Annotated in this window: 41 protein-coding genes and 1 riboswitch (2 of these 42 cut by a window edge); of the genes, 29 read left to right on the forward strand and 12 right to left on the reverse strand. The window is 59.5% G+C overall.

Annotation, left to right across the window (positions count from 1 at the left end; genetic code table 11):
- On the reverse strand, window positions 1-51 hold the 5' end (the start) of the coding sequence (gene aceE, locus GHN92_RS07775; RefSeq protein ID WP_095000903.1) for a pyruvate dehydrogenase (acetyl-transferring), homodimeric type. 2592 nt of this gene lie to the left of the window's left edge; 51 of the gene's 2643 nt are visible here — the first part of the coding sequence; it begins with the start codon at window positions 49-51; its stop codon lies off the left edge, out of view.
- Between the two features lie 383 nt (window positions 52-434).
- On the opposite strand from aceE, the gene glnE reads away from it, so the two are divergent.
- The 9 genes from glnE (at window position 435) to GHN92_RS07820 (ending at window position 11430) form a co-directional block, all read left to right on the forward strand.
- On the forward strand, window positions 435-3377 hold the full coding sequence (glnE, locus tag GHN92_RS07780) for a bifunctional [glutamate--ammonia ligase]-adenylyl-L-tyrosine phosphorylase/[glutamate--ammonia-ligase] adenylyltransferase (RefSeq protein ID WP_095000904.1): 2943 nt from the start codon (window positions 435-437) through the stop codon (window positions 3375-3377).
- Window positions 3378-3495: 118 nt separating this feature from the next.
- Entirely contained in the window at window positions 3496-4419 is a 924-nt protein-coding gene (locus tag GHN92_RS07785) for a branched-chain amino acid transaminase (protein ID WP_095000905.1), read from the forward strand.
- Window positions 4420-4478: 59 nt separating this feature from the next.
- The gene (gene waaF, locus GHN92_RS07790) at window positions 4479-5513 is read left to right on the forward strand and encodes a lipopolysaccharide heptosyltransferase II (RefSeq protein ID WP_095000906.1); all 1035 of its coding nucleotides are present in this window, start codon (window positions 4479-4481) and stop codon (window positions 5511-5513) included.
- On the forward strand, window positions 5514-6575 hold the full coding sequence (waaC, locus tag GHN92_RS07795; RefSeq protein ID WP_095000907.1) for a lipopolysaccharide heptosyltransferase I: 1062 nt from the start codon (window positions 5514-5516) through the stop codon (window positions 6573-6575).
- On the forward strand, window positions 6575-7696 hold the full coding sequence (locus tag GHN92_RS07800; protein WP_095000908.1) for a glycosyltransferase family 4 protein: 1122 nt from the start codon (window positions 6575-6577) through the stop codon (window positions 7694-7696). Before waaC ends, GHN92_RS07800 begins: the two co-directional genes overlap by 1 nt.
- On the forward strand, window positions 7696-8502 hold the full coding sequence (rfaP, locus tag GHN92_RS07805) for a lipopolysaccharide core heptose(I) kinase RfaP (RefSeq protein WP_095000909.1): 807 nt from the start codon (window positions 7696-7698) through the stop codon (window positions 8500-8502). Before GHN92_RS07800 ends, rfaP begins: the two co-directional genes overlap by 1 nt.
- Window positions 8502-9236 (forward strand): lipopolysaccharide kinase InaA family protein, encoded by a 735-nt coding sequence (locus GHN92_RS07810; RefSeq protein WP_095000910.1) that lies wholly within the window; start codon window positions 8502-8504, stop codon window positions 9234-9236. The genes rfaP and GHN92_RS07810 overlap by 1 nt, the downstream gene beginning before the upstream one ends.
- Window positions 9233-9988 (forward strand): lipopolysaccharide kinase InaA family protein, encoded by a 756-nt coding sequence (locus GHN92_RS07815; RefSeq protein WP_095000911.1) that lies wholly within the window; start codon window positions 9233-9235, stop codon window positions 9986-9988. Before GHN92_RS07810 ends, GHN92_RS07815 begins: the two co-directional genes overlap by 4 nt.
- A complete protein-coding gene (locus tag GHN92_RS07820; protein ID WP_153379831.1) occupies window positions 9988-11430 on the forward strand; it encodes a lipopolysaccharide kinase InaA family protein in 1443 nt (480 codons plus the stop codon). Before GHN92_RS07815 ends, GHN92_RS07820 begins: the two co-directional genes overlap by 1 nt.
- Before the next feature lie 88 nt (window positions 11431-11518).
- On the opposite strand, the gene GHN92_RS07825 is transcribed toward GHN92_RS07820, so the two are convergent.
- Complete coding sequence (locus tag GHN92_RS07825; protein ID WP_153379833.1) at window positions 11519-13597, reverse strand: TonB-dependent receptor; 2079 nt, start codon at window positions 13595-13597, stop codon at window positions 11519-11521.
- 162 nt (window positions 13598-13759) lie between these two features.
- A complete protein-coding gene (locus GHN92_RS07830; RefSeq protein WP_153379835.1) occupies window positions 13760-18046 on the reverse strand; it encodes a membrane-targeted effector domain-containing toxin in 4287 nt (1428 codons plus the stop codon).
- Between the two features lie 259 nt (window positions 18047-18305).
- On the opposite strand from GHN92_RS07830, the gene GHN92_RS07835 reads away from it, so the two are divergent.
- The 7 genes from GHN92_RS07835 to GHN92_RS07865 all read left to right on the forward strand — a co-directional run bounded on the left by GHN92_RS07835 (window position 18306) and on the right by GHN92_RS07865 (window position 26590).
- Window positions 18306-20063: a carbamoyltransferase gene (locus tag GHN92_RS07835; RefSeq protein ID WP_095000915.1), complete on the forward strand. Its 1758-nt coding sequence runs from the start codon at window positions 18306-18308 to the stop codon at window positions 20061-20063.
- Entirely contained in the window at window positions 20047-21177 is a 1131-nt protein-coding gene (locus GHN92_RS07840; protein ID WP_095000916.1) for a glycosyltransferase, read from the forward strand. The genes GHN92_RS07835 and GHN92_RS07840 overlap by 17 nt, the downstream gene beginning before the upstream one ends.
- Entirely contained in the window at window positions 21177-22073 is an 897-nt protein-coding gene (locus tag GHN92_RS07845; RefSeq protein WP_153379837.1) for an antimicrobial resistance protein Mig-14, read from the forward strand. The genes GHN92_RS07840 and GHN92_RS07845 overlap by 1 nt, the downstream gene beginning before the upstream one ends.
- A gap of 121 nt (window positions 22074-22194) precedes the next feature.
- Complete coding sequence (locus GHN92_RS07850; protein ID WP_153379839.1) at window positions 22195-23613, forward strand: PIG-L deacetylase family protein; 1419 nt, start codon at window positions 22195-22197, stop codon at window positions 23611-23613.
- 63 nt (window positions 23614-23676) lie between these two features.
- Window positions 23677-24561: a DUF6625 family protein gene (locus GHN92_RS07855; RefSeq protein ID WP_170943714.1), complete on the forward strand. Its 885-nt coding sequence runs from the start codon at window positions 23677-23679 to the stop codon at window positions 24559-24561.
- Window positions 24558-25709 (forward strand): glycosyltransferase family 4 protein, encoded by a 1152-nt coding sequence (locus tag GHN92_RS07860; RefSeq protein WP_153379841.1) that lies wholly within the window; start codon window positions 24558-24560, stop codon window positions 25707-25709. The genes GHN92_RS07855 and GHN92_RS07860 overlap by 4 nt, the downstream gene beginning before the upstream one ends.
- Window positions 25706-26590, forward strand: coding sequence for a glycosyltransferase (locus GHN92_RS07865; RefSeq protein WP_095000921.1), 885 nt, complete (start codon window positions 25706-25708; stop codon window positions 26588-26590). The genes GHN92_RS07860 and GHN92_RS07865 overlap by 4 nt, the downstream gene beginning before the upstream one ends.
- 14 nt (window positions 26591-26604) lie before the next feature.
- On the opposite strand, the gene GHN92_RS07870 is transcribed toward GHN92_RS07865, so the two are convergent.
- Together GHN92_RS07870 and GHN92_RS07875 are read right to left on the reverse strand one after the other, a co-directional pair.
- Window positions 26605-27813, reverse strand: a complete 1209-nt coding sequence (locus GHN92_RS07870; protein ID WP_232527670.1) for an acyltransferase — start codon at window positions 27811-27813, stop codon at window positions 26605-26607.
- Between the two features lie 2 nt (window positions 27814-27815).
- Window positions 27816-29681 carry a bifunctional O-antigen ligase/aminoglycoside phosphotransferase family protein gene (locus GHN92_RS07875; RefSeq protein WP_153379843.1) on the reverse strand — a complete coding sequence of 622 codons (1866 nt, stop codon included), beginning with the start codon at window positions 29679-29681 and terminating at the stop codon, window positions 27816-27818.
- A gap of 157 nt (window positions 29682-29838) precedes the next feature.
- Between GHN92_RS07875 and msbA the strand changes: the two genes are divergently transcribed.
- Together msbA and hldE are read left to right on the forward strand one after the other, a co-directional pair.
- Window positions 29839-31647: a lipid A export permease/ATP-binding protein MsbA gene (msbA, locus tag GHN92_RS07880; RefSeq protein WP_153379845.1), complete on the forward strand. Its 1809-nt coding sequence runs from the start codon at window positions 29839-29841 to the stop codon at window positions 31645-31647.
- 167 nt (window positions 31648-31814) lie between these two features.
- Window positions 31815-33236 carry a bifunctional D-glycero-beta-D-manno-heptose-7-phosphate kinase/D-glycero-beta-D-manno-heptose 1-phosphate adenylyltransferase HldE gene (gene hldE, locus GHN92_RS07885; RefSeq protein ID WP_095000925.1) on the forward strand — a complete coding sequence of 474 codons (1422 nt, stop codon included), beginning with the start codon at window positions 31815-31817 and terminating at the stop codon, window positions 33234-33236.
- A gap of 110 nt (window positions 33237-33346) precedes the next feature.
- Here the strand turns inward: hldE and GHN92_RS07890 are convergent, their stop codons facing one another.
- The 4 genes from GHN92_RS07890 to GHN92_RS07905 all read right to left on the reverse strand — a co-directional run bounded on the left by GHN92_RS07890 (window position 33347) and on the right by GHN92_RS07905 (window position 36786).
- A complete protein-coding gene (locus GHN92_RS07890; protein ID WP_095000926.1) occupies window positions 33347-34303 on the reverse strand; it encodes a metal ABC transporter ATPase in 957 nt (318 codons plus the stop codon).
- 41 nt (window positions 34304-34344) lie between these two features.
- A complete protein-coding gene (locus GHN92_RS07895; protein WP_095000927.1) occupies window positions 34345-35157 on the reverse strand; it encodes an aldo/keto reductase in 813 nt (270 codons plus the stop codon).
- On the reverse strand, window positions 35154-36329 hold the full coding sequence (locus tag GHN92_RS07900) for an FAD-binding oxidoreductase (protein ID WP_095017691.1): 1176 nt from the start codon (window positions 36327-36329) through the stop codon (window positions 35154-35156). Before GHN92_RS07900 ends, GHN92_RS07895 begins: the two co-directional genes overlap by 4 nt.
- Window positions 36330-36453: 124 nt before the next feature.
- On the reverse strand, window positions 36454-36786 hold the full coding sequence (locus GHN92_RS07905) for a multidrug efflux SMR transporter (protein ID WP_095000929.1): 333 nt from the start codon (window positions 36784-36786) through the stop codon (window positions 36454-36456).
- A 145-nt stretch (window positions 36787-36931) separates the two neighbouring features.
- Between GHN92_RS07905 and waaA the strand changes: the two genes are divergently transcribed.
- A complete protein-coding gene (gene waaA / locus GHN92_RS07910) occupies window positions 36932-38209 on the forward strand; it encodes a lipid IV(A) 3-deoxy-D-manno-octulosonic acid transferase (protein ID WP_095017690.1) in 1278 nt (425 codons plus the stop codon).
- Here waaA and GHN92_RS07915 read toward each other — a convergent pair.
- Together GHN92_RS07915 and GHN92_RS07920 are read right to left on the reverse strand one after the other, a co-directional pair.
- A complete protein-coding gene (locus GHN92_RS07915; protein ID WP_153379847.1) occupies window positions 38206-42888 on the reverse strand; it encodes a dermonecrotic toxin domain-containing protein in 4683 nt (1560 codons plus the stop codon). The genes waaA and GHN92_RS07915 overlap by 4 nt on opposite strands.
- 113 nt (window positions 42889-43001) lie before the next feature.
- Entirely contained in the window at window positions 43002-44438 is a 1437-nt protein-coding gene (locus tag GHN92_RS07920; RefSeq protein WP_095017688.1) for a TolC family outer membrane protein, read from the reverse strand.
- A gap of 172 nt (window positions 44439-44610) precedes the next feature.
- Window positions 44611-44716: riboswitch (TPP riboswitch) on the forward strand.
- Window positions 44717-44870: 154 nt separating this feature from the next.
- Between GHN92_RS07920 and thiC the strand changes: the two genes are divergently transcribed.
- Both thiC and cytX read left to right on the forward strand, forming a co-directional pair.
- Window positions 44871-46760: a phosphomethylpyrimidine synthase ThiC gene (thiC, locus tag GHN92_RS07925; RefSeq protein ID WP_133144743.1), complete on the forward strand. Its 1890-nt coding sequence runs from the start codon at window positions 44871-44873 to the stop codon at window positions 46758-46760.
- A 140-nt stretch (window positions 46761-46900) separates the two neighbouring features.
- Window positions 46901-48172 carry a putative hydroxymethylpyrimidine transporter CytX gene (gene cytX / locus GHN92_RS07930; RefSeq protein ID WP_153379849.1) on the forward strand — a complete coding sequence of 424 codons (1272 nt, stop codon included), beginning with the start codon at window positions 46901-46903 and terminating at the stop codon, window positions 48170-48172.
- Window positions 48173-48277: 105 nt separating this feature from the next.
- Here the strand turns inward: cytX and GHN92_RS07935 are convergent, their stop codons facing one another.
- Window positions 48278-49024 (reverse strand): RsiV family protein, encoded by a 747-nt coding sequence (locus GHN92_RS07935; protein WP_095023821.1) that lies wholly within the window; start codon window positions 49022-49024, stop codon window positions 48278-48280.
- A gap of 223 nt (window positions 49025-49247) precedes the next feature.
- Between GHN92_RS07935 and GHN92_RS07940 the strand changes: the two genes are divergently transcribed.
- From GHN92_RS07940 to parC, 8 genes are all read left to right on the forward strand, one after another.
- Window positions 49248-49865 (forward strand): NUDIX domain-containing protein, encoded by a 618-nt coding sequence (locus tag GHN92_RS07940; RefSeq protein ID WP_153379851.1) that lies wholly within the window; start codon window positions 49248-49250, stop codon window positions 49863-49865.
- Complete coding sequence (locus GHN92_RS07945; RefSeq protein ID WP_095000935.1) at window positions 49856-50308, forward strand: DUF1249 domain-containing protein; 453 nt, start codon at window positions 49856-49858, stop codon at window positions 50306-50308. The genes GHN92_RS07940 and GHN92_RS07945 overlap by 10 nt, the downstream gene beginning before the upstream one ends.
- Window positions 50309-50422: 114 nt before the next feature.
- Window positions 50423-51238 (forward strand): 3',5'-cyclic-AMP phosphodiesterase, encoded by an 816-nt coding sequence (cpdA, locus tag GHN92_RS07950; protein WP_153379853.1) that lies wholly within the window; start codon window positions 50423-50425, stop codon window positions 51236-51238.
- Window positions 51239-51333: 95 nt separating this feature from the next.
- Window positions 51334-51942, forward strand: coding sequence for a YqiA/YcfP family alpha/beta fold hydrolase (locus GHN92_RS07955; protein WP_095000937.1), 609 nt, complete (start codon window positions 51334-51336; stop codon window positions 51940-51942).
- A gap of 51 nt (window positions 51943-51993) precedes the next feature.
- Window positions 51994-53898: a DNA topoisomerase IV subunit B gene (gene parE / locus GHN92_RS07960; RefSeq protein ID WP_095000938.1), complete on the forward strand. Its 1905-nt coding sequence runs from the start codon at window positions 51994-51996 to the stop codon at window positions 53896-53898.
- On the forward strand, window positions 53898-54878 hold the full coding sequence (locus tag GHN92_RS07965; protein ID WP_095031363.1) for an esterase-like activity of phytase family protein: 981 nt from the start codon (window positions 53898-53900) through the stop codon (window positions 54876-54878). The genes parE and GHN92_RS07965 overlap by 1 nt, the downstream gene beginning before the upstream one ends.
- Window positions 54875-55396, forward strand: coding sequence for a TIGR02281 family clan AA aspartic protease (locus tag GHN92_RS07970; protein ID WP_095000940.1), 522 nt, complete (start codon window positions 54875-54877; stop codon window positions 55394-55396). Before GHN92_RS07965 ends, GHN92_RS07970 begins: the two co-directional genes overlap by 4 nt.
- An 11-nt stretch (window positions 55397-55407) precedes the next feature.
- A protein-coding gene (gene parC, locus GHN92_RS07975; protein ID WP_095000941.1) for a DNA topoisomerase IV subunit A crosses the window boundary here: on the forward strand, window positions 55408-57671 show its 5' portion. The gene runs 1 nt beyond the window's last position; the window shows 2264 of its 2265 coding nt (coding positions 1-2264); it begins with the start codon at window positions 55408-55410; only part of the stop codon is in view: it crosses the right edge, with 2 bases visible at window positions 57670-57671.

The following is a 57671-nucleotide window of genomic DNA, read 5'->3' on the forward strand; positions in this document are numbered from 1 at the left end:
TTCCAGGGCGTCCAACCATTCCTGGGTTTCGACGGGATCGAGGTCTTGCATGGCTTGCTCCAGGGCGGATAGGCTTCCAGAATCGGTTGCCTGAGTTTGCGACTGGCCTTGTGGGCAGACGACATAAATTCTTGGATGGCCGGAGGTTGATTCCAGCGGCGTGTAGTTTTACTACAAATCGTCGGCCATTTCAGCCTTTCGAGTGTGTCATGCAGTAGTAAAACTACAGGAATGGTCCTGATGGCCACCTGTTTCGTTGTGCGAAAAATCGATATTGTTGGTGCTTTTATCTGCAATAAGCCGGTGATCTGCGGGCTTGATGCTAAACAAAATGATCTTACAGCTATTTATAACCTTTGTTCGACAGTCGGATTAAACCGCTGTTTCTTCCTGTCACCGTACTCGGCAACACCATAGCCGATCAAGGATAGACCATGAGCCTCCCGTCGCTTGCTCCAATTCCCGGTCTTTTACAGCCACTGGCCAGCCGTGCCGAGCAGTCGTGGCGCACGGCAGTCGCCGGGCTTGAGGGCGGGCACGGGCTCGATGACTGGTCGCCAGAGCGCTGGTCGGCGTTCAGCCGGGTCAGTGCGGCCAGCGACTTCTTTATAGAACAGTCTTTGCGTGACCCTTTGATGTTGCTCGAACTGGCGCGCTCGGGTGAGCTGGACCGCACCTTCGCCCCCGGCGAGTTGTGCGGGCAGATTGCTGCTGCCGCGCAGGCCGCAACCAGCGATGACGAACTGGGCCGCGCACTGCGTCGTCAGCGCACCCGCCAGCAAGTGCGGATTATCTGGCGCGATATCAATCGTCAGGCCGACCTGATCGAAACCTGTCGCGATCTGTCGGACATGGCCGATGCCAGCATCGATCAGGCCTATCGCTGGCTGTATCAACGTCATTGCCAGCAGTTCGGCACACCCATTGGCAATCGCAGTGGCGAGCCGCAGGCGATGGTGATCCTGGGCATGGGCAAGCTCGGCGCCGTGGAGCTGAACCTGTCTTCAGACATCGACCTGATCTTTGCCTACCCTGAAGGCGGCGAAACCGTGGGGGCCAAGCGGGCGCTGGACAATCAGGAGTTCTTTATCCGCTTGGGCCAGCGCCTGATCAAGGCGCTGGATCCGATGACGGTCGACGGCTTTGTGTTTCGCGTTGACATGCGCCTGCGTCCTTATGGCTCATCCGGTGCGCTGGTGTTGAGCTTCAACGCGCTGGAGCAGTACTACCAGGATCAGGGCCGTGACTGGGAGCGTTATGCAATGATCAAGGCCCGGGTCGTGGCCGGTGATCAGGTGATGGGCGCGCAGTTGCTCAGTCTGTTACGCCCGTTTGTGTATCGTCGCTACCTCGATTTTTCCGCGATTGAAGCGCTGCGCACCATGAAGCAGTTGATCCAGCAGGAAGTGCGGCGCAAAGGCATGGCTGACAATATCAAGCTGGGGGCGGGCGGTATCCGCGAGGTCGAATTTATCGCCCAGGCATTCCAGCTGATTCACGGCGGCCGCGATCTGAGCCTGCAACAACGGCCGCTGCTCAAAGTCCTGACCATCCTGGAAGGCCAGGGCTACTTGCCTGCAGAGGTGGTCGGCGAACTGCGCGAAGGTTATGAGTTCCTGCGTTACACCGAGCATGCAATCCAGGCCATTGCCGACCGCCAGACTCAAATGCTGCCCGACAATCAGCAGGATCAGGCCCGCATTGCCTTTATGATGGGTTTTGACAGCTGGACCGCATTCCATGAACAGCTGATGGCGTGGCGTGGTCGTATTGACTGGCACTTCCGTCAGGTTATTGCTGACCCTGATGAAGAAGAGGTCATCGACGAAGGCGAGCTGATTGTCGGTGGTGAGTGGTTGCCGCTGTGGGAAGAGGTCCAGGACGATGCCGCAGCCTGCGCGCAGTTGGAAGAGGCCGGGTTTGTCGATGCGCCCAAAGCCCTGAAACAACTGGCGGCCCTGCGTTCCAGTCCGCAACTGCGCTCTATGCAGCGCTTGGGGCGCGAGCGTCTGGATGCTTTTATCCCGCGCTTGCTGGCGCAAGCCGTTGAGCACGCCAACCCTGATCTGGTGCTGGAGCGGGTGCTGCCGCTGGTCGAGGCGGTGGCCCGGCGTTCTGCTTATTTAGTGTTGCTCACCGAAAACCCAGATGCTTTGCGCCGTTTGCTGACGCTGTGCGCAGCCAGCCCGTGGATCGCCGAGCAGATCACCCGTTTCCCGTTGCTGCTCGACGAGTTGCTCAACGAGCGCCGTTTGTTCAAGCCGCCGCTGGCCCCTGAGCTGGCCGCCGAGTTGCGTGAACGCCTGACGCGTATCCCCGAAGACGACCTTGAGCAGCAGATGGAAGCCTTGCGCAACTTCAAGCTGGCCCACCGTTTGCGGGTCGCGGCATCGGAAATCTCCGGCAGCCTGCCTTTAATGAAGGTCAGCGATTACCTGACCTGGCTGGCCGAGGCCATTCTGGAGCAGGTGCTGGCCCTGGCCTGGCGCCAGACAGTGGCCAAGTACGGCACGCCACAGCGCACCGACGGCAGCCTGTGCGATCCCGGCTTTATTATTGTCGGCTACGGCAAGGTCGGTGGCATCGAGCTGGGGCATGGCTCGGATCTGGACCTGGTATTTATCCACGATGGCGACCCGAATGCTGAAACCGATGGCGCCAAGCCCATCGACGGTGCGCAGTTTTTCACCCGTCTGGGCCAGCGGATCATCCATTTGCTCACGGCGCAGACCAACTCCGGGCAGTTGTATGAGGTCGACATGCGCCTGCGCCCGTCAGGCGCTTCGGGGTTGCTGGTCAGCTCGCTAGGTGCTTTTGAGCGCTATCAGGAAAACGAAGCCTGGACCTGGGAGCATCAGGCACTGGTGCGCGCCCGCGTGCTGGTGGGCTGCAAGCAGGTGGGCGCGGCCTTTGAACAGGTGCGCGCGAGCGTATTGGGCCGCGAGCGGGATTTGCCGACCTTGCGTCAGGAGGTCAGCGAGATGCGGGCCAAGATGCGCGACAACCTGGGCACCCGGATTACCGCTGCCGGAACCGCAGAAAACGCCTTCGAGGCAACGGTGCCGTTCGACCTCAAGCAGGACGCCGGAGGTATCGTCGATATTGAATTTATGGTGCAATACGCGGCCCTGGCGTGGTCCAGGGAACACCCGGCGTTACTGCGCTACACCGACAATATCCGCATTCTGGAAGGGCTGGAGCAGGTCGGGCTGATGCCCGCCACCGATGCCAGCCTGTTGCGCGAGGCTTACAAGGCCTTTCGCGCCGTCGCCCACCGGCAAGCCTTGCAGAAGGAAGCCGGGGTGGTCACGGGGGATCAATTTGTGGTCGAACGCCAACACGTACGGCGCATCTGGTCCGAGCTAGGATTGAGCTGATTTGCTGGCTCACACACAGAGTTAAAGCTGTAAGAACGTATCCGGCGGGTCCATAAGGCCCGTCCAATTTGCCTGCCGCCTCGTGGTGCGGGTGCTGGATTCTTTGAGGAGCGTAATGATGTCGATGGCTGATCGTGATGGTGTGATCTGGTATGACGGCAAGCTGGTGCCGTGGCGTGATGCCACGACCCATGTACTGACCCATACATTGCACTACGGCATGGGCGTGTTTGAAGGTGTGCGCGCTTACGAAACCCCGCAGGGCGCGGCGATTTTCCGCTTGCAGGCGCACACTGACCGTCTGTTCGATTCGGCCCACATCATGGGCATGAAGATCCCGTTCAGCAAAGACGAAATCAACGAAGCGACCCGCGTAGCGGTGCGTGAAAACAACCTCGACAGCGCCTATATCCGCCCGATGGTGTTCTACGGTTCCGAAGCCATGGGCCTGCGCGCCACCGGCCTCAAGGTTCACGTGATCATCGCTCCCTGGAGCTGGGGTGCCTACATGGGCGCCGAAGCGCTGGAAGTCGGAATCAAGGTGCGTACCAGCTCCTTTACCCGCCATCATGTGAACATCTCCATGACCCGGGCCAAGGCCAACGGCCATTACATCAACTCGATGCTGGCCCTGCAGGAAGCGATTTCCGGTGGAGCCGACGAAGCGCTGTTGCTCGATCCGGAAGGCTTTGTGGCTGAAGGCTCGGGCGAAAACGTATTCCTGGTCAAGGATGGCGTGATCTACACCCCGGACGTGACCGCGTGCCTGAACGGCATTACCCGCAGCACGATCCTGACCCTGGCCACCGAGCTGGGGTACAAGTTTGTTGAAAAACGCATCACCCGCGACGAGGTGTATATCGCCGACGAAGCGTTCTTTACCGGCACTGCCGCTGAAGTGACGCCGATTCGCGAAGTCGACGGGCGTCAAATCGGGATCGGCCGCCGTGGCCCGATCACCGAAAAACTGCAAAAGGCTTACTTTGACCTGGTGACCGGCAAGACTACGGACCATCCAGAGTGGCGTACACTGGTCAAGTAATGTCGGCATAGCATCACAGCAGGGAGGCGAATGCCTCCCTTGCTTGTTTATGGAAACTTATGAATATTTTGATCGTTGGGCCCAGCTGGGTCGGTGACATGGTGATGGCGCAGACACTGTTCCAGTGCCTCAAGCAGCGCCACCCGCAGTGCGAAATCGATGTGCTGGCTCCCGAGTGGAGCCGGCCCATCCTTGAACGCATGCCTGAAGTTCGCAAGGCCTTGAGCTTCCCGCTCGGCCACGGCGCGCTTGAACTGGCCACGCGACGCAAGATCGGCAAGTCCCTCAAGGGCCAATACGATCAGGCAATCTTGTTGCCCAACTCGCTTAAATCGGCCCTGGTGCCATTTTTTGCGGGTATTCCCAAACGTACCGGCTGGCGCGGCGAGTTCCGCTACGGCCTGCTCAACGATGTGCGCAAGCTCGACAAAGAGCGCTACCCGCTGATGATCGAGCGCTTTATGGCCCTGGCCTATGAGCCTGGGGCCGACCTGCCCAAGCCGTACCCGCGCCCTGATTTGCAGATTGACCCGCAAAGCCGTGCCGGCGCACTGGCCAAGTTCGGCCTGGAGCTGGATCGTCCGGTGCTGGCGCTGTGCCCGGGTGCCGAATTTGGCGAGTCTAAGCGCTGGCCGTCCGAGCACTACGCCAAAGTTGCCGAACAAAAGATCCGCGAAGGTTGGCAAGTGTGGCTGTTCGGCTCCAAAAACGATCACGGGGTAGGCGAAGATATCCGTTCGCGCCTGATCCCGGGGCTGCGCGAAGAGTCGGTCAACCTCAGCGGCGAGACCTCACTGGCCGAAGCCATCGACCTGTTGTCCTGTGCAGATGCCGTGGTATCCAACGATTCCGGGCTGATGCATGTGGCCGCTGCGCTGAACCGCCCGCTGGTGGCGGTCTACGGCTCCACTTCGCCAGGTTTTACCCCGCCCTTGGCGGACAAGGTCGAAATTGTGCGGCTGGGCCTCGATTGCAGCCCCTGTTTTGACCGTACCTGCCGTTTTGGCCACTACAATTGCCTGCGCGAACTGATGCCGCAGCCGGTGATTGAAGCCTTGCAGCGTCTGCAGGGTTCACCGGTCGAGGTTAACTAGGTGCGCGTTCTGTTGGTCAAAACTTCATCCCTCGGGGATGTGATCCATGCCTTGCCGGCGCTGACCGATGCGGCGCGGGCGATTCCGGGCATCACCTTTGACTGGGTTGTGGAGGAGGGCTTTGCCGAAATCCCGACCTGGCACCCCGCGGTGGGCAAGGTGATTCCGGTGGCGATCCGCCGCTGGCGCAAAAATATCTGGCAGACCCTCAAGAGCGGCGAGTGGAGCCGCTTCAAGCAAAGCCTGCGCGCCGAAAAATACGACCTGGTGATCGACGCTCAGGGCCTGGTGAAAAGTGCCTGGTTGACCCGCTACGTGAAAGCCCCGGTTGCCGGGCTGGATAAAGACTCTGCCCGTGAGCCGTTGGCCAGCCGCTTTTACCAGCGCCGCCTGGCGGTAGCCCGCGGGCAGCACGCGGTTGAGCGTCTGCGTCAGTTGTTCGCGGTCGCGCTGGGCTACGACCTGCCCAAAGGGCTGGGCGATTACGGCCTGGATGTCGAAAAACTGGTTGAGCTGCCGCGCAAAAAGCCCTTCGTGCTGTTTTTGCATGGCACCACCTGGGACACCAAGCACTGGCCCGAAGTCTATTGGCGCGATCTGGCCCAGCGCATGGGCCATCTGGGCGTCGAAGTGCGCCTGCCGTGGGGCAATCCGGCTGAAAAAGCCCGGGCCGAACGCATTGCCAATGGCTTGAATAATGCCGTGGTACTGCCCAAATTGAATCTGGCCGGGGTCGCCAAGGTACTGGCCAGTGCCAGTGCCTGCGTGGCAGTCGACACCGGGTTAGGGCATTTGGCCGCTGCACTGGATGTGCCGACCATTTCTTTGTTCGGGCCTACCAATCCGGGCCTGACCGGGGCTTATGGCAAGGTGCAAATCCACCTGGCCAGCGATTTTCCGTGTGCGCCATGCCTGCAGAAAAAATGCACCTACACTCCGACTGCACAGGATCAGCAGCGGTTTGATCTGAAAAACGAGTGGCCACTGTGCTTCACCCGTTTGAACCCTGAGCGTGTCGCGAGTCGATTAAGCACGTTGTTACTGGCTGAGGAACTGCGCTGATGCAACTGGCTTTTGTGCTGTACAAATACTTTCCGTTTGGTGGGCTGCAACGGGATTTCATGCGCATTGCGCTGGAATGCCAGAAGCGCGGCCATCAAATCCGCGTCTACACCATGATCTGGGAAGGCGATATTCCGCCCGGATTCGAAGTGCTGGTGGCGCCGGTCAAGGCGTTCCACAACCATACCCGTAATGAAAAAATGCTCGCCTGGATGCAGGCCGATCTGGCCAAGCGCCCGGTAGACCGGCTCATCGGCTTCAACAAGATGCCGGGGCTGGACGTGTACTACGCGGCGGACGGCTGCTTTGAAGACAAGGCGCAAAACCTGCGTCATTCGTTTTATCGCTTTTTCAAGCGCTACAAGCACTTTGCCGAGTACGAGCGCGCGGTGTTCGCCAAGGACGCCAAGACTGAAATCCTGATGATTTCCGAAGTCCAGCAGCCGCTGTTCATCAAACACTACGACACCCCGCTGGAGCGTTTCCACCTGCTGCCACCGGGTATCGCCCTGGATCGCCGCGCGCCGGACAATGCCGCCGAGATTCGCGCCGAGTTCCGACGTGAATTCAATCTGGCAGACGACGACTTGCTGCTGGTGCAGATTGGCTCGGGCTTCAAGACCAAGGGTGTGGATCGCAGCCTCAAAGCGCTGGCGGCCTTGCCGGGTGAGCTCAAAAAACGTACGAAATTGTTTGTAATCGGCCAGGACGACCCCAAAGTCTTTCAATTGCAGAGTGCCACTTTGGGTTTGGGCGATCATGTGCAGTTCCTCAAGGGGCGCAGTGATATCCCGCGCTTCCTGCTGGGCGCCGATTTGCTGATTCATCCGGCCTACAACGAAAACACCGGCACTGTATTGCTTGAGGCACTGGTAGCCGGTTTGCCGGTGCTGGTCAGCGCTGTTTGCGGCTACGCCCATTACATCAGCGACGCCGATTGCGGTCGGGTCCTGGACGAGCCGTTCGAGCAGGCGCAACTCAATGAATACCTGACACACATGTTGTCCGACGACACTGCGCGCGCGGCCTGGAGCCGAAACGGCCTGGCCTACGCGCAGACGGCCGACCTCTACAGCATGCCGCAGCACGCTGCGGATGTGATTCTGGCGGAGCAACACTGATGAAACTGATTCTTGCCGAACCGTTCAAGAGCTTGTGGGCAGGGCGCGATGCGTTCACCGAAGTCGAGCGTCTGGAAGGCGAGGTTTACCGCGAACTGGAAGGCCGGCGTACCTTGCGTACCGAAGTCGACGGACGCGGTTTCTTTGTGAAAATCCACCGTGGCATTGGCTGGGGTGAAGTGTTCAAGAACCTGCTGACGGCCAAGCTGCCAGTTCTTGGCGCCGGCCAGGAGTGGCGGGCGATCAAGCGCCTGCACGAAGTGGGTGTGCCGACCATGACGGCCGTGGCTTACGGCGAAAAGGGCAACAACCCGGCAGCCCAGCATTCCTTCATCATCACCGAAGAACTGGCGCCGACGGTCAGCCTCGAAGACTTCAGCCTCAACTGGGTCAAGCAGCCACCGCAGCCCAGGCTCAAGCATGCGCTGATCGCTGAAGTGGCACGCATGACCGGCATGATGCACCGTGCCGGGGTCAACCACCGTGACTGCTATATCTGCCATTTCTTGCTGCACACCGACAAACCGGTGACCGCAGACAACTTCCGCCTGTCGGTGATCGATCTGCACCGCGCCCAGACTCGCGCCGTGATCAGTAAGCGCTGGCGCAACAAGGATCTGGCGGCACTGTATTTCTCGGCCCTGGATATCGGCCTGACCCAGCGGGACAAACTGCGCTTCCTGCGCGGTTACTTCCAGATGCCCCTGCGCCAGATCCTGCGCGAAGAAGCCCGCCTGCTGGCGTGGCTCGAAGGCAAGGCGAACAAACTCTACGAACGCAAACAGCGTTATGGAGATGCACTGTAATGGCGGGTTGGAATCTGGAACCTGCTTACAGTGCGTTGGCGTCTGATTTTGGCAGTCTGGAGGCAGTATTTGCCTTGCAGGGGGAGCATCTGACGCGCGATCCGCTATCGGAAGTCATCCGTGTGCAGCGCGATGGCGTGAATTATTACGTCAAGCGCTACACCGGGGCCGGCAAGGGCCTGCGCCGTTATCTGGGCCGCCCGCGGGTCAAGTCCGAATGGCAGAACCTCAAGCGCTTCGCCAAGTGGGGTATCCCCACGGCCGAGGTGGTGGCCTGGGGCCTTGAACGCAGTGGGTTCGCCTACTCCCGTGGCGCCATGATCACCCGCGAACTGCCCAATACCCGGGATTTGTCAGAGTTGGCGGACAACCATGATCCGCTGCTCAAGGATCGTGCCTGGGTAGATTGTGTCAGCCGTCAGTTGGCGCGTTATACCAAGACCATGCATGACCATCGCTTTACCCATAACGACCTGAAATGGCGCAATTTGCTGATCGATGAGCAGCCCAAGCTGTTTTTGATCGATTGCCCCAACGGCGATTTCTGGCGCGGCTTCTGGCTCAAATACCGCATCACCAAAGACCTGGCGTGCCTCGATAAAGTGGCCAAGTACCATTTGTCCTACACCCAGCGTTTGCGTTTCTATTTTCAATACACCGGGCGCACGACGCTCAATGCGGCGGACAAGGAACGTGTCCGTCATATCGTGCGTTTTTTCGAGGGCCGGGAATGACAGACTTTATGGCAGACGCCGACCGGGCATTGCTTGAGCGCAATGGCCTGGCTGACTTTGATGCCCTGTGGGCCGTGCAGCTGGAAGCGGTGGACGAGCCCAATACCAGTGGTGGTGGCTGGAGTAGCGTGTTTCGCATGGATCTTGAAGGTCAGGGCTATTACCTCAAGCGTCAGAGCAATTACCTTACCCGCACGCTGCACAGTCCGCTGGGCGAGCCGAGTTTTGCCCGCGAATTCCGTAATATTCAGCGCTATAAGCACATAGGTATTCCTGCGCTGGAAGCGGTGTTTTTTGGTGAGCGAAAAGTGCCGGGCGAGCGTCGTGCAGTGCTGATGACCCGTGCGCTGGACGGTTGGAATGACCTCGACTCGCTGCTCGAGCAATGGCCGCAACTGACCACAGAGCAGCAGCAGGCGATTTTGCGCGAATGCGGCCAATTGGCTCGTCGGCTTCACGCTGCGCGGCAGGTGCATGGTTGTTTTTACCCCAAGCATATCTTCCTGCAGGCCGATGGCGCGGGGGGGTATCGCGCTCAATTGATCGATCTGGAAAAAACCCGGCCCTTGTTGCTGGGCCAGCGGGACAGGGTCAAGGACATTGAGCCGTTGTTGCGTCGAGCCGATGTCTGGAGCGAAGCAGAGGTGCGCGCCTTGCTCGCTGCTTATCTGGAACAGCCCGTCGACAGTTCCTTGGTCGATGCCTGGCTGACGCGACTGTATGTGCGGCGCAATCAAAAAGGGGGGCGCTGATGCGTTTGTCCGAACTGCTGAAGGCTGGCCGTGCGCCAGGCTTGCCGCTGAGTATCGAACTGGCCGACGCAGCAGGGCCTGCGCAATTGCAACTGCTGACCTTGCTGCGGGTATTGCCGGGCCAGCGTTATGTCGGTGCCGGGGTGTGGCGCGGGCGTACCGTGCTGGCCAAGATGATGGTCGGCAACAAGGCTGCGCGCAACTTTCAGCGCGAGCTGACCGGGGTGCGTCTGCTGGCTGAACAAGGCTTGACCACGCCGCAACTGCTGGCCGATGGCTTGCAGGAAGGTGAGGGGGGCTGGTTGCTGTTCGAGTACCTGGAGGGCGCTCAGAGCTTGGGCGATGCCTGGGATGCAGTCGCGTCGTTGCCGGTGCTGGCTGATGAACAAGTGGCCGTACTTGCCGAGGCTTTGACTGCCATCGGGCAGATGCACCGCAAGGGTCTGTGGCAGGAAGACCTGCATCTGGACAACCTGTTGCGTCAGGACGGCAAGCTGTATTTGATCGATGGTGCAGGCATCTGTGTCGAAGAGGCAGGCAAACCGCTGTCGCGGCAAAAAGTGCTGGAAAACCTCGGCGTGTTTTTTGCCCAGTTGCCCAAAAGCCTTGAGCCGTTTATCGAAGAATTACTCGTGCACTACCTGCTGAGCAACGGCGAGCATGCCTTGCCGCTTGAAGCGCTGCTCAAGCAGGTCGAGAAAGTCCGTGCCTGGCGCCTGAATGACTTTTTGAACAAGGTTGGCCGTGATTGCTCGTTGTTCAGCGTGCAACGCGGGGCGTTTGCCCTGCGTGCCGTCCTGCGCGAAGAAGAGCCGGCGATGTTGCCCGTTTTGGCCAGGGCTGATGCGTTGCTTGATCAGGGGCATCTGTACAAGACCGGTGGCGCGGCCAGTGTCGGCAAGGTTGAAGTAGCGGGCCGCATGCTGGTGGTCAAGCGCTATAACATCAAGGGCTTTGCCCACTGGCTCAAACGTTTCTGGCGCCCGAGCCGGGCCTGGCATTCATGGCGTGAAGGCAATCGTCTGGCGTTTTTGGGGATTGCCACGCCTAAACCGTTGGCAATGCTGGAGACCCGTTTTATGTGGTTGCGGGGCAAGGCGTATCTGGTGACGGAGTTTTTGCCGGGGCCGGATATCATCGAGCGTTTTGCGCCGTATGTTGAGCACGGAGATGCGCCCGAAGCCGAGCTGGTGGCACTGGAGCAGCTGTTTGCCGACTTGATCCGCGAGCGCATCAGCCACGGCGACCTCAAGGGCCATAACGTGTTCTGGGATGACGGGCGCTGGGCGCTGATTGATCTGGATTCGATGTGCCAGCATCGCTCATCGAGCAGCTTCGCTGCCGCGTACGCCCGCGATCGTGCACGCTTTATGCGCAACTGGCCGGTGGGCAGTGCGTTGTATCAGGTGATTGACGGGCGATTGCCGACAAACCCTGACTGAAGCCTAGCCAGGACTTTCTGTGGGAGCGAGCCTGCTCGCGAATGCTCTTCGCGAGCAAGCCCGCTCCCACAGGGGCGTGCCCGTGCTGTCAGAAGCTGTACTGCGCCCCGGCTCCGGCATACCACGAGCGGCCCGGCGCAGCTTCGTAGTAGCGGCTGTTGGAGTCGCCGACAATCACCGAACCCACATACTGACGATCCAGCAGGTTGTCCAGACGCAAGGTCTGGTGGAAGGTCCAGTGCTCGATCTTCTGTTCAAACTTCGCCCGCCAGTTGAATACGGTATAAGCAGGTGCTGCTCTGGCGGTGTTGGTGTCTTCCACATATACCTTGCTGCGGTACATGCCTTCAATAGCTGTACTGACCCAGTCGGCCGGCTTCCAGTTCACCTCGGCAAACAGCGTGGTCTGCGGTACGCCCGGCAGGTAGTTGCCTTTGTCTACGGTACCGCTGGTGCTGGCGAAGTCGCTGTCGTAGGTGGCTTGCAGGCGAGTGTAAGCGAGGGTTGAGGTCCAGTGTTCTGCGAGCTGGCTCTCTACACCCAGTTCAAAGCCCCGGCGCAAGGTGCGGCCGGCGTTCTGGTAGGTCGTACGGCCACCGGTATTACTCAGCACCACCAGTTCATCTTCTGTGGTGATCTGGAATATGGCCGCATTGATCCGCGTATTGTTGAGCTGCGCCTTGAGGCCCATTTCATATTGGGTGCTCTCGGAAGGTTTGAGGCCGAAATTGAAGCCCTGGCCGCTGGGCGAGTATGCCAGTTCGGCCTGAGTCGGCGTTTCAAAGCCTTTGCCTGCACTGATATAACCATGCAGCTCGGGGGTAAAGGCATACATCACGCTGACGGATGGCGTGGCCTTTTCGTAACGCTTGGTGCCACTGGCGTCGCCGTTGCTCAAAAATTGATCATCGACGTCCATCTCCATGGTGCTGTAGCGTAAGCCGGCCTGTACCGTCCAGTTGTCCAACGCCCAGTTGGCCTGTACATACGGGTCGAGACTGCGGGCGGTATCTACTTCATCACGCACCAGTGCGCCTTTGACCCCCAGCTCACTGCCGATAAAGTTTTGATAACCGTGGCGGCTGTCCTGGCTCTGATCGAAGTCCAGGCCGCCAATCAGGGTCAGATCGCCCGGTACACCGTAGACCGGTTGCATCCAGCGCAGGCTGCCGCCGTAGAACTTGCGATCGAATTGCACGACACCGCCGCCCTGTTTATTGCTGGCTGCTGTGGGCGGAATCGCCAAATACTGAATAACGCTGCGCGTACCGGTATAGGCATTGACCTGCAGGGTAGCGTCACCGATATAGCGCTCGTAGTTCAGGCCCAGTTGCTGATGGTCGATGCTCTTACGGGTGTTGTAGGTAATGGCATTGGGCGTTACCGAGCGCGGGTCGGCCTTGTAGGCTTCCCAGCTTTGGCCCAGCGGATCCTGTGTGCCGTTTTGCTCAAGGCTGCTGTAGATCAGCGCCAGCTTGCTGTCTTCGTCGGGCTTGAGATTGAGCTTGGCGAAGGTCTGGTCCCGGCGTGCGGCGCTGTGGTCGCGGTAGCCGTCGGTGTCCATGCGTGAGGCATCAAGCACAAAGCCGACGTCGTCGGTGGCGCCCTCGGCGGTCAGGTGGTTCTTGCTCATGCCGTCGCTGCCGACCAGAGTCTCGGCGCCAATGCGCGGCGGGCCATCGCCGTCGCGGGAGAACATTTGAATCACGCCACCGGCGTTACTGCCATACAGGGTTGCCGCCGGGCCGCGCAGCACTTCAATGCGCTCGGCGGTATCGAGGTTGAAGGTTGCAGCCTGGCCCTGGCCGTCGGGGGTGCTGGCCGGTATGCCGTCGGCAATCAACTTGATGCCGCGCACCCCAAACGCCGAGCGGGCACCAAAGCCACGGGAAGATATTTGCAGGTCCTGGGCATAGTTCTGACGGTTTTGCACCACCAGCCCCGGTACACGGGACAGCACCTCGGATGCATTGATGCCCAGTTGGCCATCCTGGATTTGCTCCTGATTGATACTGTCCACCGAGTACGGCAGGTCAAAACTCGGGCTGGCGCTGCGCGAGCCGGTGATGACACTGGGATCCAGCTCCAGGGTTTCGGCGCAGACGACAGGTGCCAGGCACAGGCCTGGCAGTAACAGGGCAAGGTGAGCAGGTGTGAAATATTTCATGGGCAAATCGGGTTCCGTGTGACGCGACCCGTCCAGGGCGACGGGGGGAGGCTAGCAGAGGGCGCGCAGTTTAGCGGCTGAGGTGCGGATATCCAGCAAAACAAGTGACAAGGACGCGCTGAGCCGTCCCTGTCTTGAACGTGATGAGCGTCGGGCGCGGGGTTATTGCACTTGGGTCATGTTGATGTCTTGTAAGCCATGGATCAGGTCTTTGAGGGTGTCGTAGCGTTTTTGGTGGATGGTTGGCCAGCTTTCACGTTCGATAAAAATCTGACCATTGGCGTCGGTTCTCAAAGGGGTATGCACAATTTCGTGGTTATTTGAGCGATGTATCAACTGGGCGCCTTGAGGGGATGCGCTGTCCAGGCGGAAGAACCCCGGAGCCGGTAGCCTGTTATTGGTTTGCGATGGGGAGAGGGCTGGTAAATGGGGCTTTGTGCCTGGAATGTCGATTTGCAGCCAGTAATCGTTTTTCAAAAAGCGGTAGTTAGCATGTTTGTTATCCGCGGGGATGATTTCACCGATGTCCTGACGCAAGCCGCGGCTGGTGCCCGGGGCTGAATCCGATACTCGCACGGATATCGCCCCTTCAAGTTCGGCCAGCCCCGGTATGCCCTCAAAGGTGTTGGCATGTGAGTTGCCCGTCAGGGCTATCCATTTGCCTCCTGGGTTTTGGGCCTGATGAGCGCGAATCGTACGGGAGGCAAAGTAGCTGAACATTTCATAACGGTTTAGCCAGGGCGTTTCGCTCGGTGTGCTTTTCGGGTAGTAACTGGCCGAGCAGTCAACCGCGATAACCCTGATGCCATGCCGTCTGGCCTCGCGCACCAGTTGGCTGAAGGTATGGCGGCTGGAGGGGTTGATCTGATGACCAAAATCCTGATCCTCAAGGTATTTGTTCAACCTGAGCGGCATTTTTCCGCTTTGGAAGTAGTCATCCAGAAGGCTTTGGTGCAGGTCGCTTTGCAGGTGCTCCATGTAGAGGACCTTTACGTCGTGTCTGGCAAACTCGGCCATGTTGTCGATCAGGATCTTTTTACTCGATTGGTGAGAGTGGGTTTCACCCCACACGATGCCATCTGACTGCTCGAACAGGTGGTTGATCAACGCTTGTTCCTGCACGTTGCCAGGTAATTGCGGGCGGGTGGCCCGGGGTTTTGCAGGTTTTGTCAGGAAGTAGGCCTTGGCATCCGCGAGCAACTTGATCCGCAGCTCCTTGAATGCCCGGTGGGCAAGGCTGCGCTCGGACGCAAAATCCATAAAGTCAGTGATGCCATCGAGTACTGAACGATGGTTCTCGGTGATGTCCCGAAGTGCTTCCTGGTACTCGGCGGGCATGTCGTAGTCGCTGTATTTGAGGTGGGGCACATCGCCAGGCAACTCGGTGAGATGCCCCGTCAGAGGTACCCAGCGTTTGCTGTTGTCCGCCAGCCTGTGCTTGATTTGCCAGCGGCCTGCGGTGCGCCGGACCTTGAAGCTGGCGCTTGCGCCAGCGCTTGAACTCGATTGCGGTTGCAAGTACCAGTTGCGGCCCAGCCAGCCGCTGTAGACTTCGAACACGTCGCTGTCCTGCTTGATATATCGCATGTTGTCTATGCGATAGATGCCCTGCTCGTCAGGGGTGTAGCGGCTGAGATCGACGCCTCTGACGCGCGCGTTGTCGATTACCCTTTCAATGCCGGGCTTTTGTTTGAGCAAAGGGGTTGTTGGATCGACATCCCATTGCCCGGCCGAGAGTTCGCGCAAGGGGATGCTGTACGGTGCGTTGGGTTTGCGCTCATCCAGTGCGCGCCAGGTGTTGTCCAGGTTGTCGTACTGGCTGCGATAGAACCTGCCGTTTCTGTTTTTGGTGTAGCAGGCGGTCTGACCATTGGCAGTGGGCGCTTCATACACACCTGCACCGTATTCATCCCCCGTGCGCAGCCTGAGCCTGGCACCGGGATAATGGCTGGCAGCAGCGGGGCTCAACGAGGGTACGGGCTGTTTTGCGCGTTGACGTATCGAATTGCCGAATACGGCTGAGCCGGTAAAGTCCGAGGCGCCGTCAGTCAGGTAGGTGATGGACTCCATAAAGTGCAGCAGAGCTTCGTGTTTTTCGTCGCGCTGCAGGGCATCAAGGCCTCTGATGATCTGAGCGATAAACCGCGCCAGTACGATGGGCAGCAGCACTCGGGTGGGCAATGCGAAAGACAGGATGTCGATTGCCGTCAGTACGGCCTCTTTGGCAGTGTTTACGTTGCTTTCCCAGGTAGAAGTCGACTGCTCGTCAGCATCGCGGATGGCGTGCAAGGCCTCGGTGTCGTAGGACGCTTCGAACAGGTCATGGCTGATGCCCTGCAGTTGCAGATTGGCCTCGCTCAGTCCCCGCTCCAACAGCGGCTTGATATACGGCTGTTGCGCCGGTGTGACGTGGCGCATCACATAGGCTCGCCAAATAGGCCGTGACAGGATCTGGCCCAGCTCGTTGCGTGAGTTGGCAACCAGGAACCAGCGGCTCTCAGGCCCGCCGGGGGTGTAGCACAGCAGTTGCCCGGAGCCGGTGGCGCTGAACACCAGCAAACCCGGTAGTGGTTTATAGCGCAACATCAGCAGATGGACTTTGACCTGCTCACCGTTGATTTGTGCACGGTTGTTCTCTACGGGCTGCTCAAGCGCAGCCCTGACCCATGACACCTGTTGGGTGGTCAGCGCACCCGCCAGCGTGGCTTCAAGCAAGTCCAGGTTCAGTTGTGCCTGCTTAAAAGCGACATAGCGCTCCTTGCGCCATTGGGCCTGGCTGGAGTTGACCAGTAGCTCCTTGAGATTTTTTTTGTAGCGCTCGCCAATATCCAGCTGGCGCACCAGCGTTTTCAGATAGCTGCTGGTCAGCACGGCATGTTTCTGGCCCGCTCCATCCTTGACTTGTGCAGTGAGGGCGAAAGTGACGTCCCAGATACCGACATTGGACAGCGCCAGCTCACTCAGGCTACGGCGTGTGGTGTGGTAACTGATGATCGGCCCGGTTCTGCCCAGGCTCATGCCTGCAGGAAACCCGGAACCACTGACAGGGTTGATCAAAGGGCCGGTGCGCAGGGCTTCAGTGGTCGAGATGAAGATCTCGTCCGGGTCGACGTCTATGCCGTGGTCTTTTTTGATCTGTTGCTGTAACTGAAGGCGGGCATAACCCAGCAGTGTATGTTTGCGGCCGATTTCGCTGAGGGGTTGGGCGTCATCGGATTCTGCCGCCAGGCGCTCGTGATTCAGGCGCTCAACGGCCAGCCGCCACTGGGTTTTTTGGCTGTCTGAAGCAGTCTTCAACCAGTCGGGCAATTGGCTTTCCAGCAATCGGGTATAGCGCCCGCGCAGTATGTTGGCGGGATTTAGGGGCAGGCTTGCAGCCAGGGATTGGTCGACGCAGTCGGATAGCTGATCGAGGGATGTGTCTTGCTTGAGATTGCGTGCCACCGACCAGGCATGGTGCATGTCGCTTTTTTGTTTGTTGATCAATTGATCGCTGAAGACGGTAGCTATGGCGCTGTCTGCAACCGGGCTGTAGTCGACTTGCTCATGGGCCAGGGCGCGCTCCCGATCTTCGGTGAGTACGCACGTGAGCAGTGTTTCACGCTGGTAAGGATCGTTGAGCCGGGTCGTCAGTTCCTGGCTGAGGGCTGCGAGTGAATCGAACACTTCCAGGCCAGTGTTCGGCAGGTAAAGCACTGAAGGCCGCGGGGTGGGGTCCAGGGCAGTGCGCTTGTCCTGCGCGTTGGCTGAGATCAGGGGCAGGTGTTTCGTGGTAATCACGAAGGCGCCGTGCAGCACTGCAGCCCTTTGCATGAGACGACCGCTGAGTGCCAGCGTGTAAAAGCCGTAGGGGCCGGGTGTTTTTGGCGCGGGAGATGGGCTGGCATCAGGGAGTACCTGATTGATCATGTCCAGGGCGGTGGGGCTGAAGGTGCTGTCCTCGTGGCGCACGGAGGCTTCTGCGCGGATCAGCCTGTGGGCAAATTGCGACAGCCAGTCTTTGGGCGCTTGCCCATTGAGGTCCTTGTGGGGTGTGCGCCAGAAGTCGTTAAGGGCATCCCTCACACACAACTGCGGGGAGCGGACGACAAACTCAAGGTATTTTTCGAGTTCAGGGGCGGATACCCCGGCCGTTCGATCCTCCTCGTCAAGGGTATAGGCGTAGTTGTAGACGCGGGTGGCACCCTGTACGAAGGTCGGGATCTGGCCGGTCAGGTAGCACTGGTCTATCAGGGCAGTCACCGACTGGCTGGAGATAGTGGGGTTTTGGCCAGGCTGGGCTGCGATCTCTTCATTGATGAAAAGAAAGTCGGTGCAGGTGTCAGCGGGCAACCGCGGAAAAAATACCCGCAGGCAGTGATCCAGCGACAGATCAAGGTTGGGCAAGGCATTGCGCAGCACGAGCAGTTCGCGCTCTGCGTCTTTGAGGTTAGCGAGTGCACTGGGCATGGGGTCGTTCCTGTCTATTGACGCGTACGTCGGTGTATCCACAGGAAATCCCAAAACGTTCGGGTGTTAGGGCTACATATATGTGGCCCGGCGATTTTTTTGCAGATGAGGGCGCGCAATAGGGCGTGGCAAATCGTGCAGGGTCACTGCGGGCGTCTTTACGCTATAATCCCGCTCTTTAGCTGTTTCTCGAACTGCGAGGAACGCATCATTTTTTCAGGCGCCCGCCGCCTGCCTGCATTCAAAAGAGGCTAATCCAGTGGCATTGACGATTCTTGGCCTGTCCGGCGCCCTTAGCCATGATCCCTCCGCAGCCCTCTATATCGACGGCAAGCTGGTAGCGGCGGCTGAAGAAGAGCGCTTCGTACGCGATAAGCATGCAAAGAACCGCATGCCCTACGAGTCCGCAAAATTCTGTCTTGAACAAGCGGGTATCAAACCTTCCGACGTTGACGTGGTGGCGATCCCGTTCGCTCCGATCAGCTTGTTCGGCAAGGCTCGCTGGCACTACGCCAAGCGCTACTGGTACGCCCCGGACCGCGCCCTTGACGCGATCCTGATGGGCAACCGGCGCTACAAGCGCTACCGCAACAAGATCGTGTTCTGCCTTGAGCAGCTGGGCTTCGACCCGAAGAAAATCAAGATCGAACCGGTCGAGCACCACCTGGCTCACGCATCCAGCGCCTACCACTGCTCGGGTTTCAAAGAGAAAACCGCGATCCTGGGCATCGATGGCAAGGGCGAGTACGCCACGACCTTCTTCGGCTACGGCGAAAACGGCAAGATCACCAAGATCAAGGAGTTCTTCGACCCGGACTCCCTGGGTGGCCTGTACGGTGCAATCACCGAGTTCCTCGGTTTCGAGATGCTCGATGGCGAATTCAAGGTCATGGGCATGGCGCCGTACGGCGACGCCAGCAAATACGACTTCTCGCGTCTGGCCTCGTTCGAAAACGGCGAACTGGTGATCAACACCGAATACGCCAACGTGATCGGTCTGCGTCGCTACAAAGAGAACGGCAAGGGCTTCTACTTCTCGCCAAAACTGATCGAGTGGCTGGGCCCCAAGCGCGAAGGCGATATCGCCGACGAGCCGTACATCCACTACGCAGCCAGCATGCAGGCGCTGTTTGAAAAACTGTCGCTGCAGATGATCGACTACTACCTGGGCGACATCCTCAAGGAAACCGGCAAAATTGCCTTTGCGGGCGGCTGCGCGTTGAACGTGAAGCTGAACCAGAAAATCATTGCCCGCCCGGAAGTCAAAGAACTGTTCGTACAGCCTGCGTCCGGTGATGCCGGTACCGCAGTCGGTGCAGCGGCGTATGTATCCCACGCTCGCGGCGTGCCGGTCGAGAAGATGGAACACGTCTACCTCGGCCCTGCGTACAGCAACGAAGACGTGATCGCGGCCTGTGCCCGTCACCCTGGCAAACCTGCCTACCGCCGCATCGAAAACACCCCGGAGCGCATCGCCAAGATCATGGTCGATGGCAACCCGGTAGCGTGGTTCCAGGGGCGCATGGAGTTCGGCCCGCGTGCATTGGGCGGTCGCTCGATCATCGGTTGCCCGAGCAGCGAAGGCGTGGCAGACCGCATCAACGAACAGATCAAGTTCCGCGAGCGCTGGAGGCCTTTCTGCCCGTCGATGCTCGACACCGTAGGCCCGCAGATGATCAAGGTCGATCACCCGGCACCCTTCATGACCTTCACTTTCGAAGTGGCTGAAGAGTGGAAGACCCGCGTGCCGGAGGTTGTCCATGAAGATGGTACTTCCCGCGCCCAGGTGCTCAAGCGCGAATACAACCCGCGTTATTACGACATGATGAAGGCGCTGGAAGTGCTGACCGGTAACGGCGTTTCGCTGAACACTTCGCTTAACCGTCGTGGCGAGCCTATGGTTTGCTCGCCGACTGACGCGCTGAACATGTTCTTCGGTTCCGATCTGCAGTACCTGATCATGGAAGACATCCTGGTGGTTAAAGACGGCGCCGAGACTTATGAATCGCTCGACTGAGCGTCATGTGCTGCAGTTCTGCCACGGCTATGACGGGCCGTTCCTGGACTGTGCGCGCCAGTACGCGAGCCTGTTTGCCGGTACCGGGTACAAGGTCACCACGGTCTTCCTGACCGGGGCAACCGACCCTGAAGTGGCAGCAGGCTGTGCGTCTGATGAAGTGATCTTTATGGAATTCAGCTCCAGGGCCATTCGTGGCCTGAAGCTGGGTGCCATCGCCAGGCTGCGCAAGATCGCAGCCTCGCGCAATTTCAGTTTTTGCATCGCCCACCGCTTCAAGCCGATTTATATCGCCTTGTTGGCCACCGGTTTGCCGGTGATCGGCGTGCATCATGCGTTTGGCGATTATCAGCGTCGCAGCCGCAAGCTGTTTGCCCACCTGTTTCGCAAGCGCCTGAGCCTGCTCGGTGTTTCCGACGCGGTGCGTGACGACATGCGCAAGTGCCTGCCCAAGTGGCCAGCCGGGCGTATCAACACGCTCTATAACCGTATCGATATCGATGCGGTCCAGGCCGGGCAATTGTCTGGCACCCCGGCGCGCGAAGCGTTGGGGCTGTCGGTCGATGGCTTTATTGTCGGCAACGTCGGTCGCCTGCATCCGGACAAGGACCAGGCCACGCTGATTCGCGGTTTTGCCCTGGCGTTGCCCAATCTGCCGACTGACAGCCAACTGGTCATTATGGGCAAGGGGCGTCTGGAGGAGGATCTCAAAGAGCTGAGCAATGAGCTGGGGATCGGCGATCAGGTGCTGTTTTTGGGCCAGGTGCCTGATGCACGCCGCTATTTCAGGGCCTTTGACGTGTTTGCGTTGAGCTCTGATCACGAACCGTTTGGCATGGTGCTGCTTGAGGCTATGGCTGCCGGTGTGCCGTTGCTGGCAACGGCCTGTGGCGGCGCCAAAGAAGTGGTCGAGGGCGTGGGGATTTTGTTCCCGCTGGGCGATGCCGAGCATCTGGCCCAGGGCCTGCAGCACCTGGCTCAACTCGATGATGAGCAGCGCATGGCCTGCGCCGAACTGATGCTTGAGCGTTTGCACGAACGTTTTAGTGATCGGGCGGTGCGCAATACCTTCTGGCACTTGGCGCAAGTCACCGACCTGATTGCGGAGTCCTGATGCTCAATCGATTTCAAGGCTGGCGTGAGCGCGGCTGGAGCGTTGTGGATTCCGGCACTTATGCCGATGCCTGGCAGCGTTTTGGCGGCAGCGTCGCTACCCACCCGATGGTCGTTGAACGTCTGGCGCAGTTGGCCGGTATTCCTGTGCGTTATCTTGCCTGGGAGCAGGTCGGCAAGCTGAAAGCGGCTATCCCGACCTGGGGGCGCGATCTGGCCTTGTCCAAGGACGTGCTCAAGCGTCATGGCAAAAAAGGCTTGTTCGATCTGGGCAATGCCGAGCTGATTCTGCCGGCGGCTGCCGATGCGGCGGCACCTTTGCGTCATCGTGGGCGGTATCTGTCGCAGCTCAATGAAGGTCGTTTCAGCAACCTGGTACTGCAAACCGAGCAGTTGGCCATGGCTCGCACGCCGGAAGAACTGTCGAAAAAATTCCGCTACAACCAGCGCCGCGAACTGCGCCTCCTGGAAGAGGCGGGCGGTGTTGTGCGCCCGGTATCGGAGTTTTCCAGTGCTGAGTTGGCGAGCATATACTGCGATCTGTTTTTGCGCCGCTGGGGCTTTGTTGCCACAGGGGCCGAGCGGATGGCCGAGGTCATCGAGCTGTTGCGCGAGCTGTTGATCGGCTCGGTGATTTTCCTCAACGATGCGCCGATAGCGATTCAATTGGTGTACCGCGCTGAGTCGCCCGAGTGGATCAGTGTCGAGTACGTCAATGGCGGTGTTGACCCTCAGACCCGTGAATTCAGCCCTGGCAGCGTGTTGAGTTTTATCAATACCCAATCTGCCTGGGAGCAGGCCCGCAGTCTCAACAAGCCTTTGCGCTTCTCGTTCGGCCGCGCCGACCGTGAATACAAAGAGCGTTGGTGCAACCCGGTGCCCGTGTTCAAAGTCTGAAACACAAATCTTGTAGGTGCGGACTTGCTCGCGATGGTATCACTGCGTTTTTTAACATCCCGCAGTGCCTGCATCGCGAACAGGTTCGCTCCCACGGGAGATCAATCACAAGAGCCTAGCCATGAGCCAACCCGCCTCGCGCAAACAGCAACTTCTCAAGCGTCATCGGCGCAACAAGCGTATTGGCCTGCTGATCGGCCTGCTGGTGCTGATTGCCAGTGGCGTGTTGCTGGCCTGGTGGTTGCCACCGGTGTTGGCGGTGCTGGGCTGGGTGGCCCATGAAGCATGGTTTGCCGATCATCTGTTCTATTCGCCCAAGGACGATTACCAGTACAGCTTCCCGGCCGGCAGCGAGCAGCCGGCGGTGCGCCTTGAGGGCGACAAGCTGGTAGCGGAGCAGCCGCTGCAACTGGCGGGAGATGAAACCCTGATCCTGGAGGTCAAGGTTAAAAGTGGCTGGCTGGGACGCTTTGTTGACCCGTATGTGCAACTGTCGGGTGGCGAGTCGGCGGACCGGCAAACTTTCGAGCGTGGCGTGAATGGCCAGCGCTACCTGAACGTGAGTGGTTGTGCGCAGGCGCTGGTCGCGGGGCAGTTGCGTGTGCGCGGGCGCTACTGCCGCGTTTTGGGCCAACCTGAACTGCGGATTTTCCGTCAACCCGATTATCGCCAGCAGCGGATCATGGTTGTTGCGCCCCACGCCGATGATGCAGAGCTGGCCGCGTTTGGCCTGTACAGCCAGGCCAAAGAAGCCTGGATCGTGACCCTGACCGCTGGCGAAATCGAAGCCGGGCATTATCAGCAAATGGGCCTGCCACGGGCAGAGGCCGCCCGCCTCAAGGGCCGTTTGCGCGCCTGGGACAGCATGGTCGTACCGCGCTGGGCCGGGGTGCCTGAAGCCCATTGCGCGCAATTGGGTTATTTTTGCCTGCAATTGCCCGCCATGCAGGGCGCTCCCGATCAGCCGATGGCCTCGCGCGAGGCCGATTTGAGCGACATTCGCGTATTCCGCCAATTCAACCCGTTCCCGTTGCCCGCCGATCAGGACGGCGCGCCGACCTGGCATAACCTGCTGGCCGACTTGCGTGCATTGATTCTGCGCGCGCGCCCTGAAGTGATCGTGCTTCCGCACCCGTCAATCGACCCGCACCCGGACCATATCTGTGCCCATGACGCTGTCATCGAGGCCCTTGAAGGCCTGGAGTGGCAGCCGACCACGATGCTCGGCTACGCCAACCACCTGCATGACAACGATCGCTGGCCGATGGGTAACAGCGGTGACGGCATTGCCTTGCCGCCGGTGTTCGATGCCACGCTCTGCCTGCGCCCTTGCAGCCTGCCGTTGAGCCTTGCACAGCAACGCGACAAGGCCATGGCGCTGGGGATGATGCATGACCTGCAGCCACGGGCTGCGCTCAAGCGCAGGATTAGACGATCGATACAGCAACTCCTGGCAGGCAGAAAGCCATCGCCTTATGGTGAGAATGAGTTTTTCCGCAAGGCCGTCAGGCGTCATGAGCTGTTTTGGCAACTAAAATAATAAGCACATATAAAAAGCGGTCATAGCATTGACCCTAATCTCGACCTTTACATTGAGTTCCCTGTGATAAAACCATCACCGCGTATTTTATTTGTGATCCCGTACTTCGGCCGGTGGCCGTTCTGGATGCCGTTTTTCCTAGAAAGCTGTCGGCACAATCCCGATATTAACTGGCTATTTTTCAGCGACTGTGGGGTACCTGAAAATCTGCCGGCCAATGTGACCGTTGAATCGATCAGCTTTACCGACTATTGCCGTAAGGTTTCTGAGCGCCTGAAGATCAATTTCGCACCCAAAGAGGCTTATAAACTGTGCGATATCAAGCCGGCGTTGGGCTATATCCACGAAGATCGTCTGCAGGGCTATGATTTCTGGGCCTTCGGCGATATTGATCTGGTGTACGGAGACCTGCGCAGTTATTTCACCGCCGAGCGGCTGGCCCGCTATGACCTGTTTTCAACCCACGAACGCCGGGTCGCGGGGCATTTGTGCCTGATGCGCAATACGTCATGCAAGCGCGAGCTGTTCATGCGGATAAAGGACTGGCAGCAGCGCTTTACTGACAATCAGCATCATGCGCTGGATGAAGGTGCCTTCAGCCGGATCTTCCTGTGGCGCAAGAACCTGCCCAAACCGCTGTTCGAGCTGGTGGGCAAGTTCAACCCGCTGCGTCGCACCAGTGAGTTTACCGAGGCCTTCAGTACCCCCGGCGGCTGCATTAAGTGGCATGACGGCACGGAAAATTTCCCGGGCAAGTGGTTCTGGAAAAACGGCATATTGAAAAACGATCGTGACGGCGATCACACCTTTCCTTACTTTCACTTCGTGTGTTGGAAGCGTAACGAGTGGGCCAAGCTGCCTGCTCCCGATCCAGTTGCAATCCAGCGTCTGGCGGCAGAGCCTGCCTGGGTTATTGATGCCACCGGATTTCACCGGGGAGAGTTATGAAGCGTTCCAAGGTTTTGCAATTGCAGCCCGACTACAACGTCAAGTCCCATGACTTTGCCGACCTCGCCGAGCAGATCGTACGCGCATTGCCCCGTGAGCATTACGAGATCACGGCGGCCTTTTTGCGTGGGCGCCCGGGGCCGGGCGAGCCAGTGAGCAAGGCCGACCACTCGGTGTATTTCGAGTTCAGCGACAAGTCGCTCAAGGGCATGCGGTTGCGCGCCATGTGGGCGTTGTACAAGTTCTGCCGCAAAGAGCAGTTTGATGTGGTGATCTGCAACCGCTTCAAGCCGGTGAACATGATGCTGCAGCTCAACCGCTGGCTGAAAATCCCGCTGTGCGTGGGTATTTCCCACGGGTTTGGCGAGTACGACCGTTTTTACCGGCGCAGCCAGGCCAAGCGCCTGATCGACAAGCACTGGCGCTTTGTCGGCGTGTCGCCTGCGGTCAAACAGTACCTGCTGGACTGCCAGTGCGGTTTCACCGACGCCAATACTTACGCGATCACCAACGCCATCGATATCGAGCAGGCCGAAGCCCTGCAGCTGCCACGCCAGCAGGCGCGTGAAAAGCTCGGCCTCGATCAGGATGCGCGGATGATCGGCGCGCTGGGACGTCTGGTGCCTATCAAGGGCCACCGCTTTTTGCTGCAAGCCTTCGCGGCATTGAAAGACAAATACCCGAACGCGCAATTGGCCATTATTGGTGCCGGCCGCGAGGAGTCGCGTTTGCGCGAGCAGATCGGGCAACTGGGGCTCGATGGTCGTGCGCATTTGTTGGGCTTCCAGGAGAACGCCCTGCAGTACGTGCGTGCCTTTGATATCTGGACCATGCCTTCACTGGCCGAAGGCCTGGGGCTGGCGCTGCTCGAAGGCATGAGTGGGCACTTGCCGGTGATCGCCAGCAATGTACCGGCCATGCTGCCGCTGATTGAAGGGGCGGGCGGCCTGGCGGTGAAGCCCAGCGACGTGGCAACGCTCACCGCAGCGCTGGACGAGTACCTGGCCCTGTCGGACGACGCTTTGCGAGCCAAGGGCGAGCAGGCGTTCCGCTACTTGCAGCAAAACCACGACATTGAGGTATTCCGCCAGGAGTATCTGGACCTGATCGACTCGGGCCTGCGCCAGGCCCGTAAGGAATACCCATGACTGACTTGCAACCCCTGGTGACGGTGATCATCGCCTCCTACAACCACGGGCCCTACATAGAACAAAGCATCCAGAGCGTTCTGGATCAGACTTATCCCAATATCGAATTGCTGGTGATCGATGACGGCTCGCCTGATGACAGCGTGGAGCGTATCCAGCGTTTGCAGGCGGTACATGGTTTCGACTTTCGAGTGCAACAGAACCAGGGCCTGACCAATACCCTCAATGGTGCGATTGCTCGGGCCAAGGGCAGCCTGATCGTGCCCTTCGGTTCCGATGACATCATGATGCCGGACCGTATCGCGGTGCAGGTTGCCTACATGGATGGCAAGCCGGAAGTGGGGATTTGCGCGGGCAATATCGAGTTGATCGATGCCAATGGCAACCTGTTCCCGGAAAAACGCCAGCGCCGTGATGTACCGTTCCGGCGCCTGGACTTCGATGACATGTTCCTGGAGCGCAAACCGTATCCGCCTGCGCCGACCCTGATGATCCGCCGTGAAGCACTGGACAAGGTAGGGGGGTTTGACCCGAGCATTCGCCTGGAAGACTTGTATATCGAGCTGAAGATTACCCATGCCGGGTACTTTATCGACGGCCTGAACGTAGTGATGGCGCGCTATCGCAAGCACGCGACCAACTCGTACAAGAACCACCGGTTCATGATCGACAGCATTCTGCGCATTTATGCCCAGTTCAGCGATCACCCGCTGTACGACGAGGTGCGCTACAAGTTCCTCAATTCCATGTTCCTGAAAACGGCCAACCGCAATCGTGCCCTGGCTCGCGAGCTGTTGGCGCAGATTCCGTTCAAGCGCTGGACGGGCAAAACCTGGCGTGGGCTGGGGCGGCTGTATTTCTCACCCCTGGAAAAAGACTGACGGCGTGCGAGGGGTTATTCCGGCTCGACCTGTGAGGTTGTCCGGGTACGCCGGCGCAGTCGGCGCACAACCCTTTTGCCTGCGGCCATGCCCGGCTTCTCGATGTAGAGGAAGCTCAGGCTGCTGAGCACAATCAACAGGCAGCTGCTCAGGGCCGCCAGCAGCAGGAACACCAGCGGCTCTCTGGTATCCAGTGGCAGCCCCAGTGGCAGGCGTTGCAACATCAGCCAGATCAGAAAGCCGTGTAACAGGTAGGTGCTGTAGCTGATTTCACCCATCCAGCGAATGCTGCGCTTGGCCAATGCGCCAAACAGCGTATGCCCGGAGGCGATGATCGAGAACGCCAGGGTAAGCAACAGCAGCGGGAAGAACGCAAAGCTCTTGCGGAACAGGGTCAGCACGGCCATCAGCACAACCAATGCAATGACCCCTGCAACGGGCGTCCGGCTCCAGGCCAGCAGCCTGGGCGTGCGTACCCAGTACGCCGCGGCCACGCCACCGAGAAAGCTCATCAGAATGTGCTTTTTCAGCGAGTGCTCCCAACCTACCACCTGATACAGCGCATAGATGGCGATCAGGCACAGTGCAGTCTGTCGCCAGTCGCTGCGGTACAGAAACACCATCCCGAACAGCGGCAACGCCATATAGAAGAACACTTCGTAGCTCAGGGTCCAGGTGACGTTGGCAATCAGCCCGCCGGTTTGCGGGAATTGATTGATGTCCGGGCGATCAAAAAACAGCCAGGCCAGTATCTGGCCGGCAATCTCCAGCGGGGTGTCCTTGAGTGTCCAGTCCTGGATGTAGAACACGCTGACAATCACCAGCAGCATCAGCGGCAAATATAGCGGGTACAGGCGGAAAACCCGGGACACGGCGAAGGCCAGCCAGTCGTATTCACGGCCTTTCTCGAGCAAACGCCCCCAGAACAGAAAGGCCGTGATCATGAAAAACAAGGCCACGCTGGCCAGGCCGATCTGGGCGTAGAACCGGGTCGAGGGCATTTCAAATGCCCCGGTATGCAGGAACACCCAGGTAATGGCGGTGTGGTGAATGAACACACCAAAGGCCAAATAGCCGCGCAAGCCATCAACACTGCTATAGCGGCCTTGAGCTGAGTGCTCCAGATTGCGCTGGATGGTCGGCGACCACCGCAGCAGCAATGCTGACGTCATGATCGCCAGGCCATAGGCCAGCACCGCCCACAAGGGGTTACTGCTGTCCAGGCTCAAGGCGCGTTGGTTTGAGCAAGTGCCATAACCTGGTTGCGCAGGCTTGTAACGGCAGGGGCGGGAGCCAGGGTGGCATAACCTTGCAGCAGTTCGGGCAGTTGCTCTTCGAACAGCCAGCGACGGTCTTCGGGGTAGCGTTGCATATGCCGCAAGTTGCGCTGGCGCAGGGCTATGCGCAGTGCCGAAGGATAAAGATGCATGTCGGCGATATCGATCAGGGCGAACTCGCCATCGTCCATCAACAACACATTGCCCAAGTGCAGTGAGCGGAAGTAAACGCCCTTGTCATGCAGGATCGCCAGGAACTTGCCGAAGCGCTCGACCAGGGCCTGGCGCATGGCCGGCGAACCCATCGACTGCATGACCTGGCGCAGGGTCTGGCCGGGCAGTGGTTGGTACAGCACGGCAGTGCTGCCATTGCGCAACTGAAACAGGTCGAGGATTTTCGGCGCGGGAATGCCCATCGCCTGCAAGCGCTCACTGTTGACGGCAAAACGTTCCGAATAAGGGTTGAAGCTGCCCGAGGTATAGCAGCGGCGTGCGCGGAACAACTTGAGGAAGTTGCCGTTTTGCAGGCGCAGCACCTTGGGGCCCAAGCCATCTTCTTCAATCACCTGGGCATGGCTGGCAAGGGTATTGAAGGCGGCATCGGACAGGCGGTGAACCGGCCTGTCGCGCAGGGTCTTGAGGCGCAGGCCGATATTCAGTGCGGCGATCAGGGCCAGCGGGATCCACAGCAGATACCAGTGTTCCTTGGGGCGCGAGATGATCCCTCCACCCTCGGTCAGGCCGGCACCGATACCGTATACCAGCCAGGCGGAGGCCAGGATGAACAACGGCTGCACGCGGTGACGCCAGCTGCTGTACAGGCCCCAGGCCTGCATGAACAACCAGGGCAGCAGGCCGAGCAAACCGACGTAGAACAGTACCCCCAGGAAAAAATTATGGGGCTCGCTCAGGGGGTACTCGGGGTGCTCTGACAGCGTCAGGGACAAGTGCGCGTCATAGCCATGGCCGATCCACGGGTTTTGCGCGATCAAGTCCAGCGCCATTTGCCACAGTTCAAAGCGGAACGAGCTGCCACGGCCGACGAGCATGTCCCAGAACAGTGCCGCCACCACCACGCTGCCGATGGCCAGCATACTTATCAGGGCCAGCGAGCGCCGGTTCCAGCAGATGAAGCTGAGCCAGACCATAGCCATCACGATGGCCACCAGTGGAGTTCTGGAGCCGGTGGCGATCAGCGCGATGAACATGATGACAAAACCGGGAATGGCGGCAAGCAGGACTGGCGGGCGCTTGCAGGTCATGCCCAGGGTTAGCCAGTAGATGCAAAAGAACCCGAATGCATGGGAGCTGAGCAGCGGATTGTCGAACGCACCGGCTCCGATCATCCGCATGTCCGGATCATTGTTGGGGTAGAACATGTACAGGTTGTACAGGGTGGCGACCAGGGCAATGACTGCAGCACCAAAAATGACCGGCTGCAGGCTGTCACTGCGGTATTTGACCAGCAAGGTACCGCCCGCGAACAGCATGAACAGGTGCAGCGGGGGTTTGAGCAGGCCGAGAACGCTCTCCTCGGTGTTGCTCCAGATCAGGCTGGCCATGGCCCAGGCAGCAAACAGCAGGAAGCCTGCGATCAACGGTTCACGCAAGATGTCCCTGAGTTCTTTGGGCCGCAAGACAAGGGCAATCAGGGTCGGAATGCTGAACAGCCCGTAATACAGTTTGTGATGCAGGCTTCGTCCAGGCAGAAAATAAAGGTCGGATAAAAGTAATAAAAGGCCGACAGGCAGCAGCCATAGGCAAATGAAATCAAACACCCGTTGTTTTGAATAATTTAAGTAGCTCAATTGCATGCTGAAAGGTTCGTTCCAGATTTTGGACGGCCATACTAGCGCACTGGCCCTGTAGTGTCGTTTTTACTGCCCCACGAGGCCGGGCTACAAGCGGCAGTCAGTACACCAGAGAAGCTGTGATAAAGTCAGCTTCCTTTTTTACTAACCGCCGCGTGATATGACCGAATCCAGCCCCAGCACAAGCGAATCGAGCTTGAAGATATATCTGCGCCTGCTCAGCTATGTCCGGCCTTATGTCGGCCTGTTCCTGCTGAGTATCGTCGGGTTTCTTATTTTCGCTTCGACCCAGCCAATGCTTGGTTACATCCTCAAGTATTTCGTCGATGGCCTGTCCAATCCGGACGCAGTGCTGTTTCCTTCCGTTCCCTATTTGCGTGATCTGCGCCTGTTGCAGGTCGTGCCGATCCTGATTGTGTTGATCGCCGCATGGCAGGGCCTGGGATCCTTCCTGGGCAACTACTTCCTGGCCAAGGTCTCCCTGGGCCTGGTACACGACTTGCGGGTTCAGCTGTTCAACAACCTGCTGGTCTTGCCCAACCGCTATTTCGACAAGCACAACTCGGGCCATCTGATCTCCCGTATTACCTTCAACGTGACCATGGTCACCGGTGCTGCCACCGATGCGATCAAGGTGGTGATCCGTGAAGGCATGACAGTCGTGTTCCTGTTTGGCTCGTTGCTGTGGATGAACTGGCGCCTGACGCTGGTTATGGTCGCGATCTTGCCACTGATTGCGGTCATGGTGAGCACAGCCAGCAAAAAATTCCGCAAGCAAAGCAAGAAGATTCAGGTTGCGATGGGTGACGTAACCCACGTTGCCTCGGAAACCATCCAGGGCTACCGCGTTGTGCGCAGCTTTGGCGGTGAGGCGTATGAGCGCAAGCGCTTCCTGCAGGCGAGCCAGAGCAACACCGACAAGCAACTGCGCATGACCCGCACCGGGGCTATCTATACCCCGATGCTGCAACTGGTCATCTATGTAGCTATGGGCATCCTGATGTTCCTGGTGCTTTACCTTCGTGGTGACTCGTCGCCTGGCGACATGATCGCCTACATTACCCTGGCCGGCCTGTTACCCAAGCCGATTCGTCAGCTGTCTGAAGTCAGCTCGACGATCCAGAAGGGTGTAGCGGGTGCCGAAAGCATCTTTGAACAGCTGGATGAGAAACCGGAGGTCGATACCGGCACTGTTGAGCGCGACCACGTCACTGGCCGTCTGGAAGTGCGCAATCTGAGCTTCACCTACCCGGACACCGACCGTCAGGTGCTCAGGGACGTGAGCTTTTCGGCCGAACCGGGGCAAATGGTGGCATTGGTGGGGCGTTCCGGCAGTGGCAAGTCGACATTGGCGAACCTGATCCCGCGTTTCTATCACCACACAGCGGGCGAAATTCTGCTCGATGGCGTTGAAATCGAAGATTACCGTCTGCTCAACCTGCGCCGTCATATTGCCCAGGTAACCCAGCATGTGACCCTGTTCAGCGATACCGTGGCCAACAATATTGCCTACGGTGACCTGGCGGGTGCCCCGCGTGCCGACATCGAAAAAGCCGCGCGTGATGCTTACGCGATGGACTTTATCGAGCAATTGCCACAAGGCCTGGACACCCAGGTCGGTGAGAACGGCGTGCTGCTTTCCGGCGGTCAGCGTCAGCGTCTGGCAATTGCCCGGGCGTTACTCAAAAACGCACCGCTGCTGATCCTGGATGAGGCCACCTCGGCGCTGGATACCGAGTCCGAGCGCCATATCCAGGCGGCACTCGACCACGTCATGAAAGGTCGCACCACGCTGGTGATCGCTCACCGGCTGACCACCATCGAGAAAGCCGATCTGATTCTGGTGATGGATCAGGGCCAGATTGTCGAGCGCGGTACCCATGCCGAGCTGATGGCGCAAAACGGTTACTACGCACGCTTGCACTCGATGGGGCTTGATGCGCCTCAGGTCTCCGGCGATATCGCCTGAGGCCTATACTGATACCTGTGGAGGCAGGCCTGCCTCCACGGGGAATCTTCATCTTGAGTCTTGTAGCTCATGTCTGATTCTCATTCGCTGCGATTAATACCGTGAACTGACCTGCGTTCACCCTGTGTTAATATCGCGCCCCTGTTCATTTTGTATGTGGGTTGTCCATGAAGTTGTCCATGCCGCGATTCGATCAAGCCCCTGTCTTGGTGGTAGGCGATGTCATGCTCGACCGTTATTGGCATGGCGGGACCTCACGGATTTCCCCTGAGGCGCCGGTGCCGGTGGTCAAGGTCGAGCAAATCGAAGACCGCCCGGGCGGCGCTGCCAACGTTGCGCTCAACATCGCTGCACTGGGCGCACCTGCCTCGCTGGTGGGGGTGACCGGCGACGACGAAGCCGCCGACAGCCTGGCCAACCGGCTCAAGGGCGCGGGTGTTCGAGCACTGTTCCAGCGTATTGCGCACCAGCCGACCATCGTCAAGCTGCGGGTCATGAGCCGTCACCAGCAATTGCTGCGTATCGATTTCGAAGAACCGTTTGCCACCGACGCCCTGGCGTTGGGCGCTGAAGTTGAAAACCTGCTTGAAGGCATCAAGGTGCTGGTGCTGTCCGACTACGGCAAGGGTGCCCTGAAAAACCATCAGGTGCTGATCCAGGCCGCACGTGCCAGGGGCATTCCGGTGCTGGCCGATCCCAAGGGCAAGGATTTCTCGATCTACCGTGGCGCCAGCCTGATTACGCCAAATCTCAGTGAGTTTGAAACCATCGTCGGTGGTTGCACCGACGAGGCCGACCTGGTGGCCAAGGGCGCCAAGCTGATGGCAGATCTGGACCTGGGTGCCTTGCTGGTGACCCGTGGCGAACATGGCATGACCCTGTTGCGTCCGGGCTTTGCCGCCATGCACCTGCCGGCCCGTGCCCGAGAAGTGTTTGACGTAACAGGGGCTGGCGATACCGTCATCTCAACCCTGGCCGCAGCCATTGCTGCCGGTGAGGAACTGCCCCACGCCGTGGCCCTGGCCAATCTGGCGGCGGGTATTGTGGTCGGCAAGCTGGGTACGGCAGCCATAAGTGCGCCGGAACTGCGTCGGGCGATCCAGCGCTCAGAAGGGTCGGAGCGTGGTGTGCTGAGCCTCGATCAGCTGTTGCTGGCCATCGAAGATGCGCGGGCGCACAACGAAAAAATCGTCTTCACCAATGGTTGTTTCGATATTTTGCATGCCGGGCATGTGACCTATCTGGAGCAAGCGCGGGCCCAGGGCGATCGTTTGATCGTTGCAGTCAACGATGATGCTTCGGTGAGTCGCCTCAAGGGTCCGGGTCGCCCGATCAACAGTGTGGACCGTCGCATGGCGGTACTGGCCGGTCTGGGCGCCGTGGACTGGGTGATCAGCTTTCCTGAAGCCACGCCGGAAAATCTGCTGGCTCAGGTCAAGCCTGACGTGCTGGTCAAAGGCGGTGATTACGGCATCGATCAGGTGGTTGGCGCCGATATCGTGGCCGCCTATGGCGGTACGGTTAAAGTGTTGGGGCTGGTTGAAAACAGCTCGACCACAGCCATTGTCGAGAAAATTCGCGGTCAGTGATCGACCGCACACCCCCTGTGGGAGCGGGCTTGCTCGCGATCGGGTCGACTCGGTGTAACTGAAAAACCGAGTTGTCTGAATCGCGAGCAAGCCCGCTCCCACATTTGAATCTAAGACTTTTTCACCACCTTCCTGAAAATCTGCCGCGCCTTGCCGGTCAGGCGCTTGAGCCGTGACTCGGGTTTGGGCGGGGTTAAACCCTGTTGCCGAACCCAATCCTTCCAGCGAATCCGCTCGTCATGGACCACCCAGCCGTCCTGCGGTGCAAAGCTCTCGGCCAGCCGCACGCCACGGGTACTGGCAGGTTGCAGGCGGTCTTTGCTCAGGGTGTATAACTCGGCGCAGGGCCGGCCTTCCGTGAGCGGGATCAGGTACAGATCCGGGCGCTTGCGGTCCAGCCGCGCTACCAGTTGATCCCCTTCAAGCCGCTCTTCGACATGGAAAAGGCTCAGGGACTTGGCCTCTTTGGGCACTTCCAGACGCAGGTCGTAAATCAGTTGCAGCGATGCTGTCGGCAAGTGCACGTAGGTCCGTGGCCGCTCCAGCAAGGGCTGGCTGCCACAGCTTACAGGCCGTGTCGCACCGGACAGGGGGGTCAGGCGAAAGGGCATGGCCTCGCGGTAATGCAGCGCGGCGGCGTAGGGCGCAGGCAGCCATGTTTCATTGAACCGCCCGCTCAGCCAGCCTTCGGGGGTTTCCAGCAGGCACTCTTCGGCAATCTCCTGGATGGCTGTGTGCAGGGGCAGGCTGACCTCGTGGGCTGGCACGTAACCAGAGATCAGCTTGAGCACCACATCGCCCCGATCCTGACGACGCTGACGTACCAGCACCCAGTAGTCGCGACCTTGCCAACTCATGGTCAGTCGCACGGATACGCCAAGGTTGGCCAGCTCCAGCGAAAAACGCTCATTATCGGCAACCTTGACCGGGCGGCGCTTTAGCAGGGTCTGCGCGAAGTTCAACGGCATGCCGATGCTTTGATAGCTCAAGCCCTCTGGCGTGGCTTCGACAAATAACGGCAGGGTTTTGAAGTCGCTGGGGTTCTTGCGGATCAGCATGCGCGGCATGTCGGCTCCTCCTTGCGTCGGGGTCGGCCGCGTCGGCGGCTTCAGGTTTTACGCAGAACCTGCGCAACGGTCGCCACGTTATGGGCCAAGTGCAGCGGATTGATGGTGCCGACAATAGCACTGGCAACCCCGTGATGGCCAAACACCAGTTCGAAGCTGGCGCGCACCGGATCGACCCCAGGGCTCAAGCACACATGCCCGCTGGCCAGCGCCTTTTTAACCAGAATGGCCTTGCCGTGGGCCGCGGCGTAATCGATCACCGGCCGCTCGGCCTGTTCATTGAGGTTGTAGGTGACCATCGCGCAATCACCGGTTTCCAAGGCCTTGAGCCCTCCTTCAACGGTTTTGCCCGACAAGCCGAAACCGCGAATCTTGCCCTCGCGTTTGAGTTCGGCCAGGGTCTCGTAGACCTCGCACTCATTGAGAACCGCAAGGTCATTGCCGTCAGAGTGCACCAGTACCAGATCGATAAAGTCCGTTTCAAGACGTTGCAGGCTGCGCTCAACGGAGTGGCGGGTATGCGCAGCGCTGAAGTCGTGACTCGACTGGCCGTCGACAAACTCTTCGCCGACCTTGCTGACGATCACCCAGTCCTGGCGCTGACCACGCAATAGCGGGCCAAGGCGTTCTTCACTGCGGCCATAGGCGGGGGCGGTGTCGATCAGGTTGATGCCCAGATCGCGGCTGAGCTTGAGCAGCATCTGCGCTTCGTTATCATCCGGAATCTTGAAGCCGCTGGGGTACTTGACCCCCTGGTCGCGGCCAAGCTTGACGGTGCCCAGCCCCAGTGGCGAAACCAGCAGGCCGGTACTGCCCAGCGGGCGATGGAAGTCGTGCAGGGTTGGCTGGCTCATGGCAACAGTTGCTCCCACGCGGTTTTTCCCAGGGGTGGACGTGGCAGCGGAGGGAGGGCCGGTGCATTGCCCGGTTTGATTCCGTCGTGCTCCAGCGCTTGCAGCACCCGGTCAGAGAAGTCCGGTGCCAGTGCCAGCTTGGTCGGCCAGCCGACCAGCAGACGGCCCTGGTCCGAGAGAAAAGCGTTGTCCGGGCGTACCAGCCCCGACTGCGCAGGCTCGGCACGGTTGACCCGCAACGTGGCCCACTGCGCCTGGCTCAGGTCAACCCAGGGCAGCAGGTTGCCCAGCTCTTTTTTCGCCACGGCGATTTGCTCGGCAGGTTCGCGGGCCACGCCATCGGCTTCGGCGATATCACCGCCCAGATACCACACCCACTCGCCATTGGCCGCGGGGTGAGTGGTTACCGTAATGCGTGGCTTGGGCCCACCGCCCAGGCAGTGGGCGTACAGCGGCTTGAGGCTGGGCCCCTTGACCAGCACCATATGCAGCGGGCGCAGTTGCTGGGCCGGAACGCTGATGCCGACACTGGCCAGCAGCTCGGCATTGCCGCCACCTGCACTGAACACAATACGCTGGGCGTGAATCTCGAGACCGTCGACCCGCAGGCCAATCAGTTCGTCGTTGTCAAACAGCGGTTCAATCACCTGCCCGGCCAGCAGGCCATCCCCCGCCAACTCCGCCAGACGCTCGATCAGGCTCGGGACGTCGACTACCAGCTCCGCCAGGCGATACACCTTGCCTTTGAAACGTGGATCTTGCAGGGCCGGGGGCAACTGGTCGCCCTTGACCTGATCGACCCGGCCACGCACGGCCTTGCTGGCAAAAAAGCTGGTGAGGTTGCCCGCGAGGGTGCCCGGCGACCACAGGTAATGGGCTTCGGAAAGAAGGCGCACACCACTCAGGTCGAGTTCGCCGTCGCCGGCCAGGGCTTCGCGCCAGCGGCGCGGCATATCGGCGATGGCTTCGGACGCCCCGGTCAGGGCACCGTGCAGCGCATATTTGGCGCCGCCATGAATGATGCCTTGAGATTTCACACTCTGCCCGCCCCCCAGGCTTTCACGCTCGACCACAATCGTGGAGAAGCCCTGGCGACGCAGGCGGGCATTGAGCCAAAGGCCGGCAACCCCAGCGCCGACAATCAGCACGTCGGTGGAAATAACAGATGGCATGGGCGACCTCGGCGTTTAAAGACAAAGACCGCAAGTATACAGCCTGATCCACAACCTGGCCTGAGCCTGTAAACCTGCGTAGCAGCTGCCGAAGGAACGAGGTGTGGTGTTTTCGTTGCTGGATTCAATGCCCCGCTGTTTTCGAGAACAGTTGAATCACCACCACCCCCAGCACAATCAGGCCCATGCCGAGCATGGCCGGGATGTCGAGTTTTTGCCCGTAGATAAACAGCGCTGCGACACTCACCATCACAATGCCCATACCCGCCCACACCGCGTAAGCCACGCCCACGGGAATGGTTCGCACCACCAGGGTCAGCATCCAGAATGCCGTGGCGTAACCGGCAATCACCAGGATCAGCGGCAGCGGTGTACTGAAACCCTTGATCGCTTTCATGGAGACGGTGGCGATGACTTCGGCGCAAATGGCAATGGCCAGGTAATAGTAGGCGTTCATGGTGGAGTCCTGAGTGTGGAGCGGGGCAATTTAGCAGCAAGGCATTCTAGTAGTTGTGAAAGTGTGTAGTGCGTTCTGGTTGCGACAGGGTAGGGAGTATTCGGTGCCATCATCGTGAATACTTTTTCAAGTAAACTCCGCACCCATGAATAGAACTCTCTACACCTTGCTGTTTCATCTGGGGCTGCCACTGGTGGCGATTCGATTGTGGCTGCGGGCGCGCAAGGCGCCCGCTTATGCCCGGCGTATTGGTGAGCGTTTCGCCTTGAATCTGCCGACCCTGCAGCCGGGGGGAATCTGGGTGCATGCGGTCTCGGTGGGCGAGAGCATCGCTGCCGCGCCGATGATTCGTGAGCTGCTAAAACGTTACCCACAGCTGCCAATCACAGTGACGTGTATGACACCCACCGGGTCCGAGCGGATCCAGGCGCTGTTCGCGAATGAGCCGCGTATTCAGCATTGCTACCTGCCTTACGACTTGCCGTGGGCGGCCGCGCGCTTTTTGAATCGCGTGCAACCCAAACTCGCGGTCATCATGGAAACCGAGTTGTGGCCCAATCATATCCATCAGTGTGCCAAGCGCGGCATACCGGTGGCGCTCGCCAATGCCCGCTTGTCGGCACGCTCGGCCAAGGGCTATGGCCGCTTCGCCCGCCTGACCCGGCCCATGTTGGAAGAAATGAGCCTGATTGCCGTGCAGACCGAAACCGAAGCCGAGCGCTTTCGTCAATTGGGTGCACGACCTGAGTGCGTTGAGGTCACCGGCTCGATCAAGTTTGACCTGACCATCGACCCCCAGCTGCTGGTCGATGCCCGGGAGCTGCGTGAGCAGTGGCAGGCTCTGGCTCGCCCGGTATGGATTGCAGCCAGCACCCACGAGGGGGAGGACGAGATTGTGCTCGCGGCCCATCGGCAATTGCTTGGCCATTACCCCAATGCGTTGCTGATGCTGGTGCCTCGGCACCCGGAGCGCTTCAATCAGGTATTCGAGCTGTGCCAGCGCGAAGGGTTTGCCACGGTGCGCCGTTCCAGTGGCGAGCCGGTCACCGCAAGTACCCAGGTCATGCTGGGTGATACCATGGGTGAATTGCTGTTTTTGTACGCGCTGGCAGACACCGCTTTTGTGGGGGGCAGTCTGGTTCCCAATGGCGGGCACAACCTGCTGGAACCGGCGGCGCTGGCCAAACCGGTGTTGAGCGGGCCACATCTGTTCAACTTTCTGGAAATCAGCGCGATGCTGCGCGACGCCGGAGCACTGGAAGAAGTGGACGACGCCCAAGGGCTGGCGCTGGCGGTACAGCGCTTGTTCGAGTTGCCGCAAGACGCCCGGCGCATGGGCCAGGCGGGCCTTAAAGTCATGCAGCGCAATCAGGGCGCCTTGCAGCGGTTGCTCGATGGCCTGGGACGGTTGATGTCGCGCTAGTCGGCCAGTGGCAGAAACCAGCGTTCGGCCAGGTCTTTACCAATCTGGCCGCGATGCACGTTTACGATGGCAGGGGCAGTTTTAGCCTTGTCCAGCTGGACGATGTAGCTGAATTTTCGCTGCTCTTTTGTCTTCAAGTGAGCGGCCGTGTAGTTCGCTTTCGGGGTATGGGCCTCGTCATAGTGAAAATGGGCATACCACAGCGGGCTGCCCTGGCGGTCGTTGACGGCGTACTCCTGCATATAGTCCTGCCGCTCACCGGTTAACGGGATGCGCTTGCCTAGCCCCGCTATCTGGACCTGTTTCTCATCAATCAGGTACTGCAGGTTGCCATGGGTCGGCGGCAGTTCGAAGCTCAACTTGATGCGCATCTCCCTGCCTTCCCTGATCATTTTTTGGGCAGCACTGCGCATGCTGTCGATCAGGGTCTGATCGTCCTGGGACCTTGAATCCTCGGCTTGGGTCTGCAGGGCCAAGTGCAGCTCAGTAGCCAGCTTGTCGAGCTTATTGGCTTCGCGAATGAGTTCTTCTTCGACTTCCTGCGGGTAGCGGGTACTCATGCTGTGCACTGTGGCCTTGTGCAGATGCCATTCGGACAAGGCGTAAAGTTTGCGCGCATCACCCTTGATGATATTCAGTGCCCGTGTGCGCGGTGATTCAGTGCGCACGGTTTTAATCTCGATCCATTCGTCCTCGTGCTGCAAATAAGTCGACAGTAATTGCTCGTCATAGTCTGAGCGGATTTCAATGACATCACTCAGCCATTCGTTGTCTGCGGGCCGGAGTTCGCCGATCAATTTGCCCTTGCCACGGACATGAATCACTTTTTTGGAGCGACTGCCAGCGGCAGGTGGTGTGCGCTTTCCAGGTCTTTGTGCGGGGGGCTGCGGGGGCGGCTTGATCTCGGCCGCCAGTTGGCGGGTGACATCCTGATAGAGCTCTGTCAGCAACAGACGAAGTTTTTTGAAGTACTCGGGATCCAGTTCATCGGCATACATCAAGCCAATGCCTTCCAGGGCATCCAGCGCCTGGCCGTAGTTCTCCGCGAGGCTGTCCAGTACCTCCAGGCGTTTGTCAGCGTCGATTTCCAGAGTATTGAGCTGGTTATGGGTGTGGGTGTGCTCATTGAGCGGGTCAATGGCGCTATCAAGGCTTTCTTCTGTGAGACTGCTTGCGGAGGGGGTGGAGCTGGCCTGTTTCAGGCAGTCGAGCTGAAAACCCTTGAGAGTCAGGCTGGTATGTCCGGCCGCAGGTATTGAGCGGGCCAGTTCGGTAGCGGCAGCGATGCCCGCTTCGCCGAAGTTGTACAACTGCTCCAGATAGCCGTCTCTTTGCTCGATACGTTCTATCGTGATCTCGTTGATTGCCACCTGCTCGCGGTTTGACTGTGCATACCCCTGGGGGTCTGCCTGTACCGCGGCCTCGATATCAGCGTCCTCTGCATTGAACTGCGGCCACTTGTTGATCAGGGCTCTTTGTTCGTTTGCCGAGACAACCAGGGAGATGATCCGGTTGTCGAAGGACTTCTCCAGCATGGAAATCACGATCGTTTCGTGAAAGGGGATATCAAGCTTGCTGCGTTCCTCGGCAGTGGCCAGCAATGCCTGGTAACCGCTCAACTCCGCGTGCAGTGCGGTTTTGAGCCTCTCGCGTAAAGCGGCGAGCTGCTCGGCAGTGAAGCGTGGGTCTGCCATTGCACTTCTCAGGGCGCTGTGGGTGATATCAACGGCCTTCTGCCGCGGAGCTTCAAGGGGGTAAAAGTCAGTCAGCTGTGTTTGCAGTTCACTTTTACGCCGGGCTTTTTGCGCTTGCAGGGACGCTATGCGTCTGGAGAGGCCCCCAGCCTGTAAACGCAGGCGGGTGTCTACAAACCAATTACCTTTACCATCCGTTCTCAGGTTCGGGCCAATGCGATTGATATCGGTGCTTGAAGAGATGGCGACATTATCTTCGCTGTCGATGTGCACGGGGTACAGCCCTTCACCGAGCAAGGCGTGCCACTTCTGATCAATTAAATAAAGCCCCTTGAACAGGCCGTCGGGTATCGGAGGCGGTAAAGTTTCGGGTCGCGCCACCTTGAAACTGGCCAACAGCTCGCGTCTGCTGGCAGTCAGGCGATCGCTGGCGCTGGCGATGCCCAAGTCCAGCTCGGTGCTGCGGGCACCAGGCAACTCGCCGGGCAGGGCCACGATGCCCGTGACAATTTTGGGCGGCTCCGGCTCCGGCCAGATTTCGGCGATACGGGCCGGCGCCTGCGCTCGCAAGGCCTTGCTCATTAACCCTTCTGGAAGTGGTGTGAGTTTCTGCAGAGCCGTCTGGGACTGGTGGAACAGCAACATGCCCAGGTTAAGCAATACATCGGCGGCTGCCAGCTCGCGAGTCGCGGCGTCACTGCTGGCAAGAGCGGGGATGTCCTGGCTGGCCAGTTTCGCGACACTCAGCAAACCGCCGGTCAGCATGATGGGGGGTGGCAAGCCCGGCAGCAGCAACAGGCTGTTGAAAATCAGGCTGCCACCTTCCAGTAGCACCCCCCAGCGGCTTTCCGTATTGGACACCGAATCTGTGTTCGCCTGCTCCACCAGCGCCCTGGCATTACAGCCAAAGAGGTACTGCATCAACTGGCCGTTCTGTAGAAATTGCAGTAACTCGTCGCTGCCGTTGGTGGCCAGCCTGGCAGGACCCGGCCGTTCAATCGGAGCGAACTCACTGCCCAAACCGAAGCGCAGGTAATGTGGCTCCTTGAAGCCGCCGTTGTCGTAGATCGGACGGGCAATGTCACTCAACCAGGTCAGTACGCTGGTTTGCAGAGGCGAGGGCTCGACAATGGCGTCCAGCAGTGCGTCGCGGGTGCTGAACTCCAGCAGTGATGGCGAGTAAAAAGGCCGGTACAGCACATGTGGCCCATACTCGACGTTGGCCGGCTCGATGATAAACATGTTACCCACAATGTCGGGCAGGGCTTCGGGGTGGCGTAGCAGGGCCAAATGACGAATGACCACTGCCAGTCCTTCGACCTGTTGCTCAGCGGCGCAGGTGTGTACCACTGCGGCCACATGGCGGGCGCCCAGCGGGGTCAGGCCATTTTGTTTTTTCAGGCTCAGTTCCAGCGCTTCCATCGGCAGTTGCACGCTGGTTTGAGTGGCGAAAAACCTTTCGCGCACCAGGGCGTCGGGTGTGTTGCTCAACAGTGCGTTTTCAAGATACTTGGGGTACACCCTGCCGATATCGACCTTTTCGATCAGCCCGCCGCGTCGGGTGATGTAGTCGGGCGTCAACCATCCTGGCAGTGGCTCCCCCAGGCGATGGCGCAGGCTGAGTGCACCTTCGGGCCGACCGATCAGATTTTTCAGGGACAGCTCGGTCAGGCTCATGGTGGTGCTCTCCACGATGCCGATGGTCCCGGGCAGGCCGGTGGCGGACAGAAAAGTCAGCTCGATATCATTGGGTGCAAACTGATCCATGCGCTCTTGCATGGGGATATCTTGCTCGAATTGTCGCTGGTCGGCGCGCATTTGCCAGTGCAACGCGTCGGCGGCATAGGTGTGGATGTCGCTGATGCCATACAGGTAGGTCTTGCCTTCGCTGGCCTGTTTGGCGGCATACAGGGCAAGGCTGTAATGGCGATAGCGTGCGATGCTGGCCGCTGACGCGTTATTCAGCCATTCGGGCAAGTGGTTTTTGACCGTTGTAAGGCTCTGCAAGGTGGCTTTGGGCGCGTCGGCAAAGTATGCCGAGGTATCCGTGATGGACCTGTAAACCCTTTGCAGTGCCTGCCAGCCTATACTGGACGGCACTTTTAGCGTGGCTGTGCGTTCAAGTTGCCGGTTCAGAATGGCGGCGGCGCTGGCATCGAAAAAATTGCCCTCCAGCTCAAATTGCTTCATGCGAATTTCTTTTACGGTGTACGAGCTGATGATTTTCCTGGCCCAGGCCTGACCCAGTGTGTCCATGCTTTTAAAGGTGAGGGTGTCGCCGTCAGCTTTGCACATCAGCACCTGGTTTCGGGTGACCAGAGCAATCCTTGTATTGAGCCCGGAGTAAACCACCTCAGGATTCAGCAGGGTGGCTTCGAGCCAATAGGCGCGCACAGCGTTCTCGCCATACAGGCGGATACGCTCTTCGAGGTCGGGCGTGGTGATGACCTGGTTGATGGCAGCAAGGGCGGCCGGGTTCAGACCGGTTTGCCGAATTGCACCAATTGTCAGGGTGTCCCGCATCACATCGCTGAGCCACCGCCAGCGGCTGGTGCCGGTATCGGTTTTTTTTGTCCACCACTGGTGCAGTGCATTCTGCAGGCCGACGGGCAGGCGCCAGGGGAGTTCCTTGACCAGGCTTTCGATAACCTGCATATCCAACTCACCGTCATCGGGCTTGAGCCAGTCGGGGGCGTTATCGGTCAGGTAGTAGGGTTGTGTGTTGACGGGGCTTAAATCCAGCGTGACACCGCTACCCAGGTAATCCAGCACCCGGGGCATGAACGGCTCCAGCGACCAGCCTCCACCGGGCCTGGGCACGGCCAGGCGGGTGCGTTCGAGGCTGATTCGCAGTGAGGGATAGCGCTGTGCAATGGCCGCTGCGAGCATTTGCCGGGCGACCGTTGTGAGTGGGGGCGGGTTGGCGAACTGTGCCCGTACGGCATTTTCGGGCAGGGCGAGGGAGGGCGAGGGGACTGTAGGCATGAGCGTTCCTGTGTTGCGTTCCAGAAGGTCATACGACCGATGCCGTATTAACTTCTGGAGCGTTCAAGGAACGGTGTTAGCTGGATATGTCAGCCAATCAAATTGCGCGAAAGTCAGTTGCCCGGCGAGCGCAGATTGGCTTCGGCGGCCTTGGCCAGGTCCGGTGGCAGAAAGTCCTTGTCCGGGTTGTAGTCGGCTTTCAAATAATGTGACAGCGCTTCCAGATCCCCCGGGTTCAACGTTCCTGCAGCTTGCTTGAGGCGCAGGTTGTCGAGGATGTAGTCGTAGCGACTGTTGTTGTAATCACGTACCGAGTTGTACAGCTGGCGCTGGGCGTCGAGCACGTCGACGATATTGCGTGTACCCACCTGGTAGCCGATTTCCGTGGCTTCCAGTGCGCTCTGGTTGGAGATGATCGACTGTTTGCGTGCCTGCACCTGTTCAACGTCGGTGTTGACCGCGCGGTGCAGGTTGCGGGTGTTTTCCACCACCTGACGGCGCAAGGCTTCACGCTGTTGTTCGGTCTGGTCCAGGCGCGAGTACGACTCGCGCACCTGGGAGCTGGTCAGCCCGCCGCTATAGATCGGGATATTCAACTGCACGCCGATGCTGCGCTGGGACACGTCGCCGCCGTAACGCTGGTTCAGGGCGTTGGGGTTGCTCAAACCGAAAGCGTCGTTGTCGCCGGTTTTGTACTGTGCCACGGCATCGAGGGTTGGCGCATGGCCAGCCTTGCGCTGCTTGAGGGTTTCTTCGGCGGCGTTTACCGCGTAATTGCTGGCCAGCAGGTTGAGGTTCTGCTGCGCGGCGGTGTCTACCCATGACTTGGCGTCATTGGGCATCGGCGGCAGGATCGGCAAGGTGTGACGCATGCCTTCAATCGCATTGTACTGGCGGTTGGTCAGGGTGATCAGCGATTCAAAAGCGTCTTCGACCTGACGCTGGGCCAGCATCCGGTTGGCCCGCGCCGTATCGTAGCTGGCCTGGGATTGCAGCACGTCAGTCTTGTCCGACAGACCCACGTCAAAACGCTCGCGGGACTGGTCCAGCTGGCGCTTGAACGCGGCCTCTTCGGCCTTGGTCGCTGCCAGTGTGTCCTGGGCGCGCAGTACCGAGAAGTAGGCATTGGCGCTTTGCAGAATCAGGTTTTGCTCGGTGGCCGAGAGTTGCAGTGCAGCCTGTTCGTTGATCGATTCGGCGGCTTTCAACTGGAACCAGCGGTCAATCCGGAAAATCGGCTGTGCCAGCGTGGCCTGATAGACCACGGCGCTGCGGGTGGTGGTCAGCGATGGCTGGTCGATGGCCGTGCGCACGTTGCTCGACTCGGCCCCCCCTGACAGGTTGGGCAGCAAGCCAGCACGGGCCTGGGGCACCACTTCCTTTTGCGCCTCGTAACCGGCGCGGGCCGCCGCCAGGTCGGCGTTGTTGTCGACCGCTTCGTGGTAAACGCTGACCAGGCCGTTTTGGCTGGACAATGGGGCGGTGGTTTCCAGCGCCATTGCGCTGGACGCCCAAGACACGGCGATAGCCAGTGATAGTTTGCGCAGCATGAGCGATCCCTAGTTCAAGAATGCGAAAAATGAAAGCCCGAGTCCGACTCGCGGTTTCAAGAAGTAGCGAGTGTAGTAGTGGTGGCACCTTGCAACAATGCCGTTCTTGCGCCTTTTATCACGCCATTGATTGAGGGGTTGGCGTTCTGCCTCACTCTTCTCTAGACTGGGCGCGTTCTTGTCGGGGTGCCTTGCTATGAGGCTGAGATCGAATAATTTCGGATCCCGTTGAACCTGATCAGGTTAACGCCTGCGTAGGGAACAAGATTTCTCGTCTCCCGGCGAGTCCTCTTGAGTGCTGTCCGGGATTGATTGGTCAAAAAATGATCAATCATTCGAGGCCGTCACTCAGCACCCAGTCCTTGGGTGCATCCGTACATTTTTCAGGTTCTCCCTCCGACAATCCGCCTGGATGCAGTCTGGAGAGCCGTGATGAGTACAAAACCAAAAAACGCGATCAATCTCAGTGATTCGGCCAAGGTCGATGAGCAGTCGGTCAAGCCGTTTACCCGCTCGCAAAAAGTCTACGTACAGGGTTCGCGCCCGGACATTCTGGTGCCGATGCGTGAAGTCAGCCTGGATGTCACACCTACCGATTTTGGCGGTGAAGTGAACGCCCCGGTATTGATCTACGACACTTCGGGCCCGTATACCGACCCGTCGGTGCAAATTGATGTGCGCAAAGGTCTGGACGATGTGCGCTCGGCGTGGATTGACGACCGTGACGACACCGAGCGCCTGCCGGGCCTGAGCTCCAACTTTGGGCAGATGCGCCTTGAAGATGCAGAGTTGACCAAACTGCGCTTCGCCCACGTGAAGAACCCGCGTCGGGCCAAGGCCGGTGCCAACGTCAGCCAGATGCACTATGCGCGTCAGGGCATCATCACCGCCGAGATGGAATACGTCGCCATCCGCGAAAACATGAAGCTGCAGGAAGCCCGCGCCGCCGGTTTGCTTGACCAGCAGCATCCGGGCCACAGCTTTGGCGCGAGCATCCCGAAAGAAATCACCGCCGAATTCGTGCGTGATGAAATCGCCCGCGGCCGCGCCATCATCCCGGCCAACATCAACCACGTTGAGCTGGAACCGATGATCATCGGTCGCAACTTCCTGGTGAAGATCAACGGCAATATCGGCAACAGTGCGCTGGGCTCTTCTATTGAAGAAGAAGTGGCCAAGCTGACCTGGGGCATTCGCTGGGGATCGGACACGGTCATGGACCTGTCCACCGGCAAGCACATTCACGAAACCCGCGAGTGGATCATCCGCAACTCGCCGGTGCCGATTGGTACGGTGCCGATTTACCAGGCGCTGGAAAAGGTCAACGGCGTGGCCGAAGACCTGACCTGGGAGCTGTTCCGCGACACCCTGATCGAGCAGGCCGAGCAGGGCGTGGACTACTTCACCATCCACGCAGGTGTGCTGCTGCGTTATGTGCCGCTGACCGCCAAGCGCGTGACCGGGATTGTGTCCCGTGGTGGTTCGATCATGGCCAAGTGGTGCCTGGCGCACCACAAAGAAAACTTCCTTTACACCCACTTCGACGAAATCTGCGAAATCATGAAAGCCTACGACGTCAGCTTCTCGCTGGGCGATGGCTTGCGTCCGGGATCGATTGCCGACGCCAATGACGCGGCGCAGTTCGGCGAGCTGGAAACCCTTGGCGAGCTGACCAAGATCGCCTGGAAGCACGACGTGCAGTGCATGATCGAAGGCCCTGGCCACGTGCCGATGCAGTTGATCAAGGAGAACATGGACAAGCAGCTGGAGTGCTGTGACGAGGCGCCGTTCTACACCCTCGGCCCGCTGACCACCGACATTGCGCCGGGTTACGACCACATCACCTCGGGCATTGGTGCGGCGATGATCGGCTGGTTCGGTTGCGCCATGCTTTGCTACGTGACGCCCAAGGAACACTTGGGCCTGCCGAACAAGGATGACGTGAAGACCGGGATCATCACCTACAAGATCGCGGCCCATGCTGCCGACCTTGCCAAGGGTCATCCAGGCGCTCAGATCCGCGACAACGCCCTGAGCAAGGCGCGTTTTGAGTTCCGTTGGGAAGATCAGTTCAACCTGGGCCTGGATCCGGACACGGCGCGCTCCTATCACGACGAAACGCTGCCCAAGGATTCGGCCAAGGTCGCGCATTTCTGCTCCATGTGCGGGCCGAAGTTCTGCTCGATGAAAATCACCCAGGAAGTTCGTATCTACGCCGCCAACCAGCGCATAGATGCCATCGACGTGGATGTGGCCAAAGGCCTGGCCGAACAGGCCGAGCGCTTCAAGCAGGAAGGCAGTCAGCTGTACAAAAAAGTGTGATGTAAGCAGTCCCCTTGTGGGTGCGGGCTTGCTCGCGATTGCAGCACCTCGGTGATTCAGCTGCACCGAGTTGATTGCATCGCGAGCAAGCTCGCTCCCACAGGTTTTTTAGGCGGTTTTCTCTTTGTGGGATTCATTCCTTGAACACACCCGGTACTTACTCTCCCGACCTTGCTGTCCCTCTGGATCTGCGTGCATTCGGCGGTCGCGATTTGTTCTCCCTGTGGTTCTCCCTCGGCATTGGCCTGATGGTGTTGCAGACCGGCGCGTTGCTTGCGCCGGGGCTGGGACTGTCGGGTTCATTGCTGGCGATTTTTCTCGGCACGCTGGTGGGCGTGTCGCTATTGGCTTCGGTCGGTGTGATTGGCAGCGATACCGGCCTTTCGTCCATGGCTGCGCTCAAGCTCAGCCTGGGCAGCCGCGGTGCCATGCTCCCGGCCATGCTCAACGTGCTGCAACTGATCGGCTGGGGCTCGTTTGAAATCATCGTGATGCGCGACGCGGCCAGCCTGCTTGGCGCCCGGGCTTTTGGCGAAGGCAGCCTGTTGAGTAACCCCCTGTTGCTGACGCTGTTGTTCGGCGCCTTGGCCACCTTGCTTGCGGTGAGCGGGCCATTGACCTTTGTGCGCAAGATTCTGCGCAAATGGGGTATCTGGTTACTGCTGGCGGCCTGTCTATGGCTGACCTGGAACCTGTTTGCCAAAGCCGATCTGCCAGCGCTGTGGGCGCAAAAAGGCGATGGTTCGCTGCCGTTCGCAGTGGGTTTTGACATTGCCATTGCCATGCCGCTGTCGTGGTTGCCGCTGATTGCGGATTACTCACGCTTCGGCAAGCGTGCACAAAACGTGTTCGGCGGCACGGCCTTGGGCTTCTTTATCGGTAACTTCTGGCTGATGAGCCTGGGCGTGGCTTACACCCTGGCATTCGCCCCGAGTGGTGAAGTGAATGCGCTGCTGTTGGCGCTGGCAGGGGCCGGGCTGGGGATTCCGCTGCTGCTGATTTTGCTCGATGAGTCGGAAAACGCATTTGCCGATATTCACTCGGCGGCGGTGTCAGGCGGGATTCTGTTGCGTTTGAAAGTCGAGCATCTGGCCCTGACCATCGGCGTGGTCTGCACCTTGATCGCCTGCTTTGCGCCGCTGGCGCAGTACCAGAACTTTCTGTTGCTGATTGGTTCGGTGTTCGCGCCATTGTTCGGCGTGGTGCTGGTGGATCACTTTATCCTGCGCCAGCGCAGTGCCCGGGTTGCGCCTGAGTTGTGGCGCTGGCCGACGCTGCTGGCCTGGCTGGGCGGGGTGCTGACTTATCACCTGCTGGCGAACGTGCTGCCGGATGTAGGCGCAACATTGCCCGCGTTGTTGCTGGCCGGCGGGTTGCAGTGGCTGTTGGGGCGCGGGTCAAAAACGGCCTAGCACACTGTGGGAGCGGGCTTGCTCGCGATGCTGGCGACGCGGTTTTCCAGTGAAACCGTATCGATCCCATCGCGAGCTAGCCCGCTGCCACAGGGGCGGTTGGCGTTACCCGCGACCCGGAAACCACTCTGGCTTTAAAATCCCGTTCAAACGCGAGTACGGAATCTTCAACTCAACATGGCCCTCAGAGTACGGCGCAATGCTGTACACGTCGTACTTGAGCACTACGTTGTCTTTGAGCAGCGCCACATGCGGGGTTTTCTCGAACGGCCAGTTTTTCACGAACTCCGGGTCGCTGCCGTAATGGCTGCTGATCAGCCAGTTGTTGTGAGCCACTTTGGCTGCACCCCAGAAAGCCTGTTCCTGACCCGGCAGCAGCATGTCCTGCAGGGTCACGTCCTTTTGCTGTGAGCGCGAGTAGTTGATAAAGCCGCGGCCCGGCATGCCATGGGCGCCCCCGGTATCCAGGTAGCTGGAAAGCTCGACAATCACCAGACCGTCATGCTGCTCGCGTACCTTGGCCTGCAAATAAGTGCTGTTACGGCTGTCGGCCGTACGCAGGAAGTGTTCGCGATAGGCGTTGAGCGAGGGCGCCAGTTTGTCCTCAGGCGAATTGACGGTCATTCGCAACAGGCGATTTTCGATCAGCGCATCGAGCTTGGGGGCGTCGGGAAAATGCAGTGTATCGATGTTCACCAGCGGGCATTCCTGGCCGGTGCAGCCTGCCTTGACTTGCTCGGAAGCGTCATTGGCAAACGCCAACGGCTTTTGCACCGCAGGCTGGAACACGCTTTGGCAAGCGCCCAGGGTCAGGGCGATGCAAGTCATGGAAGCAAACTTTAAAAGCGACATGGTCGTCCTTCATCGTCGGAAGAGTGGGGGAGTGATGGTGGTTCGACTGCCAGCATGGGCATCGGTTCGCCACTAAGCTTATGTAGAGCCAATTAGAGTTGTTTTGCAGGCGATCCGTCTATCCCCGTGTTAGAAAAGAGGCTGCATCAGCAGTCTCTGGCGCGTTAGGATGCGCGATGCCGAGGGTCCGCCCACGGTGAAATTCGCCAGCAAGGGGTTTGTAATGACTGACATCACCAAGGCCAGGCCAAGCACCGTCGAGATCGTAAAGCGCGAGAACGGTTATCAGGGTTTTTACAAGCTTGATCGGGTGCATCTGCGACACGAACTCTTTGCCGGAGGCATGAGTCGCGAGATCAGTCGTGAGGTGTTTGTACGACATGATGCAGTCTGTGTGCTGCCCTACGACCCGCAGCGTGATGAAGTGGTACTGATCGAGCAGTTCCGCGTCGGCGCCCTGGGCAAGACTGACACGCCCTGGCTGATCGAGCTGGTTGCCGGGCTGATCGACAAGGCTGAAGTGCCCGAGGAAGTGGCTCACCGTGAAGGTGAAGAAGAGGCCGGGCTGACGTTCTCGTCGTTGTGGCCGATCACTCGCTACTTCCCGTCGCCGGGGGGCAGCACCGAGTTTGTTCATCTCTATCTCGGGCGTTGCAGCACTGAGGGCGTCGGGGGCTTGCATGGTCTGGAGGAAGAGGCAGAAGATATTCGTGTAACGGTATGGGCGTACGAAGATGCGCTGCAAGCAGTACGTGATGAGCGTATTTCCAATGCAGCGAGCATTATTGCCCTGCAATGGCTGGCGCTTAATCGCGCTGAAGTGAGGGGGTTATGGTCGTAAATGGGGTTCGCGATCGTTATCGGGTCGATCTGATCGGGCTGCAGGCCGCTTGCGAGGCCAACTATGCGCGTCTGATGCGTTTGTTGCCCGAAATGCGCGAGCAACCCGGCCCGCGCCAGATTGCCGTGACCCAGGGCGATCAGATGCTGGGCGTGCTGACGCTGGAGGTGATCCTCGATTGCCCGTACACCAGCACCTTGCGTGTCAGCCAGGAGCACAGCTTGCCGTGGTTGCCGGTGCCTCAATTGCAGGTGCAGGTGTATCACGATGCGCGCATGGCCGAAGTGGTCGCGGCCGAGCATGCGCGGCGTTTTCGCAGCATTTATCCCTACCCCAATATCGCCATGCACCAGCCCGACGAAAAGGCCCAGCTCAATGTGTTTTTGGGTGAGTGGCTAAGTCATTGCCTGGCCTGTGGCCATGAGTACGCAGAAGTGCGCTGAAATCCTGGCAAGCGCACCAAAAAACTGGCCTCTGGATCAAGGCGCTTACTCCCATAATGGCCATACTCAATGGCATAATCGCGCCATTCACTGACCCTCCCCGGGAGAGCCACCTTGCCGAATGTATCCACGCTGACCACCGAAGACCCGGTGCTGCTGGTGCAGCTCTCTGACAGCCACCTGTTTGCAGAAGCGGATGGCTCGCTGCTGGGGCTCAAGACCGCGCAAAGCCTGCAACAAGTGATTGATCTGGTGCAGGCCGAGCAGCCGCATATTGACGGCCTGCTGGCCACTGGTGATCTGACCCAGGACGGCAGTGTCGAGGCTTATCAACGCTTTCGCACACTGACCGCGCCGTTGGCACCCTTTGGCCGCTGGATCCCCGGCAACCACGATCAAGTTGCGCAGATGCGTGAAGCGGCTGTGCAAAGCCGTCTTCTGGAGCCGGTGGTCGATATTGGCAATTGGCGCATTACGCTGCTCAACTCGGCTGTTCCCCACTCCACCCCCGGTTACCTGGAGGACGATCAGTTGCAATTGCTGGCCCAGTCCTTGAGCGAAGCCCCCGATCGCCATCACCTGGTGTGCCTGCATCACCACCCGGTGTCGGTGGGCTGCCCGTGGCTGGAGCCGATCGGTCTGCGCAATGCCAAAGAATTCTGGTCGGTCATGGACCGTTACCCACAGGCCCGGGCGGTACTGTGGGGGCATGTTCATCAGGCGTTCGACCAGCAGCGCAACGACGTTCGATTGCTGGCCACGCCCTCTACCTGCATCCAGTTCGCGGTGGGCAGCCCAGACTTCAAGGTCAGCGGTGAGGTGCCGGGCTATCGCTGGCTGCGCTTGCAACCGGACGGCACTCTGCAAACCGGCGTGTCGCGCCTGGCGGATTTCACCTTTGAGCCGGATTACAGCGCCAACAATTACTGAATTATCTTGAAGCGAGTCATTGCCCCTGAGTCAGGCTAAACTGCGCGCCTTTATTGTTGCTGTGTTCAGCTTAACGGGTCTTCGGGGGTCATCGCATGTCAGGTTCCATCTTGTATATCCACGGGTTCAACAGTGCCCCCGAGTCCAAGAAAGCCATGCAGTTGACGTCGGCTATGCACGGCATGGGCCTTGGCGGGCAACTGCGGGTGCCTGCCCTGCACCATCATCCGCGCCAGGCCATTGCCCAATTGCAGGGCGTAATCAGTGAGCTTGGCAGCCCATTGCTGGTCGGCAGCTCGCTCGGCGGCTACTATGCGACATGGCTGGCCCGCCAATACGGCCTCAAGGCCTTGCTGATCAATCCGGCCGTCAGCCCGCACCGGATGTTCGACGGCTATCTGGGCACGCAAACCAATCACTACAGCGGCGAAACCTGGGAACTGACCCTCGATCACGTGCAGGCGCTGGCAGAACTTGAAGTGCCAGCCCCTCAGGACGCGCAGCGTTGTCAGGTGTGGTTGCAGACAGGCGATGAAACCCTGGACTACCGCTACGCTGAACAGTACTACGCGGCATGTACGTTGCGTATTGAGGCGGGCGGTGATCACAGTTATCAGGGCTTTGCCCAGCAGTTGCCCGACTTGCTGAACTTTGCAGGGATCGGCGCCGAACAGTTTGAAACCATCGACTTCGCGGCCCTTTAAGGCGCCCGTCGAATGGCCCTTTTTTTCACTTACGACTAACGACGAGACCCTATGGCCACTCCCAGCGCTAGCTCTTATAACGCCGACGCCATCGAAGTCCTCTCGGGCCTCGACCCGGTGCGCAAACGCCCCGGCATGTATACCGACACCAGCCGGCCCAACCACCTGGCCCAGGAAGTCATCGACAACAGCGTCGACGAGGCCCTGGCCGGTCACGCCAAGTCGGTCAACGTCATCCTGCACGCCGATCATTCGCTGGAAGTCAGCGATGACGGGCGCGGCATGCCGGTGGACATCCACCCTGAAGAGGGTGTGCCGGGCGTCGAGCTGATCCTCACCAAGCTCCACGCCGGCGGCAAGTTCTCCAACAAAAACTACCAGTTCTCCGGCGGCCTGCACGGCGTGGGCATCTCGGTGGTCAACGCGCTGTCGACGCTGGTACGGGTCAAGGTCAAGCGTGACGGCAACGAGTACCAGATGACCTTTGCCGATGGCTATAAAGCCACCGATCTGGAAATTATCGGTACGGTTGGCAAGCGCAACACCGGCACCAGCGTGTACTTCGCGCCGGACCCGAAATACTTCGATTCACCCAAGTTTTCCGTCAGCCGCCTCAAGCACGTGCTCAAGGCCAAGGCCGTGCTATGCCCGGGGCTGCTGGTTACGTTCGAAGACAAAAACACCAACGAAAAGGTCGAGTGGCATTACGAAGACGGCCTGCGCTCGTATCTGGTCGATGCAGTCAGCGAGTTTGAACGCCTGCCCGACGAGCCGTTCTGCGGCAGCCTGGCCGGTAACAAGGAAGCCATCGACTGGGCCTTGCTGTGGCTGCCCGAGGGCGGCGACAGCGTGCAGGAAAGCTACGTCAACCTGATCCCTACGGCCCAGGGCGGTACCCACGTCAACGGCCTGCGCCAGGGCTTGCTCGATGCCATGCGCGAGTTCTGCGAGTTCCGCAGCCTGCTGCCGCGGGGTGTCAAGCTGGCGCCTGAAGATGTGTGGGAGCGCATTGCGTTCGTGCTGTCGATGAAAATGCAGGAACCCCAGTTCTCGGGTCAGACCAAAGAGCGTCTGTCATCCCGTGAGGCGGCGGCATTTGTCTCGGGCGTGATCAAGGACTCCTTCAGCCTGTGGCTCAACGCCAACCCCGAGTTGGGCATGCAACTGGCCGAACTGGCGATCAACAACGCCGGGCGCAGGCTCAAGGCCAGTAAAAAGGTCGAACGCAAGCGCATTACCCAGGGGCCGGCCTTGCCGGGCAAGCTGGCGGACTGCGCCGGGCAAGACCCGATGCGCTCCGAGCTGTTCCTGGTGGAAGGTGATTCTGCAGGCGGCTCGGCCAAGCAGGCGCGGGACAAGGAGTTCCAGGCGATCCTGCCGTTGCGCGGCAAGATCCTCAACACCTGGGAAGTCGACGGCAGCGAAGTGCTGGCGAGCCAGGAAGTGCACAATATCGCTGTGGCCATCGGTGTCGATCCGGGCGCGGCCGATATGAGCCAGTTGCGTTACGGCAAGATCTGCATCCTTGCCGACGCCGACTCCGACGGCCTGCACATTGCTACTTTGCTCTGTGCATTGTTTGTGCAGCACTTCCGCCCGCTGGTGGATGCCGGTCACGTCTATGTGGCGATGCCGCCGCTGTACCGCATCGACCTGGGCAAGGAGATCTTCTACGCCCTGGACGAAGCCGAGCGCGACGGCATTCTTGACCGTCTTGTCGCCGAGAAAAAACGCGGCAAGCCGCAAGTCACACGATTCAAGGGGCTGGGTGAGATGAACCCGCCACAGCTGCGCGAAACCACGATGGATCCGAACACCCGTCGCCTGGTGCAACTCACTCTTGAAGACTTCGCCGCCACGTCAGAAATGATGGACATGCTGCTGGCCAAGAAACGCGCCGGTGACCGCAAGTCCTGGCTCGAATCCAAAGGCAACCTGGCGCAGGTGCTGGCCTGATGCGCAGTGCCTTGCTGGGCTTGTTCTGTTTGGGTGCTGCGCCGGTCATGGCCGATACCTGGCCAGAACTGGCGTTGCAGTCAGAGCATCCGGTTGAAGGCATGCGCGGTGGCAATCTGTCCGGGCTGGCATTATGTTCGGGTGAGCTGTGGGCGGTGTCTGATCGTGATGATGATCAGATTTATCGCCTCGATACCCGCGAGTCTCTGTGGCAGGCCGAAGCCTTGCCTGTCGATGTGCCGCCAGCGCCGGAAAGCGGCTTGCCGTGGGGCGTGCGCATGATGGGCAAGGCCATCAGCCCGTTGCGCGGCGGCGAGCTGGACTTTGAAGGGATCAGTTGCGATGAGGCGGGCAACCGGTTCGTGGTCAGTGAGTCCCATGCAGCGGTACTGCAAATCCCTCAGGCCGGGGCGCCTTCATGGCTTAAAATCGACCCGGCGCTGGTGCGTCAGGCCCGTGCCAGCGGCATGTTGCTGCATTTCAATGCGCTGTTTGAGGGGATTGCCGTCAACTCGCAGGGTAATCAGATATGGCTGGCGGCCGAGCGTGAGCGCCGTGGCTTGCTGACGATTCGCAAAAAACAGAGTGTATGGGACTGCGAAAACGGCTGCGTGCTGATGAGCGAAGGCGGTCTTGAACAGCCGCCGACGCAACTCAACGCCAAGGCCCAGGCAAAGGACTTTGCCGACCTGGCGCTGTTCGAGGACAAGCTGTTTACCCTTGAGCGCATGGCCTATCGTATTTGCCGGCGTACCCCGAATACGGGCGAGATCGAACGCTGTTGGTCGTTTGCCAATGATGCCCTGACCGATGCCCGGCGTTACAACACCGGCTATGGCAACACCGAGGCCCTGAGCCTGGATGCCAAGGGCGCCTGGGTCGGGGTCGACAACGGCAGCCATAGACGCGCCGATGGCGAAAAACGTCCCATCGTCTGGCGCTTTGCTGCACCGCAAGGTGGCTGGAGTGCCAAACAATGAGCCAGCAAGCACCGGGCAAAGGCGTGGGGCGTATCTTCATGATCGTGGCCTGGTGCGCGGGCCTGTACCTGGCCACGCAGTTTTTCGGGCGCTGGGAACAGCGTCAGCAAAACCCCAATACCGAAGTGACCTCGCAGCAAGGCGAGGGTTATATCGAAGTCAAACTGCTCGGCAACGTGCAGGGCCATTTCGTCGCCAGTGGCCGGATCAACAACGTGCCGGTGGAATTTTTACTCGATACCGGTGCCACCGATGTGGCAGTACCGCTGGATCTGGCCAGGCAACTGGCACTGCCCAAGGGCCTCCCGGTGACCCTGAGCACCGCCAATGGCCGCACCCAGGGCTACCAGACCCGCATCGATCGCCTGCAGCTGGGCGCCATTGTGCTGCGCGATGTGCGAGCTGTAGCGGCCCCCGGGCTGGACGGCGAGCAGGTGCTGCTGGGCATGAGTGCGCTGAACAAACTTGAATTTACCCAGCGCGGCGGCACCATGCTGCTGCGCCAGACAACGAACTGAATGAGGTCCGCATGAGCGACTCCCTTGATCTCAGCCTGGACGGCGTAGAACGCCGGTCACTGGCCGACTTCACCGAACAGGCCTACCTCAACTACTCCATGTACGTCATCATGGATCGGGCCTTGCCGCATATCGGCGACGGCCTCAAGCCCGTACAGCGGCGTATTGTTTACGCCATGAGCGAGTTGGGCCTGGACGCTGACTCCAAGCACAAAAAATCGGCGCGTACCGTCGGTGACGTGCTCGGTAAATTCCACCCTCACGGCGACTCGGCCTGCTACGAAGCGATGGTGCTGATGGCACAGCCGTTCAGCTATCGCTACACCTTGGTCGACGGCCAGGGCAACTGGGGTGCGCCGGACGATCCCAAGTCGTTCGCCGCCATGCGTTACACCGAAGCTCGCCTGTCGCGTTACTCCGAGGTCCTGCTCAGCGAATTGGGCCAGGGCACGGCGGACTGGGTACCGAACTTTGACGGTACCCTCGACGAACCTGCGGTTTTACCGGCACGTTTGCCCAATATCCTGCTCAATGGCACCACCGGCATCGCCGTCGGCATGGCCACCGATGTGCCGCCGCACAACCTGCGTGAAGTGGCGGCGGCGTGCGTGCGTTTGCTCGACGAGCCGAAAGCCACGGTTGAGCAATTGTGCGAACACATTCAAGGCCCGGACTACCCGACCGAAGCTGAAATCATCACCCCGCGCGCCGACCTGCTGAAGATCTATCAGACCGGCCGTGGTTCGGTGCGCATGCGTGCGGTGTATCACATCGAAGACGGCGACATCGTGGTCACTGCACTGCCGCATCAGGTGTCGGGTGCCAAGGTGTTGGAGCAGATCGCCGCGCTGATGCAGGCCAAGCCGACCAAGCTGGCGATGGTAACCGACCTGCGCGATGAGTCCGACCATGAAAACCCGTGCCGTATCGTCATCATTCCGCGCAACAACAAGGTCGATCTCGACGAGCTGATGCAGCACTTGTTCGCTGTCACCGAGCTTGAGTCCACGTTCCGGGTCAACATCAATATCATCGGCCTGGACGGCAAGCCGCAGCTGAAAAACCTGCGTGCCCTGCTGGTTGAATGGCTGGAGTTCCGCGTCAACACCGTGCGCCGCCGCCTGCAGTTCCGTCTCGATAAAGTCGAGCGCCGCCTGCACCTGCTGGACGGTTTGCTCACCGCTTACCTGAACCTCGATGAAGTGATCCATATCATTCGCACCGAGGAACACCCCAAGGCTGAGCTGATTGCACGCTTTGCCCTGAGTGAAACCCAGGCTGATTACATCCTTGATACGCGCCTGCGCCAACTGGCCCGTCTGGAAGAGATGAAGCTGCGCGACGAGCAGGATGCACTACGTAAAGAGCAAGCCAAGCTGCAAGCCCTGCTGGGCAGCGAAGCCAAGCTGAAAAAGCTGGTGCGCACTGAACTGCTGGAAGACGCCAAAACCTACGGCGATGATCGTCGTTCGCCAATCGTGGCCCGCGCAGAAGCCAAGGCCCTGTCGGAAAACGAGCTGGTGCCGACTGAAGCGGTCACGGTGGTGCTCTCGGAGAAAGGCTGGGTACGTTGCGGTAAAGGCCACGATCTGGACGCTACCGGCCTGTCCTATAAAGCGGGGGATGGTTACAAAACCGCCGCTGCCGGGCGTTCCAACCAGTTTGCGGTGTTTATCGACTCCACGGGGCGCAGCTACTCAGTGGCTGCGCACACCTTGCCGTCGGCCCGTGGTCAGGGCGAACCGCTGACCGGTCGTCTGACCCCGCCTCCGGGCGCCACATTCGAGTGCGTGCTGTTGCCGGAAGACGACGCGTTGTACGTGATCGCCTCCGATGCCGGTTATGGTTTTGTGGTTAAGGGTGAAGACCTGCAAGCCAAGAACAAGGCCGGTAAAGCGCTGCTCAGTCTGCCCAAAGGCGCGCAGGTGATGCAGCCGCGGCCGGTGTCCGATCGCGAGCACAACTGGCTGGCGGCGGTGACCACTGAAGGGCGCCTGCTGATTTTCAAGGTCAGCGACTTGCCGCAGCTGGGCAAGGGCAAGGGCAACAAGATCATCGGCATACCCGGCGATCGCGTGGCCAGCCGCGAAGAGTACGTGACCGACATCGCGGTACTTCCAGACAATGCCGCATTGGTATTGCAGGCGGGCAAGCGTACCTTGACGCTCAAGGCGGATGACCTGGAACACTACAAAGGTGAGCGTGGCCGTCGTGGCAACAAACTGCCTCGTGGGTTCCAGCGTGTGGATGCCTTGTTGGTAGAAACCCCCAATTA

This window comes from Pseudomonas sp. FSL R10-2964 (assembly GCF_009600035.1).
GTDB classification, from domain to species: domain Bacteria; phylum Pseudomonadota; class Gammaproteobacteria; order Pseudomonadales; family Pseudomonadaceae; genus Aquipseudomonas; species Aquipseudomonas bubulae.

Bases quoted from the DNA above. Each gene is read 5' to 3' on its own strand.
- glnE (WP_095000904.1), top strand. From the start codon at position 435: ATGAGCCTCCCGTCGCTTGCTCCAATTCCCGGTCTTTTACAGCCACTG.
- GHN92_RS07785 (WP_095000905.1), top strand. From the start codon at position 3,496: ATGTCGATGGCTGATCGTGATGGTGTGATCTGGTATGACGGCAAGCTG.
- waaF (WP_095000906.1), top strand. From the start codon at position 4,479: ATGAATATTTTGATCGTTGGGCCCAGCTGGGTCGGTGACATGGTGATG.
- GHN92_RS07800 (WP_095000908.1), top strand. From the start codon at position 6,575: ATGCAACTGGCTTTTGTGCTGTACAAATACTTTCCGTTTGGTGGGCTG.
- rfaP (WP_095000909.1), top strand. From the start codon at position 7,696: ATGAAACTGATTCTTGCCGAACCGTTCAAGAGCTTGTGGGCAGGGCGC.
- GHN92_RS07810 (WP_095000910.1), top strand. From the start codon at position 8,502: ATGGCGGGTTGGAATCTGGAACCTGCTTACAGTGCGTTGGCGTCTGAT.
- GHN92_RS07815 (WP_095000911.1), top strand. From the start codon at position 9,233: ATGACAGACTTTATGGCAGACGCCGACCGGGCATTGCTTGAGCGCAAT.
- GHN92_RS07820 (WP_153379831.1), top strand. From the start codon at position 9,988: ATGCGTTTGTCCGAACTGCTGAAGGCTGGCCGTGCGCCAGGCTTGCCG.
- GHN92_RS07825 (WP_153379833.1), bottom strand. From the start codon at position 13,597: ATGAAATATTTCACACCTGCTCACCTTGCCCTGTTACTGCCAGGCCTG.
- GHN92_RS07830 (WP_153379835.1), bottom strand. From the start codon at position 18,046: ATGCCCAGTGCACTCGCTAACCTCAAAGACGCAGAGCGCGAACTGCTC.
- GHN92_RS07840 (WP_095000916.1), top strand. From the start codon at position 20,047: ATGAATCGCTCGACTGAGCGTCATGTGCTGCAGTTCTGCCACGGCTAT.
- GHN92_RS07845 (WP_153379837.1), top strand. From the start codon at position 21,177: ATGCTCAATCGATTTCAAGGCTGGCGTGAGCGCGGCTGGAGCGTTGTG.
- GHN92_RS07850 (WP_153379839.1), top strand. From the start codon at position 22,195: ATGAGCCAACCCGCCTCGCGCAAACAGCAACTTCTCAAGCGTCATCGG.
- GHN92_RS07860 (WP_153379841.1), top strand. From the start codon at position 24,558: ATGAAGCGTTCCAAGGTTTTGCAATTGCAGCCCGACTACAACGTCAAG.
- GHN92_RS07865 (WP_095000921.1), top strand. From the start codon at position 25,706: ATGACTGACTTGCAACCCCTGGTGACGGTGATCATCGCCTCCTACAAC.
- GHN92_RS07875 (WP_153379843.1), bottom strand. From the start codon at position 29,681: ATGCAATTGAGCTACTTAAATTATTCAAAACAACGGGTGTTTGATTTC.
- msbA (WP_153379845.1), top strand. From the start codon at position 29,839: ATGACCGAATCCAGCCCCAGCACAAGCGAATCGAGCTTGAAGATATAT.
- hldE (WP_095000925.1), top strand. From the start codon at position 31,815: ATGAAGTTGTCCATGCCGCGATTCGATCAAGCCCCTGTCTTGGTGGTA.
- GHN92_RS07890 (WP_095000926.1), bottom strand. From the start codon at position 34,303: ATGCCGCGCATGCTGATCCGCAAGAACCCCAGCGACTTCAAAACCCTG.
- GHN92_RS07895 (WP_095000927.1), bottom strand. From the start codon at position 35,157: ATGAGCCAGCCAACCCTGCACGACTTCCATCGCCCGCTGGGCAGTACC.
- GHN92_RS07900 (WP_095017691.1), bottom strand. From the start codon at position 36,329: ATGCCATCTGTTATTTCCACCGACGTGCTGATTGTCGGCGCTGGGGTT.
- GHN92_RS07905 (WP_095000929.1), bottom strand. From the start codon at position 36,786: ATGAACGCCTACTATTACCTGGCCATTGCCATTTGCGCCGAAGTCATC.
- waaA (WP_095017690.1), top strand. From the start codon at position 36,932: ATGAATAGAACTCTCTACACCTTGCTGTTTCATCTGGGGCTGCCACTG.
- GHN92_RS07915 (WP_153379847.1), bottom strand. From the start codon at position 42,888: ATGCCTACAGTCCCCTCGCCCTCCCTCGCCCTGCCCGAAAATGCCGTA.
- GHN92_RS07920 (WP_095017688.1), bottom strand. From the start codon at position 44,438: ATGCTGCGCAAACTATCACTGGCTATCGCCGTGTCTTGGGCGTCCAGC.
- thiC (WP_133144743.1), top strand. From the start codon at position 44,871: ATGAGTACAAAACCAAAAAACGCGATCAATCTCAGTGATTCGGCCAAG.
- GHN92_RS07935 (WP_095023821.1), bottom strand. From the start codon at position 49,024: ATGTCGCTTTTAAAGTTTGCTTCCATGACTTGCATCGCCCTGACCCTG.
- GHN92_RS07940 (WP_153379851.1), top strand. From the start codon at position 49,248: ATGACTGACATCACCAAGGCCAGGCCAAGCACCGTCGAGATCGTAAAG.
- GHN92_RS07945 (WP_095000935.1), top strand. From the start codon at position 49,856: ATGGTCGTAAATGGGGTTCGCGATCGTTATCGGGTCGATCTGATCGGG.
- GHN92_RS07955 (WP_095000937.1), top strand. From the start codon at position 51,334: ATGTCAGGTTCCATCTTGTATATCCACGGGTTCAACAGTGCCCCCGAG.
- parE (WP_095000938.1), top strand. From the start codon at position 51,994: ATGGCCACTCCCAGCGCTAGCTCTTATAACGCCGACGCCATCGAAGTC.
- GHN92_RS07965 (WP_095031363.1), top strand. From the start codon at position 53,898: ATGCGCAGTGCCTTGCTGGGCTTGTTCTGTTTGGGTGCTGCGCCGGTC.
- GHN92_RS07970 (WP_095000940.1), top strand. From the start codon at position 54,875: ATGAGCCAGCAAGCACCGGGCAAAGGCGTGGGGCGTATCTTCATGATC.